This is a genomic window from Niallia sp. 03133 (genome assembly GCF_052663225.1).
The window spans coordinates 173,014-230,684 of the sequence record NZ_JBQTCY010000009.1 but is presented as its reverse complement, the minus strand read 5'-3'; the positions used below and the strand labels follow the sequence as shown (position 1 = coordinate 230,684).

Below are 57,671 nucleotides of genomic sequence, written 5' to 3'. Positions count from 1 at the left end.
AAATTCTTTGGTCCAGATGGTTTTAAACTGTCGGATGAACAGGAATTGGAGATCGAAGCATTAATAGATGAAGAAAACGATTCTCTTCCAAGACCGGTTGGAGCAGATTTAGGACATGTGGACGACTATTTTGAAGGCGGGCAAAAATACCTTCAATTTTTAAAACAAACAGTCGATGAAGATTTTACTGATATTCATATTGCGCTAGATTGTGCGAATGGTGCTACCTCTTCATTAGCAATGCACTTATTTGCAGATTTGGATGCTGATATTTCTACTATGGGCGCATCTCCTAACGGGTTGAATATAAATGATGGTGTCGGTTCCACTCATCCAGAGGCACTGGCAGCATATGTGAAAGAAAAAGCAGCGGATGTTGGTCTTGCTTTTGATGGAGATGGAGACAGGTTGATTGCCATTGATGAAAAGGGTGAAACAGTAGACGGCGATCAAATTATGTATATTTGTGCAAAATATATGAAAGAATCAAGTCGTTTAAAGCAAAATACGGTTGTTTCTACTGTGATGAGCAATTTAGGTTTTTACAAAGCGCTGGAAGCTCATCAAATCGCAAGTATTCCAACTGCAGTCGGCGACCGCTATGTGGTGGAAGAAATGCGGAAAAATGGATATAATCTTGGCGGTGAACAGTCAGGCCATATTATTTTTCTCGATTATAATACTACAGGGGATGGATTATTAACGGGATTGCAGCTTGTGAATATCATGAAAGCTACAAAAAAACCGCTATCCGAGCTTGCTGGTGAAATGAAAAAATTCCCGCAAAAGCTTGTAAATATTAAAGTTACGGATAAGCATCATGTAACAGATAATGAAAAGGTGAAAGAAGTTATTACAAAAGTAGAGCAAGAAATGAATGGAAATGGTAGAATATTAGTTCGTCCTTCTGGAACAGAGCCGCTTGTCCGCATTATGGCTGAAGCCCCAACAAAAGACTTATGTGATGCGTACGTAAATGTCATTGGAGAAGTAGTTCAAAAAGAAATGGGACTGAAAGAAGAATAGATAGCTGTGCATGTTAAAACGATGTTAGCTTGCACACAAAAAGAACATTTGCATACATTATAGGGTGAAGGAAATGCTGAGCATCAGTTTTCCTCACCCTATTATTTTTGAAAAATTTTGGGGATTAATATACCACCAGGGATGCATTTCGATATGACACATAGTATTTGACGGAATGTTTGCATGTAAGGTATGATTAACTTGCTTTTGTAAAAAAGAGCTATTTTTTTCAAGGGGGATAGAGGTTGGTGTAAATGGAATAAAGCGCCTGGACTAGTCATGGACGATACAAGACTAGTTGACGAGGAGGAGGTTTATCGATTTTTCGGCGGATGCCTCCCGGTTGCATTAGCCAATCGTAGGTTCTTCTTTAAAACATTAAGGCAACTTAATGCACAAAGAGAAGGGCATGCTAATAACAAGTATAAAAAATTACAGAGATAGGGGAGCAAGTATAGGCCCCTAAAACAGGCTTCTTGCTTCCCTAGAACGGAGGAAAAGAAGTATGTGCGGAATAGTTGGTTATATTGGAAACCTGGATTCAAAAGAGATTTTATTAAAAGGGCTGGAGAAGCTTGAATATAGAGGGTATGATTCTGCGGGCATCGCTTTAAGCAATAATGAAGGCGTTCAAGTGTTTAAAGAAAAAGGGCGCATTGCAGATTTACGAAATATTGTAGATGAGAATGTATTCGCGCCAACAGGAATTGGCCATACACGCTGGGCAACTCATGGAGTGCCGAGTCAATTAAATGCTCACCCGCATAAAAGTGCATCAGAGCGTTTCACTATTGTTCACAATGGTGTAATTGAAAATTATGATCTACTAAAAAAAGAATATCTTCCAGAAGCAACATTAAAAAGTGATACAGATACCGAAGTAGTTATCCAGTTAATTGAGCATTTTGTGGAAGAGGGCAATGATGTGAAAGCAGCCTTTGTACAAACGCTGAAGTTATTAAAAGGATCTTATGCGATTGCATTGCTGGATGAGCAAAATAAGGATGTTATTTATGTTGCAAAAAATAAAAGCCCACTTTTAGTTGGATTAGGCGAAGACTTTAATGTCGTTGCAAGCGACGCAATGGCTATGCTGCAAGTAACGAATAAGTACGTAGAACTTGTAGATAAAGAAATTGTCCTTGTAACAAAAAACGAAGTGATCATTGAAACGTTGGAAGGTGAGGTTATTTCCCGAGAAGCATACACTGCGGAGTTAGATGCCAGTGATATTGAAAAAGGAACATATCCTCATTATATGCTAAAGGAAATAGATGAACAGCCTGTAGCGATTCGCAAAATCATACAAGAATACCAAGACGAAGAAGGTAAGTTGACAGTAGATCCTGCTATTGTTAAAGCGGTAAAGGATGCAGATCGTTTATATATTATTGCTGCAGGAACTTCCTATCATGCAGGATTGCTAGGAAAACAGTTTATCGAAAAACTGGCGAAGATTCCAGTTGAAGTGCATGTTGCAAGTGAGTTTGGCTATAATATGCCGCTTCTTTCTGAAAAACCATTGTTTATCTTTATCACACAAAGTGGAGAAACAGCAGACAGCAGATCCGTATTAGTGCATGTAAAGAAGCTTGGGCATCCAACCATTACGATTACAAATGTCCCTGGTTCCACGTTATCACGTGAAGCAGACCACACCCTATTATTGTATGCTGGGCCTGAAATTGCGGTTGCATCTACAAAAGCATATACGGCGCAAATGGCTGTTCTGTCCATCCTTGCAGAAGTTGTTGCGAAAAGCAAAGGGTATGATTACGACTTTGATTTGATTCATGAGTTGGGAATCATTGCTAATGCAATGGAAGTTATTTTTGAAGAAAAAGAAGAACTGGAAACAATAGCAAGAGAGTATTTAGATACTACTCGCAATGCATTCTTTATTGGCCGTGGTATTGACTTCTATGTTGGCCTGGAAGGCTCTTTAAAATTAAAAGAAATTTCTTATATTCAAGCAGAAGGTTTCGCAGGTGGCGAATTGAAGCATGGAACCATTGCTTTAATTGAAGATGGCACACCTATTATCGCATTAGCAACACAGGAGAATGTAAACTTAAGCATACGCGGAAACGTAAAAGAAGTGGTTGCGCGTGGGGCAAACCCATGCATTATTTCCATGAAAGGCTTAGAAATGGAAGACGACCGCTTTATCGTACCAGCAGTGCACGAGTTGTTGACACCCCTAATCTCTGTGTTACCATTACAATTAATTGCCTACTACGCAGCACTTCATAGAGGCTGTGACGTAGATAAACCACGTAATTTGGCTAAGTCGGTTACGGTGGAGTAAGTATTGATTGTAAAGTATTATTGTATTGTTGATTTAAAATAAAGTCGCGATGTTTATAAAAAAGATACGATGTTTAAAATAAAGTCGCGACGTTTATAAAAAAGTTGCGAAGCTTTGCCCCTTTAGATTATAGTTGTCTAAAGGGGTGTTTTTATGTCCAAAAGATCAAGAGCATCTAAAATTGACAAATGGGTTAAAGAAGGCCGTGGCACAGGTATTGGAGCAGACTATCAGCCGTGGTTAAAAATTCAAGACGTTTCTTCATCAGGTCGGTCAACGAGATTGAAAGGCATTAAAACGAATAGACAACATGAATTTTTATCAGATTTGGAACGAAACTACTTTTATTTAACTGAATTTTCAGATTTTATTGTTGGTATTCGAGAACAAGGCGATTTACAAACTGGATGGAATCGGGAAAGAGAAGCGGGCGAAACCATTATGTATGCAATTTTTTCGGGGTGTCATTGTGACCAAAAGTTTATAGGGACAAAGCAGAAGCGTATCTACATCTAATATTCTACAAAATAAACCCAAATTCCACCATAACATTACAAGAAATTAATGACCTAGAGTTTAATGTTCTCCCAGCGCATTAAAGTATTACCGTGGTGAAGGTCATGCTCCAGAATCCGTATAAAAAAGAAAGGACCCCATGTTAGTAACACGGGGGCACGGAATTCATATGAAATTAGGGAGAACCTTGATATTAAGAAATTAAATCTTTTTTTTGCGTATTTATTCAAAATATTAGAGTGAGAGTAGGAAATCAAAATATAATATTGTCCTCTAATAGTTCCATGTTAGTAATAAATACTCGATGATTTTTAATCGTTATAATGCCATTTTGCTTCAATTGTTTTAAAATTCTGCTAACACTACTTGCTGTTGATATGCCGCAGAACTTTGCAATTTCTTCATTCGTAACTGGAAAATCAATCATTATTCCATCAGGTGTTCGAACACCAAAATGATCATACAAATCGTAAAGCTGTGTACAGACAGCACCCAATTTACCATTTAACAACATCTGTTGCATTTTCTTCATAACATAAAGTAAACGGTATCTATAGAAATCTTTTACGTAACGTTGGAATTCTGGGCTCTTATTAATATCCTTCCAAAACTTTACACGATTAATTCGATAAAATTCAGCTGTCTCTGATTCAACTCGGATATTGTAAGGTGAATCAATAAATTGTGAATACTCATCCCTTAATATAGAAACAATTTCAAGATCTGTAATGTATCTAAGATTAAATTCGCGACCATCATTAGAAATTACACTTGCCTTTACAACACCACTCTTCAAAATATAAGTATAACAATCCTCTACACCTTCAAAGGTTAAATACTTATGATAACCCTTTTGGACAATTGGTAAATGATTTTTTTCAACATATTCCTTTAACACGCTATTATCCAAAAAACCCCCCCCATCAATTATTAGATATTGAAAATATATCAAAATCAGAATTTTTTTATACGTAGTAATTTACAAATGATATTAACATTTGTTATGTACGTAAATATATTACCATTGCATTTTTTAACATTCTACATATTTGTTATACTTCCTTTGTAATCCTATATAAAGAAGGCGATTGAACATGAATTTTTGAATTAATGCAATTATTAATCGACTAGAAACAGCATTCCAAACAAGATTCAATAGGAAAGTATCGTTCGTATTTTTGAATGATGCTCACAAAGAATCAATAGAATTGGTAAGAATAATGGGAAGTAAACCAAATCAAGACTGTAAGGAATTTCTGTACTTATTCATGTCCACACGTAATCTATTTATTGAACAATTATTAGATAGCTACCCCTAAAATTATCACAATGTAGAAGTACAAATCGAGGAATTAAAAGCTTATTAAATTAAGGAGATAGGAAAACTACATGGAACAGAAACTTTTTAATAAACATTTTATCGGAATTACATTAATTAATTTTATTGTCTACTTAGTCTATTATCTTTTGATGGTTATCATCGCAGTAATTGCTCAAGATAATTTACATGCTACTTTAAGTGAAGCTGGATTTGCTTCAGGAATATATATTATTGGAACATTGCTAGCTCGCTTAATTATGGGGAAACAGTTAGAACTATTTGGGAGAAAAATCGTTTTACGCGGTGGAGCAATTTTTTATCTTTTTACAACGATCGCCTATTTATTTACTCCCACTATCCATATTTTGTATATAGTTCGCCTTTTAAACGGCTTCGGATATGGAGTAATCTCTACGGCAACCAATGCTATCGTTACAGCATATATTCCTGAAGCGAAAAAAGGGGAAGGAATAAACTATTATGGATTAAGCACAAGCTTGGCTGCGGCTATTGGACCTTTCATTGGAATGATTTTGCTGAATATGACAAACTTCATTTTTATTATTTGGTTTTCCATTGTTTTAATTGCTTTAGTGACTCTTTCTTGCTTTATATTTCCCGTCAAAAATATTCAGTTATCAGAAGTACAAAAAGCTCAATTAAACTCTTGGAGTATTCATAGCTTTATAGAAAAAAAAGCTCTATTTATAGCAGGTATCGCCTTTCTAATGGGCCTTTCTTATTCTAGTGTGCTAGCATTCTTGTCTTCGTATACTAAAGTGATTCATCTCGTCACAGCAGGATCTTTTTTCTTTGTGGTATATGCATTAGTAATTACGTTCACTCGTCCTTTGACAGGTCGGATTTTTGATTTAAAAGGTGAGCAGTATGTAATGTACCCTAGCTATTACTTCTTGACAGCGGGTTTATTTATATTAAGCATAACTACTAACAGTACGATGTTGTTAATCTCTGGCGCATTAGTCGGTTTAGGCTATGGTACATTTATGTCAAATGGTCAAGCCGTTTGTCTTAAACTAGTTAACGAACACAAAATTGGAATTGCCTTATCTACTTACTTTATTGGTTTAGATTTAGGATTAGGTGTTGGTCCCTATCTTATGGGTATTTTAAAATCTCTCACTTCTTTTAGGAGTCTATACATCGTCGCAGGAGTCATTCCTCTTGTTTGTGCTGCTTTATATTATACTAATAAGAAAATTTCACTAAATATGAATAAGGCAAATAAAATTAAGATGAATAAGAGTGAGGTACTATAAACGAATTAGACTTAATTGATAAATTTAGATGATAGAAAGTGTGTGCCTGTTCCCCAAAGCATTAAAGTATCACCGTTGTGGGGGCAATTAGATGATGGACAATGAGATTAAGAGACTTAAATTATTTGATCTTTCTAACTTCTTATATCATTATTCTTCATTCTAATATATCTCTCTGCCTCTTTCCTCTTCCCTAAGCTAAAAAGTCGGTACCTACTGCTAAATAGTTGGTATCCAAACGGCAAAGGAAGTGGGAAGTGCAGCGGGCAGTTCCGATACGTATTCAATCGGTTTTTCAATCATAAAATCAATACAAATCCAGGCTGGATCCATTACGGCTCCAGTCTTTTTCTTAGTGTCAGGCATGGCAACTATCTAGGCGGTGAAAGTCCGCTGTTGGGGTACACATCGACCAACCACTAAGGAAGCGCAAGGTACTCATCGTGAGGTGAGGGCTGGAGGAAGCGTGGAATAAAATCTTGACTTGACGAACAGAAATCTGATACTAAGGCTTTATAAAGGGATGAGGCTCCCAAACAAGTCAAAGTCCAAAAGATGTGCGTAACTTTATGAAGTAAATCAGGCGAGTAAAAGAGGAAAGATAGATGTCTTACCCTGGGAGGTCTTGCGGATGTACTAAAAGTACAGTCGAAAAAGGTTAATCGCAAGAAGTCAGCAGAAGCCATAGTAATGAAGATTATTCATGAAGGGCTGAACAATTTATAGTGTTTCAACGCCACGAATGCGTAAGAGACGAACTCCGAATGTGTTAATGGTGAAAATATGAGCGTATCTCAAAGGATAACCAAAATATTATGCAAAGTAAATCGTACTGAAATCCCGTAACCGCGAGGTTTTAGTTGATTACTTTGCATAAGGTGGATTACTCTCTCCGCTTTTATCAAATATTGTTTTAAATGAATTAGATCAATGGGTAGCCAAGCAATGGGAATGGTTTCCACTACATAAACCATTCAAGACAAGAGAAGGTCAACTACTCGCCAAAAAGCGTACCCAACTAAAAGAAGGATATTTAATTCGTTATGCTGATGACTTTAAAATTCTTTGTCGTGATGCAAAAACTGCTGAAAAGTGGTTTTATGCTGTTAAGCTATTTCTGAAAGAACGGCTAAAACTTGATATTTCGCCAGAAAAATCGAAGATTATCAACATACGTAAACATGAATCTGCCTTTCTTGGTTTTACTATACGTGCGAATCGTAAAGGTAAAAAGCGAGTGGCTCACACTTACGTTCGAGCCGAAAAGATACAGAAGATAAAAGCTGAAGAAAGAAAACGAGTGAAACAACTTCGTTCTTCACCAACAATTCAAAATGCTATACGTTTCAATAGTTTTGTTTTAGGGTTACATAATTACTTTAATAGAGCTACACACGTCAACTTAGCGTTCTCACGTCTTACCTATGACATTAGTGCAAGGATGTACAACCGTCTCAGGTCTATTGGGAAATATTCGCATCCAATGAATCCACCCCCAACTTATAAGAAATTTTATAGTTTGGGATGTAAGACATTTAAAATTGCTGGTATTTATCTTTATCCTCTATCGAATGTTCAGACGAAGAATACTATTTGCTTTACTCAAAGTCTAACACCATTCACAATGGAAGGTCGAGTGCAAATCTACAAAAATCTGCACAAAAATATCCAGCAAGAAATAACCTTACTGATGGAATCGACTATCTTGACACGCAGTGTCGAATATATGGACAACCGAATAAGTCGATATAGTATGAAAAAAGGAAACTGTGAAATTACAGGTTTATTCTTACAAGCACAGGAAGTGCATTGTCACCACTATATACCTTTACATCTAGGTGGAAACGACAAGTTTAATAACTTACGCATCCTACATAAAGATGTTCATAAATTAATCCATATGACGGATACAATGAAGATAAATACAATTATAAAGAACTTGGATATCACTCAACCGATGCTTGAGAAAGTCAATAAATATCGGGGGAAATGTGAATTAGAACGAATTGAATAACCCAATTAATATGAGTAACTTGAAACTTATAATCAATAAAACTATCGCTAGATGGAACGCGGAATGATGGGAAATTATCATGTTCCGTGCGGAGCAGGGGAAAAGCCGGAGATAACATCAAACGCTTACCTATTGCTAACTATTTGGAGTAACATATAGATTTAAACGACTTTATTGTTATATGTTTAAGTAAAGTGAAGTATCTTACATCAAAAATTAAACAACAATATTTTAACCCCGTCCTAAAATTTGAACGGGGTTATGCTTGTTTGAGATTTTAAAATTAAATAACTTTATTGTCACTTTACAATAAGAGCTTTACTAATTGGTGTAGGCTCTTAACAAATATAGACATAAATTTAAGCTAACAAAAGAACACAAACTTTAGAAAAGAGTGTGTTCTTTTTACAATTATTGATTTTTACTAACTTGTGTTTTTTCAATGCCACTAAAAGCAACTAGGAAAGCTAATAATAATAATAAAGCTATTGTCCAAGGGAAGGAAAGAACACCAATTGTTTCCATTAGGAGAGCTCCAACAAAACTACCCATACCAATCCCAAGATTCCATGTTGTTACAAGCATAGATTGAGCAACATTTGAACCATTTCCACTGACATTTGCAATTGCAGTTTGTAAAAGTGTTGCTGCTCCTCCAAATGTTAACCCCCATATTGCAACGGAAATATAGATTACTATAGCTATATCCAACCCTAGTCCGAGAACTAAAGAGGCCAAACCGAATCCCGAAAGGCTTAACAATACTAATCTTCTTAGCATTTTATCAATCAATAATCCAACAATCCAAATACCAATTAGTGCCATGGCACCAAACGTCAGTAAGATTATATCCAACTGGTTTGATAAACCAAATTGATATAAATATGGAGCAATATAAGTGTAGAGTATATTATGGGATAATATCCAGGCTAATACAATCAATAAAATGGGCCTTACTTTTGGAGTTAGCCAAACTTTTATAATAGGCAAACGATTTTCGGATGATTGTCCAGAAAAATCGGGAAGTTTCCAGATACTCCAAAAAATTAATATTAATGTTATTAACGACATTAATATAAAGACGAAACGCCATCCCATAAAAGAACCAAAGTATGTGGCTAGGGGAACTCCAAAAGCTAAGGCTAAAGGTGTTCCGACCATAGCTACCGCCATCGCTTTTCCTTTAAGAGCGTCCGTCACCATAAGTCGGGCATAGCCTGCCGTAATACCCCAAAGAACACCTGCAGTTATACCAGCGAGGAATCTTGCAATTAGAGTTAAGATATAATTCGTTGAAACTGCTGTAATCGTATTAAAGATTAGAAACCCGAGAATACATAATAGAAGCAACGGCTTTCTTCTCCATCCTTGAGTTGCAATTGTCAAAGGAATAGCCGCCAGTAATGAACCTAATGCGTAAGCAGTAACAAGTTGACCAGCAAGAGATTCCGTAATTTTCAGTCCATTACCTATTTCTAATAACAAACCAGCTGGAATTGTTTCTGTTAATATACAAATAAAGCCAGCCAATGCTAAAATAATCAAACCGTTCCAAGGAAGGTGCTCTGAATCGTTAGCGGTGGTTACATCTTGCGGAATACTTGTAACATTGGTCATATCTCTACCATCCTTTCTTGTTTACTTTATTTCTAGGTATCATGATAATGAAACCTAGAAATAAAGTATTTTTGTCTTATTTTAATTCACCATAAACTGCGTCACATAAGTCTACTGTGAATTGGCCTGACATTCCCTCAAAGGCTGTATTGGTAAAGGACACTACAGTTAATTTTTCTTTTGGATCTACAAACCAAGAATGCCCGTAAGCTCCTCCTAATCTCCAAGTACCAATTGACTCTTTTGTATTTGCCTCACGTGGATCCTTTAGTATTGTAAATCCTAAACCAAAACCCCTTCCAGGCCAACTCGCTAATGATAAATCTCCAGTTTGGATTTTTGTCATCTCTTTCTTTAGATCACTGGAAAGTAGTCTAGTACCTACTCTTAACTCTTCCAAAAAAGACATAAAGTCATCTGCCGTTCCATTCATACCAGAACCACCAGAAGGAAAAGCAGTGTTATCAAATACACGATCAGGTTCAAATAGTATACCTGCTGTTCCTTCAAATACAGGCACTATCTCTTTGTCGCCCATTCTTCTAGGGATAGGGGAATCACTAACATATTGGGTTACTAATCTTTGCTGGTCTTTAACTTCAAATGAAGTATTAAACATTTTTAATGGATCTGTAATCTGATTCTTAATTAAGTCAGGCAAGGGCTTTCCATATGCCCTACTTATAACTGCTCCTAAGACATCCACGGCAATGGAGTACCCCCAGTTTGTTCCTGGCTCATATAATAATGGTGTTGTGGAGAGTCTCTTTAAATTTTCTTCTAAAGAAATTTCAGAAAGGTCCATCCCGTCGGAAACACCAGCCTTTTTGTAAGCTCCTCCGCCTTCGGGTTCCAGAAAGCCATATGTTAACCCAGCAGTGTGAGTCAATAGATGTTTTATAGTTATTTTGGGTTTAACTCCATTAATTAATGAAGGTTGGAATTCCGGAATCCATTTAGTAACCGGATCATCTATTCCAATAATTCCTTTGGATATTAGAATCAAAGCAGCTGCAGAAACTATTGGTTTAGTTACAGAGGCCATGCGAAATATCGAGTCTTCATGTATCTTAATTTTTTCTTCCCTATCAGCATATCCCGCTGCATTTCTGTAGATGAGCTTACCATCTTTGCTTATCAAAGTAACGGTACCAACAATCTTATTGGTTTCTATAGCTTTGTTAATAACATCATTCACTCGTTTGCTTAAACTAACAATTTCGTTATCTGTAATTAACATGAACAACACATCCTTATCTGTTTTTTTAATACAACTTAATTTTATAGAAATCAACAAATGTTTTACATAAAGTTCCATTTGAGTATTTTAAATAATAATTATAAATCATCTGTTTTTACATGGTTTCACTTATATATTATAAATTGGAAATTTCTTATACGATGATTTATAATGAAGTAACAATAAATTCGAATGAGAAAATAAAGAAAAACAGAATGAGGTTATAAATAGTAGTTGTATGTATATAAATGCTTATACAATATAAGAAGGAGGAGTGCGTTTTATATGGATAGTGTAGATCAAGAAATATTAATGTATATGCAAGAGGATGCAAAATTGTCTATGACATCAATTGGCAAGTTGATTGGAATGTCTCAACCCGCAGTTACAGAAAGAGTAAAAAGGCTAGAGGAACAAGGCATTATCGCTAATTACAGAACAATTGTAGCGAATGATAAAATAGGAAAGTCTACTGTAGCATTTATTTTGTTTAGAACTACGCAATGTTTAAACTTTGTGGATTATTGTGAGAAAACCCCTCAAGTAGTAGAGTGTCATCGTATTAGCGGAGAATTTAATTACTTGATCAAAGTAGTAGTTGAATCGACAAAAGAACTAGAACTTTTTGAAAATGAAAGTATGAAGTATGGAAATTCAACAACATTAATTTCACTTTCTTCACCTATAGACTATAAACCATTAATTCCTTCCACTAAGGTATTAAAAGACATAAATAAATTAGGATAATGATAAAATTAGTTTACAAAACTGGCGGGGCAGCATTTTTTTTATAACAAAGTGGAATAGAGGAAGGGATTTGTAAAGAAATGTAGTTAAACAAACGGGGGCTTTAGTGCAATAAGGCTTTAAAATGATCAAACTTTATTACAAAAAAATGATATTTGATTAAAAGAAAAACATCATTTTGATCAATCTTTTTTTCAAAATGGATTCTTTTTATTTATTATAAAGTGCTGGCTTGGTGTTTTTGATCAAACTGGTTTTAGGTCAATAATATGGGCAAATCAAAGAGTTTTTGAGCACTTAAAAGAACTGCTACAGACATTTACCACAAGGAGATTCAGAGTATTTTTTCTTCTATATCAAGGTGTTAGCGCATATTTAAGCTGCCGATATTACGTGGCTATGTATCATGTCCAGTACCAGTATTGATGAAATCGTAAAATCAAGGAAACAACTGGGAAAGAAAACAAAAGGAAAAAGTATGGAGGAAATGGAGAGGATGTTTTATAACTTATTCGAGCGATTTAAAGCATTTTTCGATTGTCAAGGGAATCTCGATCGAGCAATTTTCTACGAACAACCTAATTTTGGTCAGTTGGAAACCAATTTTTTTGAACTGGTACAGCAGGTTGTCAATCATGGAAAGTATCATCGTAGGAATATAACATATAACAGCTATGTTGCGACAGTTAGGGCATCCAGGTGTTATGACTGATTATGATGTTTATTTGTATGCAATGAGTTGGAAAAATAGATTTCTCCTAACTGTCGTTAATCCTTTCGTACGTTAAATATGCAGAAATAGAAATGTTACAATACACTATTTATTTTCAGAACGCTTTTGAAATAACGTTAGAGCGGTTTCAATAAATAGTTTAACAGCTATCGAGGAATCCTTATCTGACGTGACAGCGATCTGAATATCCCGATATCCTGAAGGATCCAACCTACGAATAACCACATTTTCAGGAAGATTGATGAGCGATAGTTCAGACATGATGGCGATGCCCATACCTTCTTGAATCATGTTGAGTCCTGTTGTGTAGTTATAAAGTATATATTTCACCTGAGGTTCTTCCCCTGATTTTTCAAACCACTCCATAACTGGAGGCTCAAAACCGGCTTTACAAATAATCATCGGTTGATCGACGAGATCACGTGCTTGTATAACGCTTTTCGTGGATAAGGGATGATCACTTCGAAACACAGCATACATACCTTCACGCAAAAGAGGGAATGTAGTAAATTCATTGTCAGATGAAATGATAAGCCCGACATCAATTCGATGAGATTTAAGCCATTCTTTCACTTCTGCAATAGTACCTTCTAGAATGGTAAATTCAATATTTGGATATTTTTTTGTGATTTGGCTGATAATTTTCGGGAAAAAGTAAGAGGAAGCTACTGGGAATGCTCCGATTCGAACGATGCCCGTTTCTAGTCCTTTTTCACGCGCAATCTCTTGATCAATTTTCTCATATTCATTTAAAATGGCTCTGGAAATACTCACGATACGTTCCCCAATATCCGTAAGCATTACGCCATTACGGCGATGACGAGTCACAAGAGTAACCCCAAGTTCAGATTCAAGGGTTGTCACCGCACGACTTACTGCTGGCTGAGTCATATGTAGCTCTTGCCCTGCTCTCGTGAAATTTTTCGTATCTGCGATCTTAACGATTAATTGCAGTAATGATTTATTCATAACAAATTTGATATCACCTCTATAAAATATATGCATTTTATTTATGATTAAATCTATTGTATCATTTGATTAAAGCAAGTGCCACTTTGCGAAAACTTTAATTTAGGGGGAAACCAAGATGAAATATAAAGCTTGGATTTTGTTAGTGTTATGTAATCTGTTTTGGGCTGGCAATATGATATTTGGGAAATTTAGTGCAGCTGAATTTCCTCCAGTTTGGACGGCTTTTCTCAGATGGGTGATTGCGTTAGTATTTTTGATACCAATGGCTCAATTTATCGAGAAACCTTCATGGCTTCAATATTGGAAGAAAAACTGGGTAATTATCCTTTTGATGTCTGCTACAGGAGTTGTCGTCTACAATTATCTTATCTATACTTCGTTACAGTACACATCATCAACGAATGGAGCATTAATTAACTCTTTGACACCAGCATTAATAATGATTTTTTCGTTAATATTCCTTAGAGAAAAAATAACCGGCTTTCTGTTCATTGGGTTAATTATTTCTTTTATCGGTGTCCTAATTGTTTTAACTAAAGGAAACCTGCTGCAAGTCTTTCATGCTCAGTATAATAAAGGCGATGCTATTATGGTTTCAGCTATTATATTTTGGACCATTTACTCTTTGTTTGGAAAAAAAGCAAAGAGTATTCCATCCGTTACCTTAGTCGCAATGACTGCAATGGTTGGATCGGTCATCATGCTTCCATTTTTAGTTTTGCAACCACTTCATGTTGAAAAAGTAACATCCATGGGCATTGTAGGGATTGTATACTTGGGGATATTCCCATCAGTAGGTTCATTTATCTTTTGGAATAAAGGAATTAAGATGCTAGGTGCAAGTACAGCTGGAATATCGATGAACTTAATTCCCATTTTTACAGCAATCATTACTTTGATTTTAGGTGAGGGGTTAGAGAGTTCACAAATCATAGGAGGAATGCTTGTGATTGTCGGCATGTTATTTACATCAATAAGAAGAAAACAAGAGACGAATAAGAAAGTATTATCTCCTATAAAGCTCACTAATTAATTCACCCTATCATGTGGCAGCATGAAAATGAAGACGACATGATACTGCTATATCCTTTAGTATTGCATAAATAGATAGGAGGTATATTACAATGACACAGGTAAGCTTTAATTTAGATGGGAAAACAGCTATCATTACCGGGGCTGGGCGCGGGATAGGACGAGCTATTGCAGAAGGTTTGGCACGAGCTGGAGCGAATGTCGTTTTAACTGCACGAACAGAAGAAGATGTACTCAAGGCTGCAAAAGAAATCATGGATGCTACTGGACAACGGGCACTTGGAGTTGCTTGCAATGTAACCGATAAGAATACCATTGATTCACTCGTTCAGCAGGCCCTGGATCATTTTGGAAGCATAGATATTCTAATTAATAATGCTGGCACAACAGTTCGTCATACTGCTTTTGAATTGAGTGAGGAAGAGTGGGATTTTGTAACTGACACTAATTTCAAATCTGTATTTCTTATGTCTCAGGCTGTTGGAAAACATATGGTTGATCGCCAAAGCGGGCGTATTATCAATATTGCTTCCGTTGCTTCAGAATTGACGTTAGCATTCTCATCTCCATATGGTCCAACTAAAGCAGCGGTTGTGCAATTAACGAGACAACTTGCCAATGAATGGGCTAAATTCGGTGTTACGGTTAACGCAATCAGTCCTTGGTTCATTCGAACTTCCTTAAATGCCAAGGTTCTTGACAACCCAGAATTCAAGTCGTTGGTTGAACAACGAACGCCAATGGGGAGATTTGGTCGATTGGAGGAAATTATTGCTCCTGTTTTGTTCTTTTGCTCTGACAGTTCTAGTTATGTGACAGGTCAAAACTTATTTGTTGACGGTGGCACTATGAATTTCGGCATTTAAAATCTAATCTGCAAAAATAAAATGTTAAAGAACAGGTTCTTTGCTACGGCAGCACACGATGGAGCGCACCTCTTAGAATGGACATTGAGAAAAGACCTCTCAAATGCCATCTATTCTAAGGGTGCTTTTCGCTTCCTACGACACCTCGTCATGCTGCAAATTGCAAATGTTGGCGCCTTAATCAAAAAAAGTATGCTATGCTGAGGCAATTGTTGCGACAACGCCTCTAGAGAGAGTTGCTTCTTGTATCAGAAAGCGGATTCGCACTATTCTTAACATATTCGAATGGTCGGGGAAGCACAAATCAGAATCAAACGTTATCTCCATTTACCATAAAATATCGGTTTTGATCTTAAAGAATTAGGTGAACAAAAATCAGACAGTATTATGAAAAAAATAAATCTCGAATTCAAGATTTATTCCTTGATTTCTCATCAATTGAGTAGTAAAGTGATGGTAAAGTTAGCGAAGGGAAGGATACGAAATGCGCAATAATACAATGGGATCGTTAGTCTGGTTGCGTTTAATGCGCTTTACAAACCGCAGCAATCAGCTTTCGAATGATTTTTTAAAGCGTTTTGATTTAACAACAGCACAATTTGATGTACTCATGCAAATTCATGTATATCAGCCACTTACCCAAATTGAGCTAGCTGAAAAAGCAACGGTTACACAAGGTGGTATTTCCCGCATGCTTGTAAGACTTGAGAAAGAAGGCTACATTGTGCGCAAGCAAGATTGGAAAACGAAAATGATTAGCCTAACTGAGAAGGGTGAATCGATTTTAGAAGAGGTCTTACCTGTTCAACTTGCGTTTCAATCGTCATTTTTTGACGATGTATTAAACGAGGAAGAAACAAAAACGTTGTTCTTGCTGATGACACGTGTACATAAAAATAGCCAAAAAAAAGAATTACCGCCTGAGTAATGTTTTACACTATCACTTGATTAGTCAAGTTGAAAACAAGGAGGAACTATTATGTATAAAATTCCTGGACATCATCATATTTCGATGATTACAAAAAACGCTCAAAAAAATAATCATTTTTATCAAAAAGTGTTAGGCTTACGACGAGTGAAAAAGACCGTAAACCAAGATGATCCTTCTATGTATCACTTATTTTACGGAGATTTAATGGGAAGTGCAGGTACTGAGCTTTCCTTTTTTGAAATGCCAATCGTTGGAAGAACGATTCGTGGGACAAATGCAATTACTCAAATCGGCTTACTTGTACCATCATTTGAAAGTCTAGAATATTGGAAAAAGCGTTTAGATCTTTTTAGTGTTAAGCACGGAGAAATTACAACGTATGCAGGCAGAGAAGCACTTCCATTTGAGGATATGGAAGGGTTGCGCCTTATTTTACTAAATAATAACGGCGAAGAGATACCAGAATACTGGTCGACTTGGGAAGAATCTATTGTGGAGCAGAAGCATCGTATTTTAGGTATGGGGACTGTGGAAATAACAGTACGTTATTTGGAAAGAACGACTAGAATTTTGAAGGATATTTTTGGCTATATAGAAGTGGCTCATTCAGAAAATGAAGCAATTTATCAGTCTGTTGCAGGGCAAGCATTTGGTGAAATTGTCGTGAAGCAGCAGGAGGGGCCAAGTGAAAAGCCCGGTCGAGGAAGTATTCATCATTTGGCGATTCGAGTGAAAAACGAGGAAGAACTCTTGTTTTGGGACGAAGTGGTGAAAGATCGCGGCTTCCAGTCATCAGGCATTGTCGATCGGTTTTACTTCCAAAGCTTATATTTCCGTGATCCTAATGGCATTTTATTTGAAATTGCAACAGATGGACCCGGATTTACAGCAGATTCAACCGTTGAAGCGTTAGGAAAAAAATTAGATTTACCACCATTTTTAGAAGACAAACGTGAAGAAATTGAAGCAAATTTAAAGCCAATTGATTAAAAAGAAGAGAATGAAAATGGAACAATATTGCATTGATTATGCCCAAACACTGATTGGCCTATTGCATTTCCAAAAACCATTTGTGGAATGAGGAATGCTAAAGAAGGAAAATAATGAAAAAATAAGAAAAGGATACCTCCTTATCAAAAAGATAGGGAGGTGTTTGATTCTAGTACAAAAATAAAGGATGAAGGAAATGTCTGGGGATTTCCCTCATTAAAAAACTTCAGGATCTTATTTAAGTGGTCGTTAATTTAGCATAGATGATATAAAACAGGGTTAATTCCCCCATTATGACAATGTTTGGGACGACTATTATCAAATTTATAATAAAAAAGGTGGCTAAAATCCCTAAAAATAACCCTAAATGATAAAATTTCAAACGGTGTTGTTTATACCTGTATTGATGAAAAACAATAGTAGTCGCAATGAAATAGAGCAATACAGAACCAAATACAAAGTATAAGATAAATGGATAATGGACCTTATGTAAAAACAACAGCTTGATGGATGCAGCAATCATACTCAAAGTCATTAAAATAAACAAATGACCATAAATAATGGTTTGACCTGCCGTTTGAATCGACTTGTCCACTTTCTTTTCTACATTATCGAAATACTGCCACCACATTGATATAATTAGGATAAATGAAATGATCGAAAAGCCGATTGAATTCCAATTTCCTTCTTGAGGTTGAATTACGGCAAGAGTACTGACAAGAGCTTCACCAAAGAGAATAATGGTGAATAGACCAAAGCGCTCTAGTAAATGCGCCGTATTTGTGGGCACCTTTGCTAAATATTTTCGTCCAAGCATTGGGACCATAATATCGATAATGATACCTGTATATAATACAGCATATCGAATCCAAGAATCAAAAAGGACGGAGAATAAAGAAATAATGATACCAATCCAAAAATATTTTCCTAAATATAGCGCTACTTTTTTTCGAAATCCCTTTTCGATACGCTGGACAACAAGATATTGGATCGCAGTTACTGCTCTTAAGCCAATATAACCAATTAAAAAAGAAAGATAATAAGGATCAAAATCAACTGATAAGCTTGATGTCATAATGAGGACAAAAAACATTTGAAGTATCAAAAATATCCGTTGATGAAATAAGTCTTGTCCAAACCGGTTAATAAACATGGTTTGCCCTACCCAAGCCCACCAGATAGGAATAAAAATTAATACAAATTTTAATAAATATTCTGAATGGATATAGCCCTCTTCAATATGAAGTAAAACATGAGTCGCAGTCGCAATAGCTGCTACGAAGAGTAAATCATAAAAAAGTTCTAACCAAGTAACTTTTTTTTCTTCCATTTTTTGTTTGTACTCCTTTCTATCCTCTAATAAATTATAGTAGGATATAAGTGAATTGAAAGAAAGGGGAAATCGATATGACCAAAACCATCGGTCTAATTTGCGGAAGTTTATGGAAGGATTCTTATAATCGAATTATAGCACAAGCATTAGCGAAAATGGCTGATTCTATCGATTTTTGCTGGATCGAAACAAAAGATATTCCTTTGTATAATGAAGATTACCGGAAAAGATTATCTGCCCCATTTCACCACTTCAGTAGCTTATCAAAGTGAACAAACAAGTTCGCTGCATAACCTTCATCAGATGATTATGAACGAAACTTCCAATTTTAAGATGGATGAAGCATTGTATTTCCTTATTAAACAATTAATCGAAGAATATGCCATGTCCCCTGAAGTAACAGAAAACGGCACGAACAAGCAAAAAATAGAAAGTATCTGTACGTTCATAGAAGCACATTATAACGAGCGTATTACGTTACACGATTTAGCAAGCATTTCAAATATGAATAAATATTTGCTACTGCGCTACTTTACCCGAATTCGAGGAATTACCCTTATCGTTATTTGCAAACAGTACGTATCAATGAAGCAAAAAAACTATTAGAACAAGGAGTGAAGCATAGAGGCAGGTGATTTAGTATTTTTTAATCCTTTCGATAATCATGCTTGTGAGGAGATTGATAACAAAATATTAGATTATCGTTGTTTGAATATCAAACCTGAAATCCTGCAAAAATGGACGAAAGAAATGACATACTCCTTATTTTTGCAGGATAGCCGCCTTTGCCCACTCTCTATAAACCCAATAACATAGTATTCATAGAGGTGATTTGGGGATTTCTGCATGATTCCATGAAAGCGAAAGGCTTCCATTTGCAAATCATGATCAAAGCGAACCGTTCGTTGTTCTTGTATCACAAGAACAACTCCTTTTTATCCCACTCTTACTGCCCGTAAAGGTCCGATAAGTGCAACTAACCATCAGTGGGGGATGAAGAAAACCCCCACTGATGGTTAGTTGCACTTTATATTATGAAAGTAAGTGTAGCACATACTCTTCTACTTCTATTGTATGATATTGACTAATGAAAAAATGGATATTGCATCTTTAAACTCCCAATCCTATATGATAGATTTATAGGAATCAACTGTATATCAAATAAACGATTTCTTTATTGTCTCAACACAAAATTTTCCTTAAACTAATAAACAAGTAGTGAAAATTTTAATAAGTAGTGATTCCAGCTTCTCTATTTATTTTTTGGAGGAAAAATGATGCACACATTGCAAGCAATTTTAGAAGCAAAAGATTTCATTAAGAGCAAGACAGACCATCAGCCAACGATTGGTTTGATTTTAGGGTCGGGATTAGGAGGACTTGCTGATGAAATAACGAATGCAATTCAAATTCCTTATTGTGAAATCCCTCATTTTGCAAAGTCAGAAGCGGTTGGCCATGCAAATGAATTAGTAATAGGAGAAATAAAGGGTAAGACAGTTGTAGCGATGAAAGGGCGTTTCCATTATTATGAAGGATTTTCTTTAAGTGAAGTAACTTTTCCAGTACGTGTGATGAAGGCTTTAGGTGTAAAAAATTTAATTGTTACGAATGCTTGCGGTGCTGTTAATACAAGCTTTCAACCAGGCGATTTAATGTTAATTACCGATCATATTAATTTAGTTGGTACAAACCCATTAATTGGACCAAATAATGTAGAACTGGGAACGCGTTTTCCTGACTTGTCTAAAGTCTATAATCCAGAATTACGAAATATTGCGTTAAAGGTTGGAAAGGAACATACTATAAACTTGCAGCAAGGAGTGTACGCATGGTGGAGTGGACCTGCTTATGAGACTCCAGCTGAAATTCGCATGATACGCACTTTAGGAGCGGATGCAGTAGGCATGTCAACAGTTCCGGAAACGATTGTTGCTGTCCATGGAGGAATGAAAGTTCTTGGAATTTCCTGTTTAACTAATATGGCATGTGGAATATTGGACCAGCCATTAAACCATGAGGAAGTGATTGAAGTAGCTGGAAGAGTGAAAAAGAAATTTATGCAATTAGTTCAGGGAATTTTAAAAGAAATGTAATAAAGATGGATAATCGTTATACTCCCATTTCTCTAAAAATCGAAATGTTTGCAAATTTGCTAGTGAAGCGAGGTCCCTTACGATAAAATAAGCAAAAGGGTCTTCTTGAATAAAAGAGTATATGAATACCAGAAGTTGCAGTTTATGTTAAAATGGGTACAAACAAAATGACAGCAATTAATTAGGTGGGGATAGGAATGAATAGTATTTTTGACAAAGTAATCGATCGAAGCAACTCCGCTTCCTTTAAATGGGGATACAATAAATTTGTCTTTGGAACGGACGATATTCTCCCAATGTGGGTGGCGGATATGGATTTTCAGCCGCCAGCAGAAGTAGCAGATGAAATGAAAAAACGCCTTGATCATGGGATTTACGGATATACATATATTCCGAATTCGGCTTCGGATGCAATGATTAATTGGTTTATGAATCGACATAATTGGAAAATTGATCAATCGTCCATTGTTTATCATTCTGGTGTTGTTCCTGCAATCAGTACGGCAATTCAAGCTTTTACAGAGCCTGGTGATTATGTGATGCTGCAATCTCCGGTATATGCACCATTTTTTGAAATGATAGAAAAGAACGAACGAGTCGTGTTGAACTCTCCATTGAAGCTTGTGAATAATCGGTATGAAATGGATTTTGAAGATTTGGAAAAGAAACTACAAAAGGGTGTTAAACTATTTGTTCTCTGCAGTCCGCATAATCCAGGAGGAAGAGTTTGGACAAAAGAGGAGCTGCAAAGGGTAGGAGATTTGTGCTTACAATACAATTGCTTGATATTATCTGATGAAATTCATGCAGACCATGTGTACAAGCCGAATGTGCACCACCCTCTTTCAGCGCTAGATAAAAAATATGAAGAGATTGTGTTAACATGTGTTGCTCCAAGCAAAACATTTAATATTGCAGGACTTCAAGCTTCTGCATGTATTATTCCAACTGAAGAATTAAAAAGCAGATATGAAAACTTTCAGAGAAGAACAGGGTTTCATACACTGAACACTTTTGGAATTATTGCAATGGAAGCAGCTTATCGTTACGGAGAGAGCTGGCTGGAAGAATTGTTAAGCTACTTGCATCAGAACGTTGCGATTGCGAAAGAGTTTATCGAAGAAAATATTCCATCTATACGATTGATGGAACCAGAAGGAACGTATCTTCTTTGGATGGATTGCCGTGATTTGAATATGAGTGACGAAGAATTAAATAAAGCCTTAATTGAAAAAGGTAAGCTTGGATTAGAACCAGGCAGCAAATATGGAGCTGGCGGTGAAGGGTTTGTCCGTATGAATATCGGTTGTTCGCAGGAAGTTTTATTAGAAGGGTTAGAGCGGTTAAAACGAGCTTTAGCTTAAGAAAAACTGTTATAGAAAATGGCTGGTTTCTGCAGAATGGTTTCATTTTGAGAACAAGGAGAGTGTCCCTATTTTTGGGACACTCTTTAAATATACTTTCCAAAACCTCTTTTGGAAAAATGTTTTGTTCAGTTAAATCACTATTTGACATGTACCTAATATCTCGTCTCCCCATTTTAAAGAAAATTTATCTCCATCAATGACTTCTCCGACACCACTTGGAGTACCAGTAAAAATGATATCTCCTTCACCAATCCCAAAATTGGAAGCACAAAAGTCAATAATGGTCTGGAAATCAAAAATGATATCGCTGATATTTCCTACTTGGGCAACTTTCCCATTAATTTCAAGCGAAAAGTTTTTTTCTTTAGCGGCTTCAACACCTGGGAAAGGGATGAAGTCGGTAAGAACAGCGGATTGAGGGAATCCTTTAGCTGCAAGCCATGGATGTCTTTTTTCTTTTAATGTAGTTTGAACATCTCTTAAGGTAAAATCAATGCCTAATGCCATTTTATCGATAAGATCGTCTGCTTTTGCACCTTTATAATAATCTTTTCCAATATGTATAACCAGTTCGGTCTCAAAATGGATGATTCCTCGGTTGGCTGGCAAATTAATCGTCTCCCCTTTTGCATACGCGATGGAATGCGTTGGTTTGGAAAAGACCATGGGGGATGTTGGAATCTCATTTTTTAATTCTAGCGCATGGAGAACATAGTTACGGCCGATACAATAAATATTTTTGATTGTTGCCATTTTCGTTACCTCCTATTTGAGATTCTCTTTTTTACAGACCCTTAGCATTTTATTTAAATTAAACCATTGAACACCAGCGTGTTGAGAGTCTGCAATTCCTTGATTTATGTACCCATTTTTCTCGTAAAAAGGAATTAATTCTTTTTTGCATGTTAATGTCACACTTAAACGTTCTTTTTGCTTAGCCTGATTTTCAAATTCTTTAAGTAATAAACTAGCAATGCCTTTATTCTGATAGTTGGGATGTACAACGATTCCTAAAATACTTTGATGTCCACCTTTACTAGGGTTTGGTTCAGTTATATGGAATAGATCATCTGTGATGAATGGTGATGATACTACAGGACCATTTATATATCCAACGATAACTTGATTTTCTTCCGCAATGATAAAGGTATCTGAGATGGTATTTATTCTATTTAGAAAAGCGTTTGGAGTAGCTGCTTCTTCTGGGGTAAAGCCGGTGTTTTCTAATTCTACTAATTGATCTAAATCGTTTGGCTGAACTTGTCTAATAATCATCTGCATAATTCCTTTTCTTTGAGGTATGAAAATGAAATATTCGTAGCATAATCTTATAGTCCAATAAATATCTTATTACAACATCTAAATATAGTATAAAGTGAACCTTTCCATCAGTGGGGGTTTTCTTCATCCCCCACTGATGGTTAGTTGAACTTATCGGATATTTACGGGCAGTTATCCCCCACCTAGCTTCCTCGATTTCTCAGCATCTTGAGGTGGGGGTCTTACTGCCCGTTAAGAGTGGGATAAATTCTATGAATTAAGTAATTACTTTTTATATTAACAAAATTAAAGATAATCACACAATACCTTAGCAAAAGTGAGAGGTGCATGAATTTTTTGGGTGCTGAACTCGTTTACGCCATATGAAAAAGGGAACCTTGATGGACTCATGATGCACTTCCTTGATTAGACATAAAAGAAAGGACTGATTCATTGAATTTTTCGGGTTCATCAAGGAACAGCGCGTGACTGCTCTTTTCGAAGAAGACTGTCTGGGCATTTGGAATATGCTCCCCAACCCAAGCGGGTCCCTGCCATGGGAATACCTTGTCTTCGCGCGCAACCAGCACTAAACTCGGCAGATCGATTTCTGGCAGAAGATCGCGCCAATCATAGCGTGTATGGTCTGCCATAATGGCATTCCGAGCAGAAGTAGGGGCTTTTGCCATCTCGCCCAGCATCAACTCTCGTTCTTCTGGTGTCGGCTCCGTCGCCATAATTGTCTTTAGTTGGTTTTTGTCAAAGTCAGAGGTGGCCATTTCGACCTGCGCTTTAGTGAAAGCAAAAGAAGCATCATCATAGCAGGTAGTATGAGCATATTTCCAGTCGTGCGCATAATACTGTCTAGGTGATTGCTCCACAAATACTGCTTGAGCGAGCCTTTCGGTGCCGAATAACTCGAGATAACTCCAAATCACCGGGCAGCCCAATGACCAGCCTAGAACGGTAATATCTTGCAGATCAAGTGTGGTGAGAACATCATACAGGTCCCGTGCCAGCCTCGGCACACGATATCCGTGTGTAGGTTTATCGGAGTTGCCATGTCCCCGAAGGTCGATTGTAATCACACGGGCATGTTCCGCTAGAGCATCCATGTTTCGATGAAAAAAACGTCCGGAAAATCCCCATCCGTGGATCATCACCAGAGGCCGTCCACTACCATGCTCTTCGTAGAAAATTTTTGTGCCGTCGTTTGTTTTAATGATCGACATTTACAATCACCTTCTTTCTTAAAATTAAGGAAATGGTGAACAGAATCTTCATGAAAGGAAGAGGCTGCATTGCTCTTTTCAAGGCAAAGCCAAAAATCCGCTTATCCTGAGCCAGCTGCGATGGAGAAATTATCATAAACCTATACACAAGCAGTTTATTTCATAATATTTTAGGGCAAGAGAAAGCACTCTTATTTTCGCTAAGCAGTAAAGGTAGTAAGGATATGGTCGAGCAAATGCAACTTTCACCATTATCATTTCTCTTTTTAAAAATCATTTATACCTACTTTGTACCCATACCCATTGTTGTCAAACATATATATAGAATGGAAAATAACAGTTTTCAAAATTTCTGTTGAGAATTTAGTTCAGAAAAAAGTTGTAAGGTGAAGGAGGAAGGATCAAGCGTAGCGAATAAATCTATCAGGTTAGTAATTTCCGGTTTAATAGGATTGGCGATAAGTGCAACTAACCATCAGTGGGGTTCCCACTGATGGTTAGTTGCACTTATCGGACCTTAACGGGCAGTTATCCCCCGCCTATCTTCCTCGATTTCTCGGAATCTTGAGGCGGGGGTCTTACTGCCCGTTAAGAGTGGGATAAATATGGAATGATAAAGAAATAAAACAACTTTATTATTTTTATTTATGGAGCGTTTATGTACAAATAATAAAGTTGTTAAAAAAAAGTGAATTTCTGTTTTGTGATTTTAGAAAAGAAGCTTGTTTTAATAAGCTTATAATTCCAGTGTCATAAACATGCTATTCGGATCCTTTGTATAATCAGAAAAAGGTTGGCAATAGTGGAATCCCATATTAACATACAATCTTCGAGCTGGTTCGAAAGCATCCATTGATCCAGTTTCCAAGCTTAGCCTCTGATATCCTCGTTGTCTAGCTTCGTCGATTATATGTTCAAGAAGGCGTTTTGCAACCCCTTTTCTTAAATGAGAGGAAGATGTTTTCATTGATTTTATCTCCCCGTGTTGACGATCAAGTTCCTTCAGCGCCCCACAACCAAGTAAATCATCTTCTTCCCAAGCGCCCCAAAATGTGATTTCTGGTTTCTTTAATCCTTCAACATCAAGCGCGTGTACACTTTCAGGAGGAGAGTGTAGTGTCATGTTTTTTAAATGGTCCAATAATAATTCAATCACCTGAGAATTGGTTAAATCATCTTTTTTAATCTCCATAAAAAATCCCTTCCTTATTTCCAATTTTTCGACTTTTTTTATTATGGACAAGCGTATTTCCCATACAGGCTAATTTAAAACCCATAATACTAGAATAATATATTCATCCCTATTTTTAAAAGTATAACGGCTTTTTCCTTTCACTTAAGAGAACAATTTTGATCAGAACAAAATCTTCCTTCTATATTTGAATCAATGAAAGCAATAATTTGGTTTAAGTTGTCGAATTCACTTTGTATATTTTTCCAAGTATAGGGAAATCCCGAGAGGGGGAACCATCAAGAGCCTTTTTGGTGAAAGGGAAGAAAACCAATTTAAAGTTTTCAGAGCATGGGACGAGTGTTTTAAAAAGAATAGATTCCGTTTATAAACAACTATTTACGAACAGTTGACATTTAATAGATTGGAAAAGGGCTTGAATATATTGACATAAAATTGTCAATAAATGGTCGGTGTTTCTTTGTTATACTTGTGGAGAAGAAGGTTATTGAATTTTTTACCTTTTATGAAAAAATATGGTACATAATAGGGGGAATCAATTTCGAAAATGACAAGAATATTTTTATATGAAAGAAATAAGAAAAGGATAAACACCTCTATGAAAGAAGATAGGAAATTCCACTTGCATAGTGAGTGATGAGGTGCTTGGCAGGTAAAAGACTTAAATTTGATTGATACCACTAAAAGGAGGCGAGTCCTGGTTGCTAAAATTGTGCCCATGATGAACTACTCTTAGGAAGGATAGTTAATCAAGGTTGTAGGATATATTTAATAGATTTTAGCTATCGGGAATTAAGATGAGTCAAAAAGCATTAAAAACAGCAGTAGTGACAGGGTCAGCTCAAGGGATAGGAAAAGGAATTGCGTTAAGACTTGCACAGGATGGATTTAATGTTGTCATCAGTGATCTTAATATGGAAGCGGCAGAAGAAACAGCAAAAGAAATTCGTTCGCTTGGAAAAGGAAGCATTGCAGTAAAAGCGGATGTCAGCAAAAGAGACGATGTTTTTCAGCTTGTTGCAGAAGCGGTAAAAGAATTTGGGCAGCTGGATGTATTTGTTTCCAATGCGGGGATTGCACAAATTAAACCATTGTTGGAAGTGACAGAAGAGGACTTGGAAAAAATTTATAAAATCAATGTATTCGGTACATTCTATGGCATTCAAGCAGCTGCAGAGCAAATGAAAAAACAAAATGGCGGTAAAATTATTAATGCAGCAAGTATGGCTGCCCATAAAGGCCTCCCATTGCTCGGGGCATACTCCACTACAAAATTTGCTGTCAGAGGGCTTACTCAAGCTGCTGCACAAGAGCTTGCTCAATTTGGCATTACAGTAAACAGCTATTGCCCAGGTATTGTTGCGACACCAATGTGGGATCTGATTGATGAAAAAATGACCGATTATATGCATCTTGAACGCGGGGAAGCTACACAAAAATTCTTAGATGGCATTGCTTTAGGTCGTACGGAAACACCTGAAGATGTTGCGAAGTTTGTTTCATTCCTTGCTTCCAATGATTCTGATTACTTAACTGGACAATCCATACTCATTGATGGCGGCATTCAATACGTATAACATTCGTAGGCAATATTTTTTATCAAACCATTAAAAAATGATAGGATGGATTCAAGGGGTGATCAATAATGATTATCATACATGCTGTATTTAATGTAAATCCAGAAAAACGGGATGGTTTTTTAGCTGCAATGAAGCCATTAATTGCCGGTTCACAAGCAGAAGCTGGAAATATCAGCTATCAGCTTTATGAAGATGTGGATGCATTAAATACGTTTATTATGGTGGAGAAATGGAAAGATGAACAAGCCGTCAAAGCACATAATCAGGAAAGTCACTTTACAAACTTTGTAGTTAAAGCAGAGGAATTTTTATCAGAACCGCTTGATGTAGCGAAGTTTTCTGCGGAAAAGCAGTAAAAGCAGCTACTATTATTGGGTGATTTTTAAATAACCATAATGGTGAATAGGACGAAGTAATACAGAATTATATATATTAAAAAAAAGCTGTAATATAGGCCATAATCGTTGGCTTATTCTACAGCTTTTTTTAAATTGAATTAATGAATACAAATGTCGATTCTTAGATTTAGCTATAAAATAAGAAACCCAGATGTTTTAGAAAATAAACACAAGGATTAGTGTTCCTGCACCTACTGTCACTCGAACAATTCCAGTTACTTCGGAAAATAGGAGATTAAGATTTGTACGCTGACACTATCTCTGGAAAGATTGTATGAAAAAAGCTATGCCATCAGTCAACGATTAGACTGATTTGCACAGCTTTTTTTATTGTTAAAAACAAAATTAATATAAAAGATGAGAATAATCTCGCACCGCCTTCGTTGTATATAGTGAAAAAGCTTTTTCAATTCAGTAAGGAGATTTTGTTATGAAATGTACAAATAAAAATTTTATTAAGCGATTAAGGCAGCAAAAGGAAGAGGTAATTGAATTTGTCATTGATGAATATATGCCACTGATTAAGGCGATTATTTATAAAATTCTGCTGCCTATTGGCAGGGATGATTTAGTAGAAGATTGTGTAAGTGATGTATTTTTATCTGTTTGGCAACACAGTCAACAATTTGCTGGCGACATGATCGAATTTAAGCGGTGGATCGGCACGGCACGATAGCAAAATACAAAGCGATTGAGATTACTGATGACTTAGGCAATGAATATCATGTAGAAGGAAACGGAGGTACGGGCGATCGGCTGCAAAACTTTAAATGGAGCGCAACCATCGGAAAAATAGACGAAAAAGCAACAAAGCTTTATATCCATCCGACCATAATTTTCAGCTTGGGTGAAGGAAAGGGACATGAAGAACATAAAATAGAGACGATGGAGATTAATCTCCAATAAAGGGTTTTGTCGCTTTTTTTAAAATATTCCATTCTATATGATTTATAGCATGGAATGATGCCGAAGCAGACTTTAACCATTTTTCATAGTTCTAGAAAATGGAAAATAATTATTTCTTAAGCACAGGTCTTCCCAAAGAAGAGGTATATTGGAGCGACCTGTGCTTAGGTTGTATTTATATATACATCTCCATAATAACATAGCCAATTCCGCCTTTTTCAAACACTTGATCTGTCGCTTTTAAGCCGAATTTTTGATAGAAGCTGGTTTTGTTTTGGCGGGCATTGCACCAAAGTCTTTTTATTCCCATTTTTGCTGATTCTGCAATAACATGATCCAGCAATTTGCTGCCAATCCCTTTTCCTTGCTCTTCTTTTAGAGTGGCAAACTTTCTAAATTGAGCTTCGTCTTGTTCCGTATGAAGGGTAATAATGGATAGTAATTTCTCCCCTTTAAACAATCCATAATGAATGCTCTGATCGTCATCAGGTAATTTAATATAATCGATATTTTTATCTGGCCACATCACTTTTTGACGCAGTTCCCAAGTTTGTTCTTTATTGATGCGCATAATCTCCATTCTAGCAGCCTCCCTGATGCCAATTCATACCTTAATTCATAGACGACTTTTATTTTGTCTTCTTTGGTGATTTTTCCTTGTTTTGAACTAAGGCATTTAACTTTTTTAAATAGGCATTTTCCATACGTAATTGTTCTAACTCTACTTGTAGCTCTTTCATTTTTTCCTTTTCGGTTGTTTCTTTTTTAGGCATAGTAGTTGTTCTTTCCTTCTGGGAAACAAAGGTTTTCACCACCTGCTCTTTTGTACTGTTCCTCTCAATGTTGGACAGTATAAGGAGAAGACAAATTAAAGTGAATGGCAGTAGTAAAATAAGATGCCCTTTTCTCTACACGATATTTTAGTACCATCAGTTTAAAGGATGCCTCATAAAAAGTACAACTGCTTCTGGGCGCCAATCGTTCTTCTCCGTGTGTTTGATACAATTTCACCCACTTCATGATAGAAAATTTTCCACTTACATATAATTGAACAGCTAAGATTTTTTCTTCTAAAGTAAACCTTTTTTCTTTTTCATAAAAACACCCCAATCATTTACCTGTCCAATAATTGGGGTGCAGATCACTCCTACGGGATCTCGTCTATTTCGCTTTTCCCGTAGGAGTCTTCGTGTTTGCAGGCTTCTCCTTGCAACATATATAACAACAAACTCAAGAAAACAGTCTATATAAATCTAAATTCGTTTTCCAAGGTTTGTCGCTCGTCCCACGGAAAGCTTCGGAAAATCTAACGTTCACCCTTACTTTTATACTTTCCTCTTTATTCATAATAACCCCTTTTCCATGTTTGAAATTCTGTAAAAATCATTATAATTAAATATTGCCTCTATTTCTTTAGCTTAAATGTAATAAGTGTGGAAAGATTTAAGAAAATATTAAAAGGGAAGGTACTCGATATTGTTTGACATATTTATGTTTTTTTAAAGAAGTAATGTTGTATTACATATTAATAAGTTAAAATAGGAATCTGAATCAATTATTTATGAAAAAATAGTAGGCGGAGGAAAAAAGAATGCTTGAATTGCCAAATTGTCCTAAATGTAATTCTGAATATACATATGAAGATGGAAGTTTATTAGTTTGCCCTGAGTGTGCTCATGAGTGGTCACTTGAATCAGAAGTGAGCGAGGAAACGACACTGATTAAAGACGCAAATGGAAATGTGTTAAATGATGGTGACTCTATTACCATTATTAAAGATTTGAAAGTAAAAGGAAGTTCCTCTGTATTAAAAATCGGAACAAAGGTAAAAAGTATCCGTTTGGTTGATGGAGATCACGATATTGAATGTAAAATTGATGGTTTCGGGGCGATGAAATTAAAGTCGGAATTTGTGAAGAAAATCTAAATTTTAAATCTTGATGTAATGATCAACTCCCCTTTAGATAAGTAAATCTAAGGGGGGGTTTATTTATTTCCAACAATCTAACAGACAATCTCTTTTACGTATACCAGAAACATAAGGATTTCCTTTTACATAATAACGCAATGGTTTTAGCGTCCAATCTTCTTTATTTGGTATGCCGATGCGAGGTGTCTGTATGATTTCCTTTGGAATTTTACTGTTGGCTTCGTCTATAAATAAGTGCATATTATTGAGCATGCTTCCGTCTAAAGCTTTTGTGATAGCCATTGCTTTTGTTAATTTTCCTGGACCATTGCTTACTGAAGTTCCTTTTGTATTGCGATTAACTTCCATTTCCTCAATCCCTGCTACAGGTTCTATTGCACGAATAAGAACTGCTTGCGGATCACCGGCTTCTCTTGTAACAAGGTTAAGCATATGATGGGTGTGCATCGTATAAATATAAATCGTTCCACCTTTTTTATACATGGACTCAAGCCGGGGTGTACGTTTTCCAGCGTAGCTATGGCAAGCCATATCCATTTCCCCGATATAAGCTTCTGTTTCTACAATATATCCGCTATAAAAAGAAGATGCTGTTTTATGGACTAATAATTTGCCTAAAAGCTGCTGAGCAATCTCTTCTGTTGACAGATTAATATAATCAATCATTTAGGGGTATCTCCATTTCCTATAAAATTACTTATTCCTGTTTGATTTAGAGAAAATTAGCTTTGCACTTAATTTCATTGTATCTATTCCCTTACCCAACATATGTATAGAACAGTTTAATAGAAGGAAGGGTAATCTCCAAATAAAACAGGAAAAGGAATAGAATTTGGGACATATGTCCTTTCTAAATGGGAAAATTTATTATTTAATGATAATATTGCAGTTCAAGTAACAAAGCATTTGATGAAGCGGAAAAAATTGCCTATATTAAAAAAGAAATTTATTTTGGAGAGTGCAGAAATGAAAGGAAGTATATTTGCGTTTTTAGGTGGAGCTTTCATTACCATACAAGGTGTGGCTAATACAAGGATTAGTCAGAGTATAGGTACATGGCAGGCAGCGACGCTTACCCAGTTAACAGGATTTCTTGCTGCTTTGCTTATCCTCTTGTTTGTTCGGGATGGAAAATGGGAAGGGTTTAAGCAGGTAAACCCACTTTATTTAACTAGCGGGGCTTTGGCAGCGGTCATTATTTTCAGTAATGTTCTGGCGATTCAACAAGTTGGTGTTACCATTACGATAGCAGTTGTATTGATTGCGCAGCTAAGTATAACGTTTGTTATTGATAGTTACGGCTGGTTTGGTGTGAAAAGACAGAAGATGAGAGTGCCTCATTTTTTTGGCGTTGCCATGATGATAATTGGCATTGTCATTTTAAGCATTTAATATAAAGTGAACTTTTCCATCAGTGGGGGTTTTCTTCATCCCCCACTGATGGTTAGTAGAACTTATCGGACCTTTACGGGCAGTTATCCCCCACCTAGCTTCCTCGATTTCTCAGCATTTTGAGGTGGGGGTTTTACTGCCCGTTAAGAGTGGGATAAAAGGGACTTCAGGAAAGGCAGCGGATAGAGGTGGAAACAAAGTGAAAGAATTAAAAGATAGGGAGCAGATTCAGTCCCATTTACGTGGACATCGAATAGATTCTATATTTAATGAGGAATTAATGTCATTTGCTTCTTTGTATCTATTCAATGAAGGCGATTTCATTTGTTCACAGGGAGATCCATCTGAGTACTTATATATCTTTGTTAAGGGGAAAATTAAAATTTATATGACATCCGCAGAAGGCAAAACATTAATTCTATCTTTTAAAACACCCCTTGAAGTGATTGGAGATATTGAATATATAAGGGGTATAGATATCATCAATACCGTTCAGGCTGTATCTACTGTGTCGATGGTTGGCATTCCATACCGTGTACTGCGGAAATATGGAAGTGATCATGCTCCTTTGTTGAGATTTCTCCTTGATATTATTACGCAAAAATTTCATGTTAAATCCAACTCTTTAAGCTTTAATTTGCTGTATCCGGTGGAAGTAAGATTAGCAAGCTACTTATTATCCATCTCTTTTGATGAAACGGATTCATTATTTAGCGACGAATTAAGTAAAATTAATGTGAAAGACACGGCAAATTTTATTGGAACAAGCTATCGACATCTTAACAGGGTTATTCAAAAGTTTGTAGCTGAAGACCTAATTGAGCGCAGCAAAGGTACTATTTTTATAAAAAATAGAGAAGGTTTAAGAAAAATGGCTAGTAGGAGTATTTATGAGTAAGAAGTAAAATTTGAAAAAATAGGAGCGTAAAAGAATGCTAGTAGGAATAGTCTTGTCTCTTATCGCTGGGGGACTTGTAGGATTACAGAATATTTTCAACAGCAAGGTGAATGAACGAGCTGGATCTTGGTCAACTACAACATTGGTTTTAGGAATGGGATTTCTTGCATCCTTGACGATCGGTTTCATAGTGGAAGGAAAGAGATTATTTTCTTTGCAGAATATGCAGCCATGGTTTTGGTTCAGCGGTTTAATTGGTGTTGGAGTGGTAACTTGTCTTGTCCAAGGGATGAAGCGCCTGAGGCCAACTTATGCTATCTCGATTATTTTAATCGCACAGCTAGGTTTTGCAATGCTGCTTGATTCACTGGGCTGGTTCGGAATAACGAAAGTGCCTTTTACACTTAAACAGCTAATTGGCGTGCTTGTTATTACAGGAGGTATTTTTGTATTTAAATTGGGAGGAGAACGAAAGAAACAGGAATCGTAATAGGTCAAAAAGAAAATCCACAAGAACCATTTCTTCTGGCTTTTCTTTTTGGTTTACTATGTTGGAATAAAAAATGTATGAAAACATGGTATGTTATTTTTTCAGCGAAACACCAATTATCGTATTATATAAGGGAAAACCTGTATTATAATGTTTTTAATAATTTTATTGTTTTGTTTTTTTTGTAAACAAATAGTAAATTAATTATTAGTCTAGTTTATTTTGTAAAATTAAGGTATAGTAGTCTTTGTAAAAATGATAAGGAGGAGAAATATGAGGAAGTGGTTTAAAGTCGCTTGTATGGTCATCCTAGGTTTCTTTATTATTGGAAACTTTCAACCAGATGTACAAGCAAGCAGCAAAAGTACAACTTACTATGTAGCAAAAACAGCGAATTTTTATGATGGTACCTCAAGTAAAAAGAAACAAATCAGTGTGATAGACATTAATAATAAATTGACGACGAAAACGTCTAAATCTAACAAAATGTATGAAGTAGCATACAAAGGAAGAAAGGGTTATGTGTATGCAAGCCGTCTTTCTACAAAACAAACAAAAGTAACAAGGTATATTAAAGAAAAATCAAATATATACGACAGTAGTAAAAAGAAAAAACTGGCAAGTGTGGATATTAATACAAAATTCACAACAACGAGCCCACTATCAGATAAAATGGTAGAAGTAACATACAATGGGAAAAAGGGCTATGTATATACAAGCCGTCTTTCTAGTAAACAAACAAAGGTAACAAGATATATTAAGGAAAAATCAAACCTATACGATTTTACAAAAAAGAAAAAACTGGTAAGCGTTGATATCAATACGAAATTGATAACAACAAGCTCATTATCAGATAAAATGGTAGAAGTTACTTACGGTGGAAAAAAGGGCTATGTGTATACAAGCCGTCTTTCTAGTAACCCAACAGAAGTAACTCGATATATCACAACAAAATCAAACCTTTATGATTCTAGTAAAAAGAAAAAAATAGCAAGCCTGGATATCAATACGAAATTAACAACAACAAGTCCATTATCAGATAAAATGGTAGAAGTAACATATAAAGGAAAAAAAGGATATGTATATACAAGCCGCCTTGCAATAGAAGGTAAGGAATATACAATATATGCTGCAAAATTCAACTCATCGAAGGAACCGGTTTCAATTCCTGTGTATAATGAAAGTAATAATGTTCTTACGGAAGTTCCTACTAATACAAAATTTGTAAGCACAAGTGCATTGTCAGAAACGATGTATGAAGTACTTTATAATAATAAAAAAGGCTTTGTTCGTGCAGCAGATACAGCTACAAAACCATATTCTTATACTGAGGGTTATGGACTTTCCCATATTACACAAGCCCAAATGGAACAATTACCACAACAGCAAAATAGTAATCAATTTAAAGTGCCAGTATTTGATCAAAATACAATAAGAAATATTTCTTCTGCAAAAGGTGAAGATAAGTTTAGCAATTTAATTGATTTAGATGTTTGGGATACATGGCCATTACAAGATGCAAATGGACAAGTAGCAACATATAATGGCTATAACATTGTTTTCGGTTTAGCAGGAGATCCCAATGACGCAGATGATACAAAAGTTTATATGTTCTATCAAAAAGTTGGCGAAAAATCTATTGATAGTTGGAAGCTCGCTGGAAGAGTTTTTAAAGACAGTGATAAGTTTGCGGCAAATGATCCGATTTTAAAACAAGAAACACAAGAATGGTCAGGATCTGCTATGTTAATAGATGGTGAAATTCGTTTGTTCTATACAAGTTTTTCTAATCATTACAGTAAACAAACATTAGCTACAGCACAAGTAAATGTGTCAGAAGCAGATGATGAAACGATTAAGATTGAAGGTGTAGAGGATCATAAGTCCATTTTTGATGGAGATGGAAAAACCTATCAAAATGTGCAGCAGTTTATTGATGAAGGTGCTTATGGTACTGGTGATAATCATACATTAAGAGACCCTCATTATATCGAGGATAATGGTCATAAATATCTAGTGTTTGAAGCAAATACTGGAACAGAGATTGGTTATCATGGAGATAAATCTCTTTATAATACGGCTTATTATGGTGACGATGATAACTATTATTTAGAAACGCAAACAAAGCTATTTAACAATGGTAAAAAACAACTAGCTTCGTTAGCTAATGGTGTATTGGGTATTATCGAAATAAATGATGATTTCACACTGAAAAATGTATTGAACCCACTGATCACTTCTAATACAGTAACAGATGAAATCGAACGAGCAAACGTCTTTAAACTAGACGGAAAATGGTATTTATTCACAAGTTCTAGAGGGAATAAAATGGCTGTTGATGGAATTACTGGAGAGGATATCTATATGTTAGGATATGTTTCTGATTCATTAACAGGAGGATATAAACCATTAAATGACACTGGACTTGTACTTTATATGAACCTTCCGAAAAGTGATGTAACATTCACCTATGCACATTATGCTATCCCACAAAAACAGGGTAATGATGTCGTAGTAACAAGTTATATGACAAATCGAGGAGAACATTTAACAAGACGCACAACATTTGCTCCAAGCTTCTTAATTAATATTCAAGGATCAACGACTAAAGTTAACCATGACAAGATACTTGAACAAGGACAAATAACATTGGAAGAAGATGCTTCTTCTTATAAAAAGTAGGATATATTAAACAGTAAATATTCTTAACTAATCAAAAACGACTTGAAAGGATAAAGGCTTTCAAGTCGTTTTATCATAAAAAATGGATAGAACTAATATTTTTGGGTTGTGTTGATACATACTCACCGAAAAAAGAGGGAGTCAAAATTTTTAATTTTGGTTCCCTTTTTTTAATATTAATCTATATTTTTAAGCTTTATATTTTGAAATGAGGTTGTGCCATTCCAAACATTTAATCCTACTTTACCAGAAGCAAGTGAATCGTCTTGTTTAGTTATTAATAATTCATTGTTCACGTAAACGCGGATTTGTTTTCCGCGTGTTTCAACCTTCATATGATACCCATTTTCCAGATCAATATGATAAGGTGCGGTAGAAAGAATGGTTGCTTGTCCGTTTATTCTCTTCCATAATTTCACTATCTGTCCATTCACATCTATATTAGCAATATAGGCATTGCTAGCATTCTCATCCGAGCGGAAAACTAATCCACCAGCTCCTTGGTTGCCGATTTTAATATCAGCTTCATAGTGAAAGTCTTTGCTTGCTTGTTTACCGAGTGTAAAGGCATCCCCCATATCGCTTCCTTGCTTCCCAGCGTATGTATCCGCCCATAGGCCATTAATATTATGCCAATCAGTAATATCCGAATGTAGTGGGCTTTTGCCCCAAATATCGCTAAGTGAATACACTTGCAGGGAATCAAGTGTAACAGCACCATCATTTGCGAATAACTCTACAGCATTGCTTGAAGGATCTGGGAAGATTTGATCTGTGATGGAAATTTGCCCGTTATTCCCAAATAGCTCAACGGAAGAGCGGTCAATGAAGATGTGCATTTTAATATGACCATTAGCAGGTGTTAAAGGTGCTTCATGAATTTTTGCAAACTGATCATAAAATCCAGCGTCTCCAGAATGAGTGCGATCGATATAAATTGTTTGGCTGTTTTTGTTATAGCCTATCGTTGTGAATTGATCGTTCTCTTTTCTCACTTTGAACCCAAAAGCACTCGCAGAAGTTGTATCATTCACTTTAAAATCAGCAACTAATTCAATCGTATCGCCATGTATATCGGAAAGCAGGTTATTTTGTTCTTTAATAGTTTGCTGATTATAAGATTTTAGGTTGTTACGCAAAACTTCTAACTGACTAATTGGGGTTTCTATTAATCGAACCTCGCCAGTATCTAAGGTCTTTAGTTCCAGCTTTCTAGGAATTGTATTAGCACTGCGCCAAGTAGAAGTTGGCGTATTGTTCGCATACTTCCAATTACTCATCCAAGCAATCATTGTACGGTATTCATCATTGTTCGGTGCATTCTCCCATGTTACTCCTGCATAAAAATCTGGACCATAGTCAAGCCAATGGGCATCAGGGGTGTCTGGTGTAAATGTTTTTCCGTCAAACGAACCAATATAGTATTCCATACCAGATCCTCCTGCAATTGCACCGTCACCTAGACTGGTTGTTAATACCCATTTGTTGTTGTTTTTATTACCATCTACAGGCAGTGAAAATATTTCTGGACATTCAAATAATGTTTGATCTGTTGCATTTTGAGGCTTAAATTCACTAGCAAATGTCCAATCTTTAAGGTTTGATGATGTATAGAAAATAATCTGATCTTTTGCTGCCAAAGGCATGATCCACGAATTGGTTTCTTCATGCCAAAATACTTTCGGATCACGCCAGTCTGGTTTAGGAAAATCCTTCATAATAGGATTACCCTCATACTTTGTCCACGTATTTCCTTCATCTAAACTATAAGCGATACTTTGATTTTGTTGGCCGTTGTTATTTTGTGTATAGATTGCTACTAGTGGTGGATTATTTTCATCTCCAAAGCCGCTAGTATTATGATAATCTACTACAATACTGCCAGAAAAAATTTGACCATTACTATCAGGTGCTAATGCAACAGGAAGGTGTTCCCAGTGAACTAAATCTTTGCTGACTGCATGTCCCCAGTGCATTGGCCCCCATTGCGTACTATAAGGATAATATTGATAAAATAAATGGTATTTTCCTTTGTAATAGACCGTTCCATTTGGGTCGTTCATCCAGTTAGCTTCAGGTGTATAATGAAACTGTGGTCGATATGTTTCATTGTAATATCCGTCTGTGTCCCCTTTTGAAGCAGGTATTTGTGTTTGTTTATTTCCGTATTGTTGATTGGATGCTTGCTTTTCTTTTTTGTAAAAATAAATAGTGCACAAGCCAGCAATAAAAATACATAATGTAATTACAAATATGAGTAGTTTTCTTTTTTTTGTCATCTTTTCTCCTTATAATTGTATTTTAAGAATTAGGATAGAAGAATGATATATCATTAATATCATATGTTGATTCATAAAAACTCATTTTATCCCACTCTTAACGGGCAGTAAGACCCCCACCTCGTTCAGGTTCACAAGTTGTTAATTCATATGTAACGAATACATCAAATGGAGAAGCGGCAATATCACAAAAATAAAACCTTACACAGCTTATTTAACGGAAAATCATGCAGTCCGTACCGGACCATCTACAAAACATAAAAAAGAATTAAAGAGGCTAATTCGTTGACAGCTAACATTGTTAATAATAATTCAACAGCAGTAGCGGGAAAAACTGTTAGTAATGCAATGGTTACAGCAACTATCTCTGGTAAAAGCTATAAAACAAAAGCTAGATCGGACGGTTCTTTCAAAATTAACATACCTGTCCAAAATACGGGCAAAAAAATCTCTGTGTATAGCGAAGACGCATATGGAATCAAGAGTCTTACGAAAGAGATCACTGTAACACGTGTCGCTCCAAATGTGCCTAGTGTTGATAAAGTGAAATCATCATCCACAAGTGTAAGTGGTTTAGCAGAGAAAAAAGCTAAAATAAGAGTTAAAATCGGTAGCAAATCGTATTATGCTAATGTTGATTCTAAGGGGAAGTTCAAAGTTAAAATACCTAAGCAAAAAACTGGAACTAAACTATATGTATCTGTTATAGATTCAAAAAATAAAACAAGTGCAACAAAAACGGTGACAGTTTCTAAATAATTTAATAAGCTAATAGATTTAAATTCTATCCCACTCTAAACGGGCAGTAAGACCCCCCACCTCAAGATTCTGAGGAATCGAAGAAGTTAGGTGGGGGATAACTGCCCGTAAAGGTCCGATAAGTTCAACTAACCATCAGTGGGGGATGAAGAAAACCCCCACTGGTGGAAAGGTTCACTTTATAAAAATAACCCCAAGAAAGTTAGTTGAAATCTTTCTTGGGGTTTCTTTATCCCACTCTAAACGGGCAGTAAGACCCCCACTGATGGAAGTTTACTTTATTATCAATTTTTCTTTAATTATCCCTCTCTTTTAAACGATGTAACATTGAGCAAGAGGGGAATCTACTACTCTAAAAACTCAGGGTGAATGACAATCGCCGCACAAAAAAACATACTAGGACTCTGTTTAAACTGGTACCTGCTCTTTCAAACTTTTTCTTCTTCCTAACATTCTCTTTTGCATATTGACATCCTCCCCCACCTAAAATCCTAACGAATTTTTGAGGAAGGGGATTCCAAAGGGATTTCACTGCGTTACTAACCGTCAGTGCCTTTCGTATTACCGTTACCTCCTCCCAGTCTGCACGTTGTTTCCAAAACAAAGAACGGTAGGGAATCATCAGTTAGGTGCATAGCTCAGTCAGGAGCCTTGCGAAGTACATAGAATCCTTCGCAGCGGTTTTAAGCCGCAGTCTTATCTTTTGATGGTCGTGTAGAAATAACAAAACTTGCATTGACATCTTCATTTTGTTTATGTCCACATGAGCATGTATACAAAGAGCCTCGACGGTTCTTCTTTTGTGTATTGCCACATTTAGAGCATTCTTGACTCGTTTTGTATGGATTCACTTTTTGCACTTCTAGCTCGGCTAATCGTGCTTTATAAGTAAGTTTTTGTTTCTAAGTCAAAGAAAGCCCAGGAATGAATCGTTCTTTCGCTTTTTTTTCAATATTTTTTCATGGATCGAATACAACATGACACAAGAGAGGAAGCATAAAATGAACGTTATGATTGGAACAATAGGATACAAGGGTGTTTTAAATTTTAAATCTTTTATATCGTTTCCTTTCTTTATATAGGAACGACGGAACATAAACTGAGAAGCTGCAATCCCCATCCATACAATTACCACAGCTAATCCAGAAATGGATACTAATACAATATACACCGTTTGGGCTTTCATGATACTTGAGAGCAGAGATAAAATTCCACCAAGCATTGTTAAAATTAAAGCGTTCATTGGAACGCCTTTTTTCGTTACTTTGCTAAAGGATTTCGATATCATTTTTTCATTGGATAAAGACCAAAGCATACGAGTTGCTGCATAGAGACTATCATGTACAGATTTATGAACAAAGGGACTTGGTTATATCCGGTCATTGGAATGATGAATGGCAACTAGCCCAAATTCTATGTTTGCCATCGTTTATTTTTTGCGTAATATTGTGTTAAATAAAAAGTTATTAACCATTTTTATAATATCTTGGAACACGATTGGTTAAAAGAAGAATTACTTCACAATTATTCATATTTTGCTTATCTCCAACTTCATCTGAAGTGATTGAATGTGGATAATCTTTTCCAATTAGTGTTACTTTACTGCCTACAGGTAATTCATAAGGTAAACGAATCATACATTGATCCATGCCTATTTTTCCGATAATAGGAGCAAGGCACCCATCTACTATTACTTGAAAACCTTGCATTTTACTGGTCCATCCATCAGCATATCCAATAGGTAAAGTCCCTATCCATTCCTTTTCAGTAACCGTATAGGTTGAACTATAACTTATCTTATCCCCTTTATATGCCAACTTTACTTGTGTTAGCCTTGTATAAAGCGATAATGCAGGATAAAGTCGGAAAGGTAAAATGTCTTTTATTTCATAAGATGGATTTAGTCCATACATTGCTACACCAAAACGTACCGCTGTAAAAGGAAGTGTTGGATGGAGTAATGCTGAGGCACTGTTAGAACAGTGAACAAAGGTAGGTTCTTTTTCTAATGAAGCAACCATTCTTTTAAACTGGCTAAGCTGCATTTCAAAATAAGTTGTATCAAATTGATCTGCAGATGCAAAGTGGGTGAAAATTCCTTCTATTATCCATTGGTTAAGTGATAAAATAGCTTTTTCGATTTTTTTCATTTCATGTATTTCGCGAAAACCAATTCGTCCCATACCTGTATCAACAGCAAAGTGGATTTTGAGGGGGGTATAACCATCCCAATAGTTTTTTAATTCTTGAAAATGAGCTTGATCTATAATGGGAAATGATATGTTATACTTGCCAGCTAGGTTTACATCATGTGGGCGAATAGGTCCTAAAACCAAAATGGGAACTTGATTAATTCCATTCTTTCGAATAAACAGAGCTTCATCTAATAACGCAACGCAGAACCCTTTTGCACCAGCTCTTAGTGCAGCCTTAGCGACTTCTAGTGTTCCGTGACCGTAAGCTCCGCCTTTTAATACCGCAAATAAGGTTGTATTGTTTGGTAATATAGAAATTGCATTTTTGATATTTTGTTCAATTGCTTTTAAATCTACTTCTATCCAGGTATCTCGGTGTAAACCAATTTCCATAGTTAAATCTCCCTTCTTTTGAGAAAAAGTGAACAAATATTCTAGAGTATCACTCTGTTTTTTTATATTTTGTTTTTGGAAAAAAAGCATTATTTTGTGTTCGATCAATCAAAATGTTAGAAGAAATGATGAATAATAATGACTATTCTTCATAATTAACCTAATACGATAAGGTTTTATATTAATTGATCAGATAGAGAATTCTGATCAATTAAATTTGTTTACTCTTCTTCACATGAAAGGGTGAAGAGCTTTTCTAATAAAATAAGAAAAAATAAAATTTTTAAGCAGAGAATAATATCTAGCACCAGAGCCTATCGTACTCATTTCGCTTGCGCTTTTCTTAAAGAGATAAGAAAGTATAAGTTTTCTGAAGTCTGACGGGTGTCTAGCTCCAGCGCCTATTGCCTATCGAACTTCAGGTCTTCTCCCTACGATAAGTCAACATCGATTCGCTAACGCTCATCGTGTTTCCTTTATCTCAGTCGAAGCTCTTCCAGTTCGTACGGCAATGACCAAGGCGCTTGCGCTTTTCTTATTATGAATAACCATCATAGATTTGTTTTCTCAAGTCCGTTTAGAATATCGTTAATCCTTCATGATGATAGATAGTTAGTCTTACTTTGGATCTCTCTTTTCGTTAGAATATCAAGTATCTACATAAGAATAAAAAGCAGGAAGGGGGATCCTTCCTGCTTTTTAAGATTTAGGACTCTGTAACTTCTCCCTGTTTTCTTAAACTTTTATTCTTCCGCATACTCTTTCTTGCATAATAAAATATATAACAAAAGGCTACAAAGGGAATGGTGTAAAACAATGCCACTCTTTGAGATGGATCAAATACAACCATTACACAAGACAGGAAGCATAAAATGAACGTTACGATAGGAACAACAGGATAAAAAGGTGTTTTGAATTTTAAATCTTTTATATCATTTCCTTCCTTTATATAGGAACGACGGAACATAAACTGAGAAGCTGCAATCCCCATCCATACGATTACAACAGCTAATCCAGAAATGGATACTAACACAATATAAACTGTTTGGGCAGGCATGATACTTGAGATAAGAGATAAAATTCCACCAAGCATCGTTAAAAATAAAGCATTCATCGGAACGCCTTTTTTCGTTACTTTGCTAAAGGATTTCGAAATCATTTTTTCATTTGATAAAGACCAAAGCATACGAGTTGCTGCATAAAGTCCAGAATTTGCACAAGATAAAATAGCGGTTAAAACAACAAAGTTCATAATCGTTCCTGCATAGGGGACTCCCATGCTGTTAAGAACTAATACAAAGGGACTTTGATCAACTCCGGCTTCTTTCCAAGGAATTAATGCTGAAATAACGGTGATGCTTCCTATGAAAAAGATAATAAGTCTGATAAGTGTAGTGTGAATTGTTTTAGGGATAACCTTTTCAGGATCAGCTGTTTCTCCAGAAGCCACACCAATTAGTTCTGTACCAGAAAAAGCAAAGTTAACTGCAAGCATTGTTAAAAACACGGCACTAAATCCATTTGGAAAAAGACCATCATGTACAAGGTTTGAGAATAATGGAGCTTCGTTATATCCTTCCATTGGAATAATTCCAAATATCGCTAATCCGCCAATGAGGATAAATAATATAATGGCAATTACTTTTATGCTGGAAAACCAAAATTCTGTTTCGGCGAAAAAGCGGACAGAAAAAGCGTTAATAGCAAAAAGTAAAATAATAAAGAATGCACTCCAAATGGAAACAGAAATGGAAGGGAACCAGCTTTCCATTATTAAACCTGCTGCTGTAAATTCAGAACCGAGAGCAACTGTCCACGTCAACCAATAAAGCCAAGCCATGGTGAATCCTGTTCCTGGACCGATAAATTTCGTTGCATATGTATGGAAAGAACCGGTTACAGGCATTTTAACGGTTAATTCTCCTAAACATAGCATGACTAAATAAACAATAACGGATCCTAATAGATAAGCAAGGATGGTTCCTATTGGTCCAGCTTGGTTAATAGTGTAACCGGAACTTAGAAAAAGACCAGTTCCGATAACACCGCCAAGTGAAATCATAAATAAATGTCTGCTTTTCATGGATCGATGCAAGGAATTTTCCTTTGTGTTGTTGGTGTCTAACATATAAATGTCCCCTTTATTGATAATCTACTTATAGATTACATTATTATATGAAAAATATATAAAATACAATCTTTTCTGAAAACTAGGCGGAAGATTAAATATTGCGAATAGTAAAATAAACAATAATCTGTAGGTATAAAAAGCTTAGGTCATCCGTTAATAGCTCCTTTCACTATAAATGATCGGTCAAAAATTGAATATTGCATATTGTATTTTTTAAAAATTTATCATGTAATCGTTTTTTGTACAATTAAATTGTCAGAAAATATGACATGAAATTTCGTTTAAGCGTTTATTTTTTAATAATTTGATGGAGAAGAGACAGGGGAAACGGTGTATGACAATCATCAAAAGTGTGTAAGTAAAAAATAAATTTGATTATTTGTATAATACAATATACAATATGCAATAATTGCATTTTAAAATGGCTGTTTTATCAAAGTTTGTTGTTTTGAACAAATAATGATTACAGAAACGTAGAGCAGAATGCATACACGTAGACTCCTGCTTAGATTAGCGAGACAGGTGAGACCCCGCAGGAGCGTAAGTGACGAGGAGGCTCCGCGCTTGCCCCGCGGAAAGCGAAGTGTAAGCAGTCTGCTCGTTTACAAGCAACAATCTATACGAAAACAGCCTTTTAAATAAGTCCATTGAATGATAGATCGGAGGAACTCATGATGAATCAAAACTTTAATACATTATTAACTAGATTAGGCAGTCATAATCCTAACTCATTATCTGCTCCAGAAAATATACCGCTAACGATGAGTTCGGTATTTGCTTTTGATGATGTTGATACTTTAAATAAAGTCTACAACGGAGAAGCGGAAGGGTTTATTTATTCACGGATGACAAATCCTGTTCATGAAGCATTAAAAGAGGTGATGTTTTCTATAGATGGCGGTGAGGATGCCCTTGTGTTTTCTTCTGGAATGGCGGCTATAACTTCTACCTTATTATCGCATTTAGAAGCAGGAGATCATGTTATCGCATCTCAAGTTTTATATGGAGAAACGTATGAGTTTTTAAAATACCAACTTAAAAAATTTAACATTGAAGTTTCTTTTGTCGATTTCCATGGTGACTTTGAACATTATTTTCGTCCGAATACGAAGCTTGTTTACACAGAAACTATTTCTAATCCGATAATGGGTGTGGAAAATATACAAGAATTAGCAAAAATCACACATAAGCATAAAGCGAAATTAGTAATAGATAATACATTCGCCACCCCAATAGTTTGTCAGCCGTTAAAATTTGGAGTAGATATCGTTATTTATAGTGCTACTAAATATATTTGCGGACATGGAGATGTTACAGGGGGGATTGTTGTATCTGATAAAGAAACCATCAAAGCAATCGACAAGGTTGGTACGCTATATGGTGGTTGTATGAGCCCGTTTGATGCATGGATATTAATTAGAAGTTTAAAAACATTAGAGTTAAGAATGAAAGAACATTCTAAGAATGCCTATAAATTAGCAGCCTTTTTTGAAAAACACCCTAAAATCAATAAGGTCTTTTATCCAGGATTAGAATCTTCTCCCTATTTTCATATAGCAAATTCTTATTTTAATAATGGTTTGTTTGGAGGAATGCTGTCAATCGATTTAAAGGGGGATGAAGAAAATTACCGCATTTTTATCGATAATTTAGAAGGGATAAAGTTTGTACCTAGTTTAGCGGGTGTAAAAACAACTGTTTGCTCACCGGCAATTACTTCTCATCGAAATTTAAATGATTCGGAATTGGAGGAATCGGGCATATCGAAAGGACTTATTCGCATCTCTACAGGACTCGAAAATATTGATGATTTAATAAATGAATTTAATAAAGTTTTGGATCTGCTTTAATAAAGCAATTTTATTTGCAACAATATAAATAATAGTTGAAACAAACTTAGATTTTATACGCTGTTTCAATTTATAAACAAAGGAGTTTCAGTAAAAAATGAAAAATTATTGGATTATTATATTGTTAGTGTTAGCTAATTTATTTTGGGGAGGACATTATGTGTTTGGGAAATTTGTTGTTGCTGAAATGGATCCGCTGCAAATAACATTTTCCCGCTGGGTAATAGCTGTTGTTTTTTTATTTCCCATTGCGCAGCTAATCGAGCGACCAAAGTGGCGGGAAGTATGGAAGCACTGGAAGGTTTTATTAGCTATGGCTGCAACCGGTGTAATCGGATATAATTTTTTCTTATATACAGCTCTGCAATATACCACATCTTTAGATGCGGCACTAATCAATTCATTGAATCCAATGTTGATTGTTTTATTTTCTGTTGTTTTTCTGAAAGAACGCTTAGGATTAGTGAATATAGGAGGCGTATTTATCTCGTTAGTAGGAGTTTTACTTATATTAACGAAAGGGCATTTAGAGCAGCTTCTTTCGATTCATTATAATAAAGGTGAATTAATTATGCTGCTTGTTATATTTATATGGACTTTGTACTCTGTGTTAAGCAGAAAAATGAAAGGAGTACCTCCTATTTCTGCAACAGCTATTTCTGTGTTATTGGGACTTTTTATATTACTGCCATTCATATTATTTGAAGGAATTAGTCTTCCGCATAGTAAGAATGCAATAATAGGCATCCTCTATATTGGATTTTTCCCATCTGTATGGTCCTTTGTCTTTTGGAATACGGCCATTAGTAAAATGAATGCAAGTAAAGCTGGAATCTACTTGAATTTAATCACTGTGTTTACTGCCATCATCAGTATTTTTTTAGGAAACCCTATTTCAACGATTCAAATGGTTGGAGGTTTATTCGTCTTTTTCGGTGTTTATTTATCGAATAAAAAAGGGAAGGTTTTAGTGGAAAAGAAGCAAGTGAAGGTTTTAGGTTAGAAGTTTTAAAAGAGAAAAGCTCCTCTAGTAAAGTTGTAGAATGGTAATAGTGCTGCTTTATTTAACAGGATGTTTCGTCCTTTATATAATATATTGTATAATATAAACAATTATTATATTGTAGGAGGGATTATTATTAATAAGAAATACCTATCATTAAAAGACCATGTATATGATTATATAGCAAATGAAATTCAAAATGGAACACTGTTGCCTAATCATAAAATAAATGAGCTTGAACTCAGCAAGAAATTAGAGGTAAGCAGAACGCCTGTGAGAGAAGCCTTAATTCAGCTAGCTTCGGAGAATCTTTTAGAGTATCTGCCAAGAAGAGGATTTATGGTAAAAGAGCTTGATACAGAGAAAAAGCTGGATGTTTTTAAAGTAGTGAGTGTACTTGATGCATTAGCGGCAACATCAGCGCTTGATCAAATAACAGAAGATGATATAGAAAAAATGGAAGAATACGTGAAAATAATCGATCTTTCGATTTTAGAAAAAAACTATGCAGATTATCAAAAATATCAAAAGAAATTTCATAATGTATATATTGGCAAGTGCAACAACTCTACTCTCACGAGCATATTAGAGACATTGCAAAATAGTTTTGTTAGACAAGTCTATTTAAGCAATGATACGGATAAACTTTTTTCTGCATCTGAACAAATGAATTTGGACCATAGAGAAATAATAAAATGTTTTCAAAGTAAGGAAAAAGAAAGATTAGAACAACTAATAAGAAATCATTGGGAAATTAAGCATCCGGATATGATTTAATACAGTTTAAAATAGATGGATATCTTACGGCTTTAAGAAGTAGATGAGCAGAAATAGTGTGGTTTATCCATTATTGGAGAAAGAGGAGAAAATGGTGAATAATCCAATTCAAAAAATAATCGACCAATATCGTGTGGTGCTCTTGGATGGAGCGATAGCGACGGAAATAGAAAAAAAGGGCGTTAATATTCAAAATGAATTATGGTCTGCGAACGCTGTGATTGATAATCCTGAAAGTATTAAACAAGTGCATACAGATTATTTCAAGGCTGGAGCAGATATTGCTACAACCAATACGTATCAAGCAAGCATTGATGGATTTAAGAGAAATGGATGGACAATAGAAGAGGCAGAAAAATTAATTGAAAAAACGGTCTCCATTGCAAAAGATGCACGAGATGAATTTTGGGGAAATATATCAGAACAGGATAAAATGAAAAGACCTTTTCCGCTTATAGCTGGCAGCATTGGTCCGTATGGAGCTTTTTTGGCAAATGGAGCGGAATACACAGGTGAATATGAATTGTCAGATAAAGAGTTTGAGCAATTTCATCTTCCTCGTATGAAGCAAATAAAAGATGCACAAGCGGATTTATTTGCATTTGAAACAATGCCAAACTTTAAAGAAAGCAAAGTACTTGCAAACTTGCTGCAATCATATTTTCCAAATGATTTTGCATGGCTGTCGTTCAGCATTTCGGATGAAAAGCATATCAGTGATGGAACTCCATTGAAGGAAGCTGTTTCTTATTTTAATTCCTATCCAAATATTTGTGCGATCGGGATTAATTGCACATCGATCTTACATATTCCAGAGGTAATCCTCGAATTAAAAGAAGTTACAACAAAACCGATTGTTATTTATCCGAATGCAGGTGGATCATATGATGCAGTAACGAAAACATGGACTGATGAAAAAGATGATGATAATTATGGTAATGAAACAAGACATTGGCATGATTCTGGGGTCGAATTAATCGGAGGATGCTGTAGAACAACGCCGCATCATATACAACAAATAAAAAAATGGGCACGAGATTAAGGGGTTAAGGGGTAGGAAGAATGAATCTACCTCTTTTTTATTGGTAGAATACGTGATAAGCAAATTAGGGGGGATGTAAAGAGGTAATTATCACGACTTTTATCTAATGATTAATGTATTTATCCTCTATAAGGACGTCGACTATTAGAAGGTGGTTTATACCAATAATATTCTTTCTTTTTAGAAAATTTCAAAAAGAATTGCGTAAATACTTAAAGTATATTAGAATTTAAACTAGAGAAGTAGGTATGCAATAGCAGGAAAAGGTTTTCCTAAAAAGATATCCATAAATGAATACTATTAAATTGAAAAATATAAGGTGATTCGATGAGTATAACAATTAAGGATGTAGCAAAACAAGCTGGTGTTTCCATTGCCACTGTGTCTCGTGTGTTAAATGGCAGCAAACCTGTCAGTTTAAAAGTAAAAGAAAAAGTGCTGCAAGTAGTAGAAGAAACAGGCTTTAATCCAAACCAAGTAGCGCGCAGCTTAATTATGAAAAAAAGCTCTCTTATTGGTGTACTGATACCGGATATTAAAAATGCTTTCTTTTCTCTTTTTGTCAGCGGTGTAGAAGAAGCATCCTATAAAGCTGAATATACTACTCTACTTTGCAATACAAACGGAGAGTTAGAGACGGAATTGCATTATTTAAATATTTTAAGAGAAAAGTATGTGGATGGTGTTATTATTTTGTCCTCCACACCAGAGAAGAAGAAAAAGCAAAGGGAATTCTTTAACAAGCATAATATACCTGTTGTATTTGCAAGTCATCATGAAAAGGAAGAAGATCATTTTTCCTATGTAAATATAGACGAGGAAAAGGCGTTTTATGATGGAACGAAATTTTTAATCGACTTGGGTCATCGGGATATTGCGATGTTAGGCGGAACATTAAGTTATTATGATTCTGGTATTATCCGTTATCAAGGATACATAAAAGCTTTGGAGGATCATCATATTACTATGAACAAAAAGTGGGTCATGGATGGAGGATATGATATTGCTTCCGGTTATAAGCGGGGAAAAATATTGTTTAGTCAAGAGAATAGGCCCACAGCTGTTTGCTGTGCGAGTGATATGATTGCGATCGGTGCTATCCGAGCTGCTGAGGAGTGTGGGTTAAGTGTTCCAGAAGATGTCTCCATTATGGGTTTTGATGATATTCCGATAGCAGAAGCATATAGACCAAGTTTAACGACGATTAGACAGCCAATTGTCGAATTAGGCATTGAAGCTGCAAATATGTTATTTGAACAAATGAAAGAAAAGGATGGACCTGCAGAAAGGGTAAGAATTCTTCCACATGAAATTGTTGTTAGGGAGAGCTGCGCAAAACATACTTAGAATAAACAAGAGGTGACACAATTGGAGAAGAAGTGGTGGAAAGAAAGTGTAGTGTATCAAATTTATCCAAGGAGTTTCATGGATAGCAACGGAGATGGTATCGGCGATTTACAAGGGATCATCTCTAAACTGGATTACTTAAAGGACTTAGGGATTGATGTTATTTGGCTTTCTCCAGTATATAAATCTCCTAACGATGATAATGGTTATGATATTAGTGATTATCAAGATATTATGGATGAGTTTGGAACGATGGATGATTGGGATCAGCTGCTAAGCAATATGCATGAACGGGGCATGAAGCTGATGATGGACCTTGTGGTTAACCATTCTTCAGATGAACATGCTTGGTTTATCGAATCCCGAGCTTCTAAAGATAATCCGAAAAGGGATTATTATATTTGGCGGAAAGGAAAAGATGGAAAGGAACCAAACAATTGGGAATCTTTTTTCAGCGGCTCCGCTTGGCAATATGATGAAAAAACTGACGAGTATTATTTGCATATCTTCTCTAAAAAGCAGCCGGATTTAAACTGGGAAAATCCAGAGGTTCGCGAAGAAGTATATAAAATGATGAACTGGTGGCTTGATAAAGGAATTGATGGGTTCCGTATGGATGTTATAAACTTGATCTCAAAGGTTCCTGGCTTGCCAGATGCTCCAAATCCTAACGGCAAAAAGTACGCTTTTGGTGGTTCATGTTTTATGAATGGTCCGCGTATACACGAATTTCTACAAGAAATGAATAAGGAAGTCCTTTCGAAAAGAGATATTATCACAGTAGGGGAAATGCCTGGTGTTACACCAGACGATGCATTATTGTATACTGGCGAGGATCGCAATGAACTGAATATGGTCTTTCAGTTTGAGCATTTAGGCTATGATGAAGCGTTTGGAGGAAAATGGGGAACGATTCCACTGCCATTATCCTATTTGAAAGCTAACTTATCAAAATGGCAAACGGGTTTAAATGGAAAAGGATGGAATTCCCTTTTCTTAAGCAACCATGATGGTCCACGTCAAGTTTCTAGATTTTGCAACGACCAAGAATACCGTGTAGTGTCTGCCAAGATGCTAGCAACCCTTTTGCATACGATGCAAGGTACGCCGTATATTTACCAAGGGGAAGAACTTGGCATGACCAATGTTCGATTTGAAACCCTGGATGAATATAAAGATATAGAAACGTTAAATATGTATAAGGAAAAGATAGAGGAAGGTATTCCGCATGAGAAAATTATGGAGTCTGTCTATTGCAGAGGACGAGATAATGCAAGAACCCCATTTCAATGGAATGATTCCGAGCACGGTGGATTTACAACTGGTACTCCTTGGATTCGTGTAAATCCAAATTATACAGAAATAAACGCGGAGTCCGCTGTTAAAGATAAAGATTCTGTTTACCACTATTATAAAAATTTAATTGAATTACGGAAAAAACATGACATCATTGTATATGGGGACTATGAGCTTCTGTTGGAAGACCATCCGCAAATATTCTCTTATATCCGAACATTTGAAGATAAGAAGCTATTAGTAATATGTAATTTCTATGCTGATCCTGCATCTTTTGAATTGCCGGAAAACATTTCTTATAAAACACAAGAGTTATTAATCAGCAATTATGAAGTAGAAAATGAACAGGACTTCGCTTCACTAAACCTGCGTCCATACGAAGCAAGAGTGTATTTGCTGGCGTAAATATTTATAGTTTATTTATCACTATTTCCCCTTATATTATAGAGGAAAACATAAAGAAGGAGGAAAGCGATCAGCTTTCCTCCTTCTTTGTATTCCGTTAACACATGAAAGATAAAAATAATAAAAGGGTATATTTATGAAATAAGAAAAATGCAAAATAGGTTTTTATAATAAAGAAAGAGCTGGTTTAAAAGGATGATAATCTTTTTAAACCAGCCCACGCCGCATTTATTTAATCATGGAAATTAGTACCGTCAGTTACTGCTTTTACAATGCCTGCGCGTACAACAAAGTCACCAAAATGTTCGTTGTCCAGTCGCTCTTTCGCAAAGCGTGGAAGAAGTACTTTTAATTCATTTAGTATTTCCTCTTCTCCTACATTTTCACGGTATAATTTGCTTAAACGGCTGCCATCGTACGCTGCACCTAAATACATATTGTATTTTCCAGGTCCTTTGCCAATAAAAGCAATTTCTCCAAGAGCATGGCGTGCACATCCGTTTGGACAGCCTGTCATACGAATCGTAATTTCTTCGTCCCGCAAGCCGTTTTCGTTTACAATTGTTTCTAGTTTACTGATTAAGGATGGCAAGTATCTTTCTGCTTCGGCCATTGCTAAACCGCATGTTGGAAGCGAGACACATGCAATAGAGCTGCGGCGAAGTGCTGAATAATGTTTGCCGTCTGTTAAACTGTATTGGTCAATCAACTCGTTTATTTTTTTCTTTTTCTGGCTTGAAACATTGGCAATTACTAAATTTTGGTTAGCAGTTAAGCGAAAGTCGCCAGAATGAATTTTAGCAATTTCACGCAAACCGGTTTTTAATTTGTAATCTTGAAAGTCAGCGATACGGCCGCCTTCTACAAATAAAGTGAAATGCCATCTTCCATTTATTCCTTTAACCCATCCGTAGCGATCTGTATTATGATCAAAATGATATGCTTTTGCTTCATCCAGCTTCCAGCCAAGTCGATTTTCTAATTCTTCTACTACATTTTCTAATCCTAGGCGGTCCACTGTGTATTTAAAGCGGGCATTTTTACGTACAGAACGATTTCCATAATCACGTTGGATCGTAATAACTTTTTCTGCCAACTCCACAATTTTGTCAGGTGTACAAAAGCCGATTACTTTGGCAAGCTGAGGGTAGGTAGCTTTATCTCCGTGTGTCATCCCCATGCCGCCGCCGATTGCAACGTTAAAACCGATAAGTTTTCCTTCATCCACAATGGCAATTAATCCTAAATCCTGTGAAAATACATCGATGTCATTGGAAGGTGGAACAGCAATTCCAATTTTAAACTTTCTTGGCAAATAAAGAGGTCCGTACATTGGCTCCACTTCTTCTTGGTCTGGAGTAGCGGCAACCTTTTCTTCATCCAGCCATAGTTCATGATACGCTCTTGTGCGCGGCAGTAGGTAGTCGCTTAACTTTTTGGACCATTCAAATACTTCTGCGTGAATTTCAGATTGATATGGATTTGGATTGCACATGACATTTCTATTCACATCTCCACATGCAGCAATCGTATCTAGAAGTGTGGCATGAATACTTTGAATGGTTTTTTGCATATTCCATTTAAGAATTCCATGCATTTGAAATGCCTGACGGGTAGTCAGCTTTAATGTATGATTGCCGTATTTTTCTGCAAGCTCATCCATCACGAGCCACTGTTCGGGTGTAGAAACGCCGCCTGGTGTACGTACGCGCAGCATAAACTGATAGGCTGGCTCCAGTTTTTGTTTATGGCGTTCATTGCGTAAATCTCTATCATCCTGCAAATAGCTGCCGTGGAATTTCATCAGGCGGTTGTCATCATCGGAGATGCCTGAGCTGATTGGTTCAAGCATCGATTCCTTTAATGTGCCGCGCAGATAATTGCTTTCATCCTTGATGCGCTCTACGTCACTTGGAGGTCCATCTGGCGCTTTTAATATTGGGTTAACCATTTTACAAAAACTCCTTTCGAAAGAATATTAGTATACATCTCTCAGATATCGTTTTCCTTGTTGCATGGAAGCAAGATATTCTTCAGCTTTATCTCTGCTTAAATTGCCTTCTTTTTCAATAATGTCAATCAGTGTATGGTGAACATCATGCGCCATATGTTTTTCATCTCCGCAGATGTAGACAACTGCGCCTTCTTCCAGCCAGTTGAATAATGCTTTGCTCTGTTCCTGCATGCGATGTTGAACATATACTTTTTGATCGCTGTCACGAGAAAAGGCAACGTCCATTTTTGTAAGGACGCCATTTTTTAATAAGTTTTGCCATTCTGTTTGGTAAAGGAAGTCTGTTACAAAATGCTGATCGCCGAAAAACAGCCAAGACTTTCCTTCTACTCCATTTTCTTCTCTTTCCTGCATAAAAGAACGGAAAGGGGCGATTCCAGTGCCAGGACCAACCATAATAATTGGTGTTTCTGGATTTTCAGGAAGTTTAAAGCTTTTGTTTTTCTGAATATAGATAGGCAGTTTATCCCCTGGATTCAGGCGCTCTGCACAAAGAATAGAGCAAACTCCTTTTCTTTGTCTGCCATGTGCTTCATAGCGCAATGCGCCGATTGTCAAATGCACTTCTTCTGGATTGGCTGTATAGCTGCTTGCAATCGAATATAGGCGAGCCGGTATTTTTCGCAAAATACTAATAAATTTCTGGGTAGGCACAGCCCATGGACCAAAATCCTGGCATAAATCCAGCAGATCTCTTCCATTTATATATTTCTTTAATTCCTTTTCATTATCTGGATATAAAAGCTCCTGCAAATCCTCATTGGCTGTAAATAATGCTGCTTGCTCCAATAATGGTTTAGTAAGCACCGTAATTTCAAAATGGGAAGTCAGTGCTTCTTTTAGCGGACGAACATCCCCTTGATTATTAATTGTTACGATCTCTTCTGGATCCCATTTCATTTCTTTGATTAGCATGTCCACAAGTACAGGATCATTTTCAGGGTAGATGCCTAAGCTGTCGCCAGGTTCATACGTTAGACCAGATCCTTCTAAAGATAATTCTAAATGGAGTGTTTCTTTATTAGATCCGCGGCCATTTAAATTAATAACATCAAGAATTTCCGCATGGAACGGATTCGTGCGGGAATATTCTGATTCAACTGGAGCTGCTCCTGCTGTAACAGCTGTGGCTGCCGTTGTATCCCCTTTGGCTTCATTTAATTGAGCAAGCACTCCTGAAATCCATTCGTCAGCTGGACTATCATAGTCAAGATCACAGTCTACGCGTGGATATAATCGTGTAGCTCCTAATTCTTCTAAGCGCTGATCGAACTCTTTTCCTGTTTGGCAGAAAAATTCGTATGAGCTGTCTCCAAGTGATAAAACGGAAAACTGCAGCTCATCCAGCTTTGGAGCGCGTCGCCCATGAAGAAATTCATGGAATGAAAGAGCGTTGTCAGGCGGCTCTCCTTCTCCATGGGTACTGACAATAATAAGCAGGTTTTTCACTTTTTTTAATTGATTTGGTTTAAAATCATTCATAGAAGAAACAGTAACATCAAAGCCTTGTGCTTTTAATTGTTTCCCTTTGCTTTCTGCTAGGCCTTCTGCATTTCCAGTTTGTGATCCATACAGGATAGTAACTTCCTTGGATATTAATTGCTGGCTCGTTTCAATTCCGGTTTTTTCTGCAGAACCTGATGTAGCTTGTGTTGCTAGCAAATAGCCGCTAAGCCATATTTTCTGTGTTTCTGTTAAACTAGGTAAAAGCTTGTTAAGAAGTTCTGTCTGTTCTTGATTAAATGGACTGTTTGTTACTTGAAGCTGCAATCTAATCACCTCGCAAATAAATATAAACAAGTTGTTTTTTCGATAACAAGCAATGCAGATAGGAAGCATTGCTAAAACATTTTACAGAAGAAATGTCCGATTATTCTCCTCCATTATTTTATAATGTAAATAGGGATATGTCACTTTATATTTATTAATCCAATCAGACAAATCGGATTTGACTGTTGGAATTTGTATCCCTGTTGTTAAAAAGGTTATCGTTTTTTATAGGTATACAATTGTACTTTACTGGAAGATGTAGAATTAGTAAAATACATATAAATTATTACAGTTATTAATATTTTTAATAGTAGAAGGGGAGAGTATATTGCATTATGATGCATTAAAGACATTTGTTACCCTTGCGGAAGTAAAAAATTTTACAAAAACAGCAGAAATACTACTTATGTCTCAGCCGAGTGTAAGTTTGCATATCAAAAATTTAGAAAAAGAATTTCAAACAAAACTATTTGAACGTTCACCTAAATATTTAAAAATTACACCGACTGGTGAAATTCTATACGATTGTGCTGTCCAAATGATCACCATATATGACCAGACAAAGCAGAACATTTTAGAACATCATCATTCCATAAAAGGAGCACTAAAAATCGGGGCAAGCTTTACTATTGGTGAATATATTTTACCTTCTCTGTTGCTTGATCTGCAAAAAGACTACCCAAGCCTTGAGCTTGAGGTGATTATTGGAAATACGGACGAGATTATCCAAGCGGTTCGTTTATATAAAGTGGATATAGGTTTAATTGAAGGACAAACAAATGAAAAGGATGTAGCCGTTCACCCCTTTATGAAGGATGAGTTATTTATTGTGTCGTCTAATGCCCATAAACTTGCATCAATAGAAGAGGCGACTATAGCTGATTTGCAAAACGAAACATGGATAACAAGAGAAGTAGGTTCTGGAACTAGAGAATATTTAAACCATGTAATCCGTTCAAACGGTTTAAAAGCGAAATCGTTTTTGACTATTAGCAGCAATCAAGGCATTAAAGAAACCTTGATACAGGGAATGGGGTTATCCCTTCTATCATGGAGTGTTATTGAAAGAGATGTAAAGCATCAAAATCTTTCTATTATTAATATGAAAAATCATTCTTTTATCCGCACTCTTTCTTATGTATATTCCCCGGTAATGCGAGACAAAAAGAACGTCAAGATATTTATTAGTGCATTAACGAAAAAATTTACCAAGGAGTAAAGAATATCTGATGCACAGTGCTGTAAAAAAACAGTTTTTCTTATTTATCCCACTCTTAACGGGCAGTAAGACCCCCACCTCAACTCAAGATGCTGAGGAATCGAAGAAGCTAGGTGAGGGATAACTGCCCGTAAAGGTCCGATAAGTTCAACTAACCATCAGTGGGGGATGAAGAAAACCCCCACTGATGGAAAGGTTCACTTTATCTTTTCATTTATAGTATTATAACGAAGTGATTTTGTTAAAAGGAGTACAAGTATAGTATGAATAAAAAAAATAAGACCTTAAGAATTGTTTTATTAAGCATGTTTACAAGCATTGTGATATTGCAAACGACCGTTCCTTTTCTTGGGTTAATCCCTATTGGACCGCTTAGCATTACAATTATTCAAATAACTATAATGATAGCAGCTATCGTATTAGGTCCGAAAGAAGGAGCAATTGTAGGAGGAGTTTGGGGAGTTATAACTTTTGTACGTGCCTTTACTTTTCCTACAAGTCCTATTGCACCGATTGTTTTTACGAATCCGCTTATCTCTATTGTGCCGCGCATCTTAATTGGAGTTGTAGCAGGGTTTATATTTCATAAGCTTTTGAAAAATAAAATAAAAGACGCTGCAGCGATGAGCATAGCTGGAATAGCTGGCTCATTAACAAATACCCTTTTGGTGCTGGGACTGATTTATATTTTTTATCGTGATCCGTATGCCAATTATCTTAAAATGGATATTAGCGAGCTGTTGCCTGCACTGCTTGGTATTGTTGGGACAAATGGTGTGACAGAAGCTATTTTATCTGCTATTTTTGTTCCGATTATTTCAAAAACATTGATGAAAATACGA

General features: G+C 36.0%; 51 protein-coding genes and 5 pseudogenes (2 of these 56 only partly in view). 35 read left to right on the top strand and 21 right to left on the bottom strand.

Translation table 11 applies throughout. The features are described 5' to 3' along the window. The 3 genes and pseudogenes from glmM to ACTYBU_RS14620 all read left to right on the top strand — a co-directional run. On the top strand, positions 1–1,026 hold the 3' portion of the coding sequence (gene glmM, locus ACTYBU_RS14630; protein WP_445490856.1) for a phosphoglucosamine mutase. 327 nt of this gene lie to the left of the window's left edge; only the last 1,026 of its 1,353 coding nucleotides appear in the window; its start codon lies off the left edge, out of view; its stop codon occupies positions 1,024–1,026. A 505-nt stretch (positions 1,027–1,531) separates the two neighbouring features. Beyond that, positions 1,532–3,334, top strand: a complete 1,803-nt coding sequence (glmS, locus tag ACTYBU_RS14625) for a glutamine--fructose-6-phosphate transaminase (isomerizing) (RefSeq protein ID WP_445490855.1) — start codon at positions 1,532–1,534, stop codon at positions 3,332–3,334. A 153-nt stretch (positions 3,335–3,487) separates the two neighbouring features. Continuing rightward, a pseudogene (locus ACTYBU_RS14620) lies at positions 3,488–3,724 on the top strand (heteromeric transposase endonuclease subunit TnsA); the annotation flags it as partial. A gap of 379 nt (positions 3,725–4,103) precedes the next feature. Here ACTYBU_RS14620 and ACTYBU_RS14615 read toward each other — a convergent pair. Continuing rightward, positions 4,104–4,760 carry a Crp/Fnr family transcriptional regulator gene (locus ACTYBU_RS14615; RefSeq protein WP_445490853.1) on the bottom strand — a complete coding sequence of 219 codons (657 nt, stop codon included), beginning with the start codon at positions 4,758–4,760 and terminating at the stop codon, positions 4,104–4,106. A gap of 479 nt (positions 4,761–5,239) precedes the next feature. On the opposite strand from ACTYBU_RS14615, the gene ACTYBU_RS14610 reads away from it, so the two are divergent. The 3 genes and pseudogenes from ACTYBU_RS14610 (at position 5,240) to ACTYBU_RS14600 (ending at position 8,465) form a co-directional block, all read left to right on the top strand. Next, on the top strand, positions 5,240–6,451 hold the full coding sequence (locus ACTYBU_RS14610) for an MFS transporter (RefSeq protein ID WP_445490852.1): 1,212 nt from the start codon (positions 5,240–5,242) through the stop codon (positions 6,449–6,451). An 889-nt stretch (positions 6,452–7,340) separates the two neighbouring features. Further along, positions 7,341–7,649: pseudogene (locus tag ACTYBU_RS14605) on the top strand (reverse transcriptase domain-containing protein); the annotation flags it as partial. A 492-nt stretch (positions 7,650–8,141) separates the two neighbouring features. After that, positions 8,142–8,465 carry an HNH endonuclease gene (locus ACTYBU_RS14600; RefSeq protein ID WP_445490850.1) on the top strand — a complete coding sequence of 108 codons (324 nt, stop codon included), beginning with the start codon at positions 8,142–8,144 and terminating at the stop codon, positions 8,463–8,465. A 411-nt stretch (positions 8,466–8,876) separates the two neighbouring features. Here ACTYBU_RS14600 and ACTYBU_RS14595 read toward each other — a convergent pair whose 3' ends face one another. Together ACTYBU_RS14595 and ACTYBU_RS14590 are read right to left on the bottom strand one after the other, a co-directional pair. Then, complete coding sequence (locus ACTYBU_RS14595; RefSeq protein WP_445490849.1) at positions 8,877–10,082, bottom strand: MFS transporter; 1,206 nt, start codon at positions 10,080–10,082, stop codon at positions 8,877–8,879. A 76-nt stretch (positions 10,083–10,158) separates the two neighbouring features. Then, positions 10,159–11,322 (bottom strand): serine hydrolase domain-containing protein, encoded by a 1,164-nt coding sequence (locus tag ACTYBU_RS14590; protein WP_445490847.1) that lies wholly within the window; start codon positions 11,320–11,322, stop codon positions 10,159–10,161. Between the two features lie 285 nt (positions 11,323–11,607). Between ACTYBU_RS14590 and ACTYBU_RS14585 the strand changes: the two genes are divergently transcribed. Both ACTYBU_RS14585 and ACTYBU_RS14580 read left to right on the top strand, forming a co-directional pair. Next, on the top strand, positions 11,608–12,069 hold the full coding sequence (locus ACTYBU_RS14585) for an Lrp/AsnC family transcriptional regulator (RefSeq protein WP_445490846.1): 462 nt from the start codon (positions 11,608–11,610) through the stop codon (positions 12,067–12,069). 406 nt (positions 12,070–12,475) lie between these two features. Further along, entirely contained in the window at positions 12,476–12,781 is a 306-nt protein-coding gene (locus tag ACTYBU_RS14580; RefSeq protein ID WP_445490845.1) for a DinB family protein, read from the top strand. 105 nt (positions 12,782–12,886) lie between these two features. On the opposite strand, the gene ACTYBU_RS14575 is transcribed toward ACTYBU_RS14580, so the two are convergent. Beyond that, positions 12,887–13,771 carry a LysR family transcriptional regulator gene (locus ACTYBU_RS14575; protein WP_445490843.1) on the bottom strand — a complete coding sequence of 295 codons (885 nt, stop codon included), beginning with the start codon at positions 13,769–13,771 and terminating at the stop codon, positions 12,887–12,889. Between the two features lie 118 nt (positions 13,772–13,889). Here ACTYBU_RS14575 and ACTYBU_RS14570 point away from each other — a divergent pair, with 118 nt between their 5' ends. The 4 genes from ACTYBU_RS14570 (at position 13,890) to ACTYBU_RS14555 (ending at position 17,593) form a co-directional block, all read left to right on the top strand. After that, the gene (locus ACTYBU_RS14570) at positions 13,890–14,807 is read left to right on the top strand and encodes a DMT family transporter (RefSeq protein WP_445490841.1); all 918 of its coding nucleotides are present in this window, start codon (positions 13,890–13,892) and stop codon (positions 14,805–14,807) included. A 91-nt stretch (positions 14,808–14,898) separates the two neighbouring features. Next, the gene (locus ACTYBU_RS14565; RefSeq protein WP_445490839.1) at positions 14,899–15,672 is read left to right on the top strand and encodes an SDR family NAD(P)-dependent oxidoreductase; all 774 of its coding nucleotides are present in this window, start codon (positions 14,899–14,901) and stop codon (positions 15,670–15,672) included. A 484-nt stretch (positions 15,673–16,156) separates the two neighbouring features. After that, a complete protein-coding gene (locus ACTYBU_RS14560; protein WP_445490838.1) occupies positions 16,157–16,600 on the top strand; it encodes a MarR family winged helix-turn-helix transcriptional regulator in 444 nt (147 codons plus the stop codon). Positions 16,601–16,651: 51 nt separating this feature from the next. Further along, positions 16,652–17,593 carry a ring-cleaving dioxygenase gene (locus tag ACTYBU_RS14555; RefSeq protein ID WP_445490837.1) on the top strand — a complete coding sequence of 314 codons (942 nt, stop codon included), beginning with the start codon at positions 16,652–16,654 and terminating at the stop codon, positions 17,591–17,593. Between the two features lie 238 nt (positions 17,594–17,831). Here the strand turns inward: ACTYBU_RS14555 and ACTYBU_RS14550 are convergent, their stop codons facing one another. After that, positions 17,832–18,923, bottom strand: coding sequence for a low temperature requirement protein A (locus ACTYBU_RS14550; RefSeq protein WP_445490835.1), 1,092 nt, complete (start codon positions 18,921–18,923; stop codon positions 17,832–17,834). Positions 18,924–19,000: 77 nt separating this feature from the next. Here ACTYBU_RS14550 and ACTYBU_RS14545 point away from each other — a divergent pair, with 77 nt between their 5' ends. Genes ACTYBU_RS14545 through ACTYBU_RS14535 form a run of 3 tightly spaced genes read left to right on the top strand, consistent with a single transcriptional unit; the run spans position 19,001 to position 19,742 of the window. Beyond that, the gene (locus tag ACTYBU_RS14545; protein WP_445490833.1) at positions 19,001–19,198 is read left to right on the top strand and encodes an NAD(P)H-dependent oxidoreductase; all 198 of its coding nucleotides are present in this window, start codon (positions 19,001–19,003) and stop codon (positions 19,196–19,198) included. 31 nt (positions 19,199–19,229) lie between these two features. Beyond that, positions 19,230–19,532, top strand: coding sequence for a hypothetical protein (locus ACTYBU_RS14540; RefSeq protein WP_445490831.1), 303 nt, complete (start codon positions 19,230–19,232; stop codon positions 19,530–19,532). Positions 19,533–19,547: 15 nt separating this feature from the next. After that, positions 19,548–19,742, top strand: a complete 195-nt coding sequence (locus ACTYBU_RS14535; RefSeq protein ID WP_445490885.1) for an AraC family ligand binding domain-containing protein — start codon at positions 19,548–19,550, stop codon at positions 19,740–19,742. Here the strand turns inward: ACTYBU_RS14535 and ACTYBU_RS14530 are convergent. Next, positions 19,673–19,846, bottom strand: a pseudogene (locus ACTYBU_RS14530) (AraC family ligand binding domain-containing protein); the annotation flags it as partial. The gene ACTYBU_RS14535 and the pseudogene ACTYBU_RS14530 sit on opposite strands and share 70 nt — an antisense overlap. 357 nt (positions 19,847–20,203) lie before the next feature. Between ACTYBU_RS14530 and ACTYBU_RS14525 the strand changes: the two are divergent. Together ACTYBU_RS14525 and ACTYBU_RS14520 are read left to right on the top strand one after the other, a co-directional pair. Next, positions 20,204–21,022, top strand: a complete 819-nt coding sequence (locus tag ACTYBU_RS14525; protein ID WP_445490829.1) for a purine-nucleoside phosphorylase — start codon at positions 20,204–20,206, stop codon at positions 21,020–21,022. Between the two features lie 197 nt (positions 21,023–21,219). Then, complete coding sequence (locus ACTYBU_RS14520; protein ID WP_445490828.1) at positions 21,220–22,386, top strand: MalY/PatB family protein; 1,167 nt, start codon at positions 21,220–21,222, stop codon at positions 22,384–22,386. Between the two features lie 132 nt (positions 22,387–22,518). On the opposite strand, the gene ACTYBU_RS14515 is transcribed toward ACTYBU_RS14520, so the two are convergent. The 4 genes from ACTYBU_RS14515 to ACTYBU_RS14500 form a co-directional block, all read right to left on the bottom strand. Beyond that, positions 22,519–23,142, bottom strand: a complete 624-nt coding sequence (locus ACTYBU_RS14515; protein WP_445490826.1) for a fumarylacetoacetate hydrolase family protein — start codon at positions 23,140–23,142, stop codon at positions 22,519–22,521. A 12-nt stretch (positions 23,143–23,154) separates the two neighbouring features. Continuing rightward, a complete protein-coding gene (locus ACTYBU_RS14510) occupies positions 23,155–23,664 on the bottom strand; it encodes a GNAT family N-acetyltransferase (RefSeq protein WP_445490825.1) in 510 nt (169 codons plus the stop codon). 392 nt (positions 23,665–24,056) lie between these two features. Continuing rightward, positions 24,057–24,881 (bottom strand): alpha/beta fold hydrolase, encoded by an 825-nt coding sequence (locus ACTYBU_RS14505; protein WP_445490823.1) that lies wholly within the window; start codon positions 24,879–24,881, stop codon positions 24,057–24,059. A gap of 736 nt (positions 24,882–25,617) precedes the next feature. Continuing rightward, on the bottom strand, positions 25,618–26,073 hold the full coding sequence (locus ACTYBU_RS14500) for a GNAT family N-acetyltransferase (protein ID WP_445490822.1): 456 nt from the start codon (positions 26,071–26,073) through the stop codon (positions 25,618–25,620). A 797-nt stretch (positions 26,074–26,870) separates the two neighbouring features. On the opposite strand from ACTYBU_RS14500, the gene ACTYBU_RS14495 reads away from it, so the two are divergent. From ACTYBU_RS14495 to ACTYBU_RS14480, 4 genes are all read left to right on the top strand, one after another. Next, positions 26,871–27,650, top strand: a complete 780-nt coding sequence (locus ACTYBU_RS14495; RefSeq protein ID WP_445490820.1) for an acetoin reductase — start codon at positions 26,871–26,873, stop codon at positions 27,648–27,650. 68 nt (positions 27,651–27,718) lie between these two features. Continuing rightward, positions 27,719–28,009 carry a putative quinol monooxygenase gene (locus ACTYBU_RS14490; protein ID WP_445490818.1) on the top strand — a complete coding sequence of 97 codons (291 nt, stop codon included), beginning with the start codon at positions 27,719–27,721 and terminating at the stop codon, positions 28,007–28,009. A 472-nt stretch (positions 28,010–28,481) separates the two neighbouring features. After that, positions 28,482–28,727 carry a sigma factor gene (locus ACTYBU_RS14485; RefSeq protein ID WP_445490816.1) on the top strand — a complete coding sequence of 82 codons (246 nt, stop codon included), beginning with the start codon at positions 28,482–28,484 and terminating at the stop codon, positions 28,725–28,727. Further along, positions 28,706–28,957 carry a DUF5643 domain-containing protein gene (locus ACTYBU_RS14480; protein ID WP_445490815.1) on the top strand — a complete coding sequence of 84 codons (252 nt, stop codon included), beginning with the start codon at positions 28,706–28,708 and terminating at the stop codon, positions 28,955–28,957. Before ACTYBU_RS14485 ends, ACTYBU_RS14480 begins: the two co-directional genes overlap by 22 nt. A 175-nt stretch (positions 28,958–29,132) precedes the next feature. On the opposite strand, the gene ACTYBU_RS14475 is transcribed toward ACTYBU_RS14480, so the two are convergent. From ACTYBU_RS14475 to ACTYBU_RS14465, 3 genes are all read right to left on the bottom strand, one after another. Beyond that, positions 29,133–29,537 carry a GNAT family N-acetyltransferase gene (locus tag ACTYBU_RS14475; RefSeq protein WP_445490813.1) on the bottom strand — a complete coding sequence of 135 codons (405 nt, stop codon included), beginning with the start codon at positions 29,535–29,537 and terminating at the stop codon, positions 29,133–29,135. A gap of 49 nt (positions 29,538–29,586) precedes the next feature. Further along, positions 29,587–29,730: a transposase gene (locus ACTYBU_RS14470; RefSeq protein WP_445490812.1), complete on the bottom strand. Its 144-nt coding sequence runs from the start codon at positions 29,728–29,730 to the stop codon at positions 29,587–29,589. 64 nt (positions 29,731–29,794) lie between these two features. After that, positions 29,795–29,977 carry a hypothetical protein gene (locus ACTYBU_RS14465; RefSeq protein ID WP_445490810.1) on the bottom strand — a complete coding sequence of 61 codons (183 nt, stop codon included), beginning with the start codon at positions 29,975–29,977 and terminating at the stop codon, positions 29,795–29,797. A gap of 571 nt (positions 29,978–30,548) precedes the next feature. Between ACTYBU_RS14465 and ACTYBU_RS14460 the strand changes: the two genes are divergently transcribed. Continuing rightward, positions 30,549–30,884: a zinc ribbon domain-containing protein YjdM gene (locus tag ACTYBU_RS14460; RefSeq protein WP_445490808.1), complete on the top strand. Its 336-nt coding sequence runs from the start codon at positions 30,549–30,551 to the stop codon at positions 30,882–30,884. Between the two features lie 63 nt (positions 30,885–30,947). Here the strand turns inward: ACTYBU_RS14460 and ACTYBU_RS14455 are convergent, their stop codons facing one another. Further along, positions 30,948–31,550 carry a DNA-3-methyladenine glycosylase gene (locus tag ACTYBU_RS14455; RefSeq protein ID WP_445490884.1) on the bottom strand — a complete coding sequence of 201 codons (603 nt, stop codon included), beginning with the start codon at positions 31,548–31,550 and terminating at the stop codon, positions 30,948–30,950. Positions 31,551–31,853: 303 nt separating this feature from the next. On the opposite strand from ACTYBU_RS14455, the gene ACTYBU_RS14450 reads away from it, so the two are divergent. The 4 genes from ACTYBU_RS14450 (at position 31,854) to ACTYBU_RS14435 (ending at position 36,349) form a co-directional block, all read left to right on the top strand. Continuing rightward, positions 31,854–32,279, top strand: a complete 426-nt coding sequence (locus ACTYBU_RS14450) for a DMT family transporter (protein ID WP_445490882.1) — start codon at positions 31,854–31,856, stop codon at positions 32,277–32,279. A gap of 199 nt (positions 32,280–32,478) precedes the next feature. Then, complete coding sequence (locus ACTYBU_RS14445; RefSeq protein ID WP_445490806.1) at positions 32,479–33,177, top strand: Crp/Fnr family transcriptional regulator; 699 nt, start codon at positions 32,479–32,481, stop codon at positions 33,175–33,177. Positions 33,178–33,211: 34 nt separating this feature from the next. After that, entirely contained in the window at positions 33,212–33,667 is a 456-nt protein-coding gene (locus ACTYBU_RS14440) for a DMT family transporter (RefSeq protein ID WP_445490805.1), read from the top strand. 1,251 nt (positions 33,668–34,918) lie between these two features. After that, positions 34,919–36,349 carry a glycoside hydrolase family 68 protein gene (locus ACTYBU_RS14435; protein ID WP_445490881.1) on the top strand — a complete coding sequence of 477 codons (1,431 nt, stop codon included), beginning with the start codon at positions 34,919–34,921 and terminating at the stop codon, positions 36,347–36,349. A gap of 176 nt (positions 36,350–36,525) precedes the next feature. Here the strand turns inward: ACTYBU_RS14435 and ACTYBU_RS14430 are convergent, their stop codons facing one another. Then, a complete protein-coding gene (locus ACTYBU_RS14430; RefSeq protein WP_445490803.1) occupies positions 36,526–38,628 on the bottom strand; it encodes a GH32 C-terminal domain-containing protein in 2,103 nt (700 codons plus the stop codon). 285 nt (positions 38,629–38,913) lie between these two features. Here ACTYBU_RS14430 and ACTYBU_RS14425 point away from each other — a divergent pair, with 285 nt between their 5' ends. Beyond that, on the top strand, positions 38,914–39,387 hold the full coding sequence (locus tag ACTYBU_RS14425; protein ID WP_445490801.1) for an Ig-like domain-containing protein: 474 nt from the start codon (positions 38,914–38,916) through the stop codon (positions 39,385–39,387). A 683-nt stretch (positions 39,388–40,070) separates the two neighbouring features. On the opposite strand, the pseudogene ACTYBU_RS14420 reads toward ACTYBU_RS14425, so the two are convergent. The 4 genes and pseudogenes from ACTYBU_RS14420 to ACTYBU_RS14405 all read right to left on the bottom strand — a co-directional run. Further along, positions 40,071–40,274, bottom strand: a pseudogene (locus ACTYBU_RS14420) (zinc ribbon domain-containing protein); the annotation flags it as partial. Between the two features lie 92 nt (positions 40,275–40,366). Further along, positions 40,367–40,723 (bottom strand): annotated as a pseudogene (locus ACTYBU_RS14415) (amino acid permease); the annotation flags it as partial. A gap of 130 nt (positions 40,724–40,853) precedes the next feature. Then, on the bottom strand, positions 40,854–41,975 hold the full coding sequence (alr, locus tag ACTYBU_RS14410; RefSeq protein WP_445490800.1) for an alanine racemase: 1,122 nt from the start codon (positions 41,973–41,975) through the stop codon (positions 40,854–40,856). A 706-nt stretch (positions 41,976–42,681) separates the two neighbouring features. Further along, on the bottom strand, positions 42,682–44,103 hold the full coding sequence (locus ACTYBU_RS14405) for an amino acid permease (RefSeq protein WP_445490798.1): 1,422 nt from the start codon (positions 44,101–44,103) through the stop codon (positions 42,682–42,684). 677 nt (positions 44,104–44,780) lie between these two features. On the opposite strand from ACTYBU_RS14405, the gene ACTYBU_RS14400 reads away from it, so the two are divergent. The 6 genes from ACTYBU_RS14400 (at position 44,781) to ACTYBU_RS14375 (ending at position 51,826) form a co-directional block, all read left to right on the top strand. Continuing rightward, entirely contained in the window at positions 44,781–45,956 is a 1,176-nt protein-coding gene (locus tag ACTYBU_RS14400; protein ID WP_445490796.1) for a trans-sulfuration enzyme family protein, read from the top strand. Positions 45,957–46,053: 97 nt separating this feature from the next. After that, complete coding sequence (locus tag ACTYBU_RS14395) at positions 46,054–46,959, top strand: DMT family transporter (protein WP_445490794.1); 906 nt, start codon at positions 46,054–46,056, stop codon at positions 46,957–46,959. A 69-nt stretch (positions 46,960–47,028) separates the two neighbouring features. Continuing rightward, positions 47,029–47,736: a GntR family transcriptional regulator gene (locus tag ACTYBU_RS14390; protein WP_445490793.1), complete on the top strand. Its 708-nt coding sequence runs from the start codon at positions 47,029–47,031 to the stop codon at positions 47,734–47,736. A gap of 43 nt (positions 47,737–47,779) precedes the next feature. Next, a complete protein-coding gene (mmuM, locus tag ACTYBU_RS14385; protein ID WP_445490792.1) occupies positions 47,780–48,778 on the top strand; it encodes a homocysteine S-methyltransferase in 999 nt (332 codons plus the stop codon). A 327-nt stretch (positions 48,779–49,105) separates the two neighbouring features. Further along, complete coding sequence (locus tag ACTYBU_RS14380) at positions 49,106–50,125, top strand: LacI family DNA-binding transcriptional regulator (protein WP_445490790.1); 1,020 nt, start codon at positions 49,106–49,108, stop codon at positions 50,123–50,125. 21 nt (positions 50,126–50,146) lie between these two features. Then, the gene (locus ACTYBU_RS14375; RefSeq protein ID WP_445490788.1) at positions 50,147–51,826 is read left to right on the top strand and encodes a glycoside hydrolase family 13 protein; all 1,680 of its coding nucleotides are present in this window, start codon (positions 50,147–50,149) and stop codon (positions 51,824–51,826) included. A 232-nt stretch (positions 51,827–52,058) separates the two neighbouring features. Here the strand turns inward: ACTYBU_RS14375 and cysI are convergent, their stop codons facing one another. Both cysI and ACTYBU_RS14365 read right to left on the bottom strand, forming a co-directional pair. Further along, positions 52,059–53,777 carry an assimilatory sulfite reductase (NADPH) hemoprotein subunit gene (gene cysI / locus ACTYBU_RS14370; protein ID WP_445490787.1) on the bottom strand — a complete coding sequence of 573 codons (1,719 nt, stop codon included), beginning with the start codon at positions 53,775–53,777 and terminating at the stop codon, positions 52,059–52,061. 27 nt (positions 53,778–53,804) lie between these two features. After that, positions 53,805–55,610 carry an assimilatory sulfite reductase (NADPH) flavoprotein subunit gene (locus ACTYBU_RS14365; protein ID WP_445490880.1) on the bottom strand — a complete coding sequence of 602 codons (1,806 nt, stop codon included), beginning with the start codon at positions 55,608–55,610 and terminating at the stop codon, positions 53,805–53,807. Positions 55,611–55,938: 328 nt separating this feature from the next. On the opposite strand from ACTYBU_RS14365, the gene ACTYBU_RS14360 reads away from it, so the two are divergent. Both ACTYBU_RS14360 and ACTYBU_RS14355 read left to right on the top strand, forming a co-directional pair. Then, positions 55,939–56,829, top strand: coding sequence for a LysR family transcriptional regulator (locus ACTYBU_RS14360; RefSeq protein ID WP_445490785.1), 891 nt, complete (start codon positions 55,939–55,941; stop codon positions 56,827–56,829). A gap of 263 nt (positions 56,830–57,092) precedes the next feature. Continuing rightward, positions 57,093–57,671, top strand: the 5' portion of a protein-coding gene (locus ACTYBU_RS14355; protein WP_445490783.1) for an ECF transporter S component. It continues 6 nt past the right edge of the window; the window shows 579 of its 585 coding nt (coding positions 1–579); its start codon is at positions 57,093–57,095; its stop codon lies beyond the right edge, outside the window.

Bases quoted from the DNA above. Each gene is read 5' to 3' on its own strand.
- ACTYBU_RS14520 (WP_445490828.1), top strand. From the start codon at position 21,220: ATGAATAGTATTTTTGACAAAGTAATCGATCGAAGCAACTCCGCTTCC.
- ACTYBU_RS14570 (WP_445490841.1), top strand. From the start codon at position 13,890: ATGAAATATAAAGCTTGGATTTTGTTAGTGTTATGTAATCTGTTTTGG.
- glmS (WP_445490855.1), top strand. From the start codon at position 1,532: ATGTGCGGAATAGTTGGTTATATTGGAAACCTGGATTCAAAAGAGATT.
- ACTYBU_RS14610 (WP_445490852.1), top strand. From the start codon at position 5,240: ATGGAACAGAAACTTTTTAATAAACATTTTATCGGAATTACATTAATT.
- ACTYBU_RS14540 (WP_445490831.1), top strand. From the start codon at position 19,230: ATGATTATGAACGAAACTTCCAATTTTAAGATGGATGAAGCATTGTAT.
- mmuM (WP_445490792.1), top strand. From the start codon at position 47,780: ATGAGCAGAAATAGTGTGGTTTATCCATTATTGGAGAAAGAGGAGAAA.
- ACTYBU_RS14405 (WP_445490798.1), bottom strand. From the start codon at position 44,103: ATGTTAGACACCAACAACACAAAGGAAAATTCCTTGCATCGATCCATG.
- ACTYBU_RS14575 (WP_445490843.1), bottom strand. From the start codon at position 13,771: ATGAATAAATCATTACTGCAATTAATCGTTAAGATCGCAGATACGAAA.
- ACTYBU_RS14515 (WP_445490826.1), bottom strand. From the start codon at position 23,142: ATGGCAACAATCAAAAATATTTATTGTATCGGCCGTAACTATGTTCTC.
- ACTYBU_RS14600 (WP_445490850.1), top strand. From the start codon at position 8,142: ATGGAATCGACTATCTTGACACGCAGTGTCGAATATATGGACAACCGA.
- ACTYBU_RS14380 (WP_445490790.1), top strand. From the start codon at position 49,106: ATGAGTATAACAATTAAGGATGTAGCAAAACAAGCTGGTGTTTCCATT.
- ACTYBU_RS14500 (WP_445490822.1), bottom strand. From the start codon at position 26,073: ATGGAGATTAAAAAAGATGATTTAACCAATTCTCAGGTGATTGAATTA.
- ACTYBU_RS14400 (WP_445490796.1), top strand. From the start codon at position 44,781: ATGAATCAAAACTTTAATACATTATTAACTAGATTAGGCAGTCATAAT.
- ACTYBU_RS14565 (WP_445490839.1), top strand. From the start codon at position 14,899: ATGACACAGGTAAGCTTTAATTTAGATGGGAAAACAGCTATCATTACC.
- ACTYBU_RS14490 (WP_445490818.1), top strand. From the start codon at position 27,719: ATGATTATCATACATGCTGTATTTAATGTAAATCCAGAAAAACGGGAT.
- ACTYBU_RS14595 (WP_445490849.1), bottom strand. From the start codon at position 10,082: ATGACCAATGTTACAAGTATTCCGCAAGATGTAACCACCGCTAACGAT.
- ACTYBU_RS14435 (WP_445490881.1), top strand. From the start codon at position 34,919: ATGTATGAAGTACTTTATAATAATAAAAAAGGCTTTGTTCGTGCAGCA.
- ACTYBU_RS14390 (WP_445490793.1), top strand. From the start codon at position 47,029: ATGTTTCGTCCTTTATATAATATATTGTATAATATAAACAATTATTAT.
- ACTYBU_RS14465 (WP_445490810.1), bottom strand. From the start codon at position 29,977: ATGAAGTGGGTGAAATTGTATCAAACACACGGAGAAGAACGATTGGCG.
- ACTYBU_RS14590 (WP_445490847.1), bottom strand. From the start codon at position 11,322: ATGTTAATTACAGATAACGAAATTGTTAGTTTAAGCAAACGAGTGAAT.
- ACTYBU_RS14585 (WP_445490846.1), top strand. From the start codon at position 11,608: ATGGATAGTGTAGATCAAGAAATATTAATGTATATGCAAGAGGATGCA.
- ACTYBU_RS14580 (WP_445490845.1), top strand. From the start codon at position 12,476: ATGTCCAGTACCAGTATTGATGAAATCGTAAAATCAAGGAAACAACTG.
- ACTYBU_RS14475 (WP_445490813.1), bottom strand. From the start codon at position 29,537: ATGGAGATTATGCGCATCAATAAAGAACAAACTTGGGAACTGCGTCAA.
- ACTYBU_RS14440 (WP_445490805.1), top strand. From the start codon at position 33,212: ATGCTAGTAGGAATAGTCTTGTCTCTTATCGCTGGGGGACTTGTAGGA.
- ACTYBU_RS14505 (WP_445490823.1), bottom strand. From the start codon at position 24,881: ATGTCGATCATTAAAACAAACGACGGCACAAAAATTTTCTACGAAGAG.
- ACTYBU_RS14430 (WP_445490803.1), bottom strand. From the start codon at position 38,628: ATGACAAAAAAAAGAAAACTACTCATATTTGTAATTACATTATGTATT.
- cysI (WP_445490787.1), bottom strand. From the start codon at position 53,777: ATGGTTAACCCAATATTAAAAGCGCCAGATGGACCTCCAAGTGACGTA.
- ACTYBU_RS14495 (WP_445490820.1), top strand. From the start codon at position 26,871: ATGAGTCAAAAAGCATTAAAAACAGCAGTAGTGACAGGGTCAGCTCAA.
- ACTYBU_RS14560 (WP_445490838.1), top strand. From the start codon at position 16,157: ATGCGCAATAATACAATGGGATCGTTAGTCTGGTTGCGTTTAATGCGC.
- ACTYBU_RS14450 (WP_445490882.1), top strand. From the start codon at position 31,854: ATGAAAGGAAGTATATTTGCGTTTTTAGGTGGAGCTTTCATTACCATA.
- ACTYBU_RS14525 (WP_445490829.1), top strand. From the start codon at position 20,204: ATGCACACATTGCAAGCAATTTTAGAAGCAAAAGATTTCATTAAGAGC.
- ACTYBU_RS14555 (WP_445490837.1), top strand. From the start codon at position 16,652: ATGTATAAAATTCCTGGACATCATCATATTTCGATGATTACAAAAAAC.
- ACTYBU_RS14470 (WP_445490812.1), bottom strand. From the start codon at position 29,730: ATGCCTAAAAAAGAAACAACCGAAAAGGAAAAAATGAAAGAGCTACAA.
- ACTYBU_RS14395 (WP_445490794.1), top strand. From the start codon at position 46,054: ATGAAAAATTATTGGATTATTATATTGTTAGTGTTAGCTAATTTATTT.
- ACTYBU_RS14510 (WP_445490825.1), bottom strand. From the start codon at position 23,664: ATGATTATTAGACAAGTTCAGCCAAACGATTTAGATCAATTAGTAGAA.
- ACTYBU_RS14545 (WP_445490833.1), top strand. From the start codon at position 19,001: ATGACCAAAACCATCGGTCTAATTTGCGGAAGTTTATGGAAGGATTCT.
- alr (WP_445490800.1), bottom strand. From the start codon at position 41,975: ATGGAAATTGGTTTACACCGAGATACCTGGATAGAAGTAGATTTAAAA.
- ACTYBU_RS14485 (WP_445490816.1), top strand. From the start codon at position 28,482: ATGAAATGTACAAATAAAAATTTTATTAAGCGATTAAGGCAGCAAAAG.
- ACTYBU_RS14550 (WP_445490835.1), bottom strand. From the start codon at position 18,923: ATGGAAGAAAAAAAAGTTACTTGGTTAGAACTTTTTTATGATTTACTC.
- ACTYBU_RS14460 (WP_445490808.1), top strand. From the start codon at position 30,549: ATGCTTGAATTGCCAAATTGTCCTAAATGTAATTCTGAATATACATAT.